We start from the raw sequence: 48,271 nt of genomic DNA, 5'->3' as shown, positions 1-48,271 counted from the left end.
GTTCGGCGAAGATGCGTTCGATGGCGCCGCCTACAGCCTCGGCGGCGATGCCCAGTTCCCGCGAGCCGGCGGTGACCAGTTCGTCAAAGGTGTAGGCCTGGGCCCGCTGATCGGACGCGATCGGATAGTTGGGATCGGCGGGCGGGCGGCTGGCGCAAGCGCCCAGACCGGCGGGCAGGGCGCCGGCGGCGGCGATGCCGAGGCTGGTGCGGATCAGTTGGCGGCGGTGCATAATCAAGGCTCCCGGCTAAGGACGGTCCGCCCGTCGTCGCGGGCTTGGCCTACCGTCCCTGCCTTTTACGGCAGCCTTGGGGCTTTAAGGTTAACCGAAGATTGCCGCGCGCGCCGATAAAGCGTTCCAGCGGATCAAGCCTGCGTCATGCAGGCCGAAAATCCGCCGGGCCGTCAGTGCTTGTCGGTCTTGGCCGCGATCCAGTCCATCAGGGCCAGAAGCACCCCCGAGGCGATGAAGGTCAGATGGATGATCACCGCCCACATAAGCGCCGCCTCATCCAGCGGATGGCCCGGCTTGCCGATGTTCATGAAGCTCTTGAGCAGATAGATGGCCGAGATCGCCACGATGGAGGCGATCAGCTTCATCTTCAGGCCCGAGAAGTCCACCGACCCCATCCACGGCGGGCGGTCCACGTGGTTCTCGTCCAGATCCAGCTTGGAGACGAAATTCTCATAGCCGGAATAGAGGACGATCAGCAGCAGATTGCCTGCCAGCGACAGGTCCACCAGGCTGAGGATGGCCAGGATGGCGGTGTCGGACGTCATGTGGCCGTCGCCGACGATGAAGGCCTGCGGCAGGTAGTAGAACAGCTCCCGCACGAAGACGACGAGCAGCATCACCAGGGCCAGCACCAGGCCGAGGTAGAAGGGGGCCATCAACCAGCGCGCGCGGAACAGGTTCCGCTCGAACTGGGTCTCGGCCCAGGGCTTCTTGTCCGTCATGTTCAGCTTCTCAGAGTCCCGCCGGCCTTGGTCGCAGCAGATGTGATCTTGGCCGTCAGGGCCTCGATCTCCGCTTCGGTCAGGGTGGCGGCGCGGGGCTGGACCTCGACCTCGATCGCCACCGACTTCTGACCTTCCGGCACGCCTTGGCCGCGATAGACGTCGAAGACGCGCACCTCGGCGATCAGGGCCTTGTCGGCGCCCGCCACGGCGCGGGTCAGGTCGCCCACGGCCTTGGCTTCATCCATCAGGAAGGCGAAGTCGCGGGTCAGGGGCATCAGGTTCGGCAGATCCGCCGCGCCGCGCGCCTTGCCCGCTTTGCCCCGCGGTTCCGGCACGGAATCCAGCACGATCTCGAAAGCCAGCATGGGACCGTCCGCGTCCAGCGCCTTCAGCACGCGCGGGTGCAGGGCGCCGAACTCGACGATGACGTTCTTGGGCCCGAGTTGCAGCCGGGCCGAGCGGCCGGGGTGCCACCAGTCGCGGTTCGAGCCCTGCGCCAGCTGCAGGGAGGCGACCGGCGCGCCGATCTCTTCCAGCACAGCCATCAGGTCGCCCTTCAGCGCGAACAGGGGGTCTTCCCCCGCCCCGCCCCAGTGACGGTCGGCGTGCGGCGCGATCAGGCCCGCGATGACGGTGCGCTGGCCGTTCGGCTGATCGTCCAGATAGATGGGGCCGATCTCGAACAGGGCGACGTCGGCGTGGCCGCGCGCCGCGTTGCGCGCCGCCGCCTGAATCAGGTTCGGCAGGGCCGAGGGCCTCATGCAGTCCAGATCGGCCGCGATGGGGTTCTCCAGCACCAGACGCTCATCGCCGCCGCCGAACAGGGTCGCGATCGACTGCTTGGTGAAGGACCAGGTGACGGCCTCGGCATAGCCCAGGGCCGCCAAGGCGCGACGGGCCGTGCGCACGCGCGCCTGACGCGAGCTGAGCACCCCGCCCGGCGCCGGGGCGACCGGCGGCAGGGGCGCGTCGGGCAGGGCGGCGTAACCCTCGATGCGGGCGACCTCCTCGACCAGATCAGCCGGACCTTCGACGTCGCGACGCCAGGACGGCGGCGTCACCGACCAGGGCGAGCCGCGCATGACGGTGAAGCCCAGGGCGAACAGAATCTCGAAAATCCGGTCCTCGCCCAGATCCATGCCCGACAAGCGCTTCACATAGGCCGGGTCGAAGGCGAAGGCGGCGGGGGCGGCCGGGGCCTGACCCGCCACCGTGACCGTTGACGGCTCGCCGCCGCACAGGTCCAGGATCAACTGCGTCGCCAGTTCCAGACCCGGGACGACCGAGGCTGTGTCGACGCCGCGCGCGAAGCGATACTGGGCGTCGGAGCTGACGCCCAGCGAGCGGCCCGTCTGGGCCGTGACGATGGGGTCGAACCAGGCGCTTTCGACGAAGACGTCGACCGTCTCGTCCGAGCAGCCGGTGGAGACGCCGCCCATGACGCCGCCCAGGCCGATGGCCCGCTGCCCCCCGGCGTCGGCGATGACGCAGTCGGCGGCGCCCGGCGCATAGGTCTTGCCGTCCAGGGCTTCCAGCTGGTCGGCGTCGCCGCGACCGGCGCGCACCACGATCGCGTCGCCCGACAGGCTCGCCAGATCATAGACGTGCAGAGGCCGCGCACGGTCGTAGGAAATCAGGTTGGTGATGTCGACGAGGCGGTTGATCGGGCGCAGGCCGATCGCCGTCAGGCGCTGTTGCAGCCATTCCGGCGACGGGCCGTTCTGCACGCCCCGGATCACGCGGCCGGCGAAGACCGGGCACAGCTCGGGCGCCTCCAGCGTCACCGAGACGGGGCTGTCGAACGCGCCGGCGACCGGCGCGATCTCCGGCGTCGTCAGCTTGCCCAGCCCGGCGGCGGCCAGGTCGCGCGCGATGCCCGCCACGCCCAGCCAGTCGGGACGGTTCGGCGTCACCTCGAAGTCGATGACCGGCTCGGCGCCGAAGACGCCGGCGGCGGGCTGGCCGACCTGCAGCTCGTCGGACAGCTCAAGAATGCCGTCGCTCTCGTCGGGCAGTTCAAGCTCCGCGCCCGAGCACAGCATGCCGTTGGACACCACGCCGCGCACCGGCTTCTCGACCAGGGTCACGCCCAGACCGGGCACATAGGCGCCGATGGGGGCGTAGATGGTGGTCAGGCCCGCCCGTGCGTTCGGCGCGCCGCAGACGATCTCCTTCGGGCCGTCCACGGTCTCGACCTGGCAGACCTGCAGCCGGTCGGCGTTCGGGTGACGCTCGGCCGAGATGATCTTGGCGACGGTGAAGGGCGCCAGGGCGGCGATGGGGTCGTGGACCTCCTCGACCTCCAGCCCGGCCATCGTCATGGCCTCGGCGACCTGATCGACCTCGGCCTCGGTATCCAGATGGGCCTTCAGCCAGGAAAGCGTGAACTTCATTGGGTCGCACCGTCCTGCGGCTGCGCCAGGGCCTTGGCCATGTTGTCGAGGAAGGCGGACGAGCCGGTAAAGCCGACGCCCAGGAAGTTGCAGTTGATGAACTGGCAGTTCTTGAACGGAATCGGGCCGGTGACACGCTGCGGACCCTGCGGGCTCAGCATCAGGTTGCGCGGGTCGCCATGGGCGTCGCCCATGTTGCAGCCGTCGAAGTTGCAGCCTTCCAGCGGCAGCAGGACGGCCGGACCCTCGATCAGGCAATTCTCGAACCGGCGGCCTTCAATGACCATGGACCCGGCGCGCGCCGTTTCCATAAACAGCTGGGGCAGCCAGACCGTCTTGTTCGCATAGTTCGGGCCAGGGCCCAGCAGCTCCAGGACGATCGGTTCAGCGGCGGCGGTGTTGGTCGCGTCAGTCATGGGATCGCTCTTTTCAATATCAGCTGAGGCCCGACGCCGGGTTCGGCGCGGCGAAGGCGGAGAAGCCGTAGTGCGCCAGCCAGCGCGTATCGGCCTCAAACATAGGGCGCAGGTCGGGCACGCCGTATTTCAACATGGCCAGGCGGTCGACGCCCATGCCGAAGGCGAAGCCCTGATACTCGTCCGGGTCGATGCCGCAGTTGCGCAGCACGTTCGGATGCACCATGCCGCAGCCCAAAATCTCCAGCCAGTCCTCGCCCTCGTTCAGGGTCAGCTTGCCGCCGGAACGGTCGCAGCGGATGTCCATCTCGGCCGAGGGCTCGGTGAAGGGGAAGTGGTGCGGGCGGAAACGGGCGTGAACATCGTCCAGCTCGAAGAAGCGGGCGATGAAGGTCTCCAGCGTCGTCTTCAGATGGCCCATGTGGATGTCGCGATCGATCACCAGGCCCTCGATCTGGTGGAACATCGGCGTGTGGGTGGCGTCGGAATCCTTACGGAAGGTGCGGCCCGGCGCGATGATGCGGATCGGCGGCTTCTGCGACATCATGGTGCGGACCTGCACCGGGCTGGTGTGGGTCCGCAGCACCTTGCGCTCGCCCGTTTGCGGGTCGGGCTTCAGGAAAAAGGTGTCGTGCATCTCCCGCGCCGGATGCTTGGGCGGGAAGTTCAGCGCCGTGAAGTTGTGGAAGTCGTCCTCGATGTCCGGCCCCTCGGCGACCGAGAAGCCCATGTCGGCGAAGACGGCGACCATCTCGTCCATGACCTGCATGGTCGGATGCACCCCGCCCTTGCGGCGCGGACGGCTGGGCAGGGTCAGATCGACGCGCTCGGCCGACAGGCGGGCGTCCAGCTCGGCGGCCTCCAGCTCGGCCTTACGGGCGGCCAGGGCCGACGACACCCGGTCGCGCAGGCCGTTGATGACGGGGCCGCGCTCGCGGCGCTCATCGGGGCTCAGCGCCCCCATGCCTTTAAGCAGGGCCGAGACGGTCCCCGTCTTGCCGAGGGCGGCGACGCGCACCTCCTCGATCGCGGCGACGGTCGAGGCCGCCCCGATGGCGTTGATCAGGTCGAGTTCTAGCTGGGCGAGATCGGTCATGGTCCGCAGCGTCTAGCCCGCCGCAGCCGTCTCGCAAAGCCTTTCAGCGTCGATCCGCCTCAATCCGCGAGGATGAAGGTGACCTTCATGTTGACTCGATATTCGGCGATCGCGCCGTCACGCACGATCACCTTCTGCTCCTGAATCCAGGCGCCTTCGACGTGACGCAGGGTCTTGTCGGCGCGGGCGACGCCCTGGGCGATGGCGTCCTCGAAGCTGACGGTCGAGGACGCGGTGATTTCGGTGACGCGGGCGACAGACATGGCGAAGCCTCCTGAAACGCCGATCGACGACCGGCTGCCTCACCCCAACGCCCGACACGCCCGAAAGGTCAGGAGCCCCATGAAAAACGCCCGCCCCGGCGACCGGGACGGGCGTTTGTTCTTTTGCGCTAGCGCTCGACCCGCGGGGTCTCGCTGCTCGAGCGCTTAGGCCAGGGCCGCGCGAACCTTGTCGGCGATGCCCTTGAAGCCGGCTTCATCGGCGGCGATGGCGGCCAGAACCTTGCGGTCCAGCTCGATGCCCGCCTTGTTCAGGCCGTGCATGAACTGCGAATAGGTGAAGCCTTCGGTGCGGGCCGCGGCGTTGATGCGCTGGATCCACAGGGCGCGGAACGAGCGCTTCTTGTTGCGACGGTCGCGGTAGGCGTACTGACCGGCGCGATCCACCGCGGCCTTGGCGGCGCGGATGGTGTTCTTGCGGCGGCCGTAGAAGCCCTTGGCCTGCTTCAGGACTTTCTTGTGCTTGGCGTGGGACGTAACGCCCCGGGTGACGCGAGCCATTGTAATTTTCCCTTCGGGAAGTCCCTACCGCTCGGCCCGCGGGGCCTCGCTGCTTGAGGGACTTAATTCAAATTCGATTAGCGGAGAGGATCAGTGATGCAGCGCGCCGATCAGGCGTACGGCATGTAGGACTTGATCTTCTTGGCGTCGGCGTCGGCCATGACCGAAGTGCCGCGGTTCTGGCGGATGTACTTCGAGTTGTGGCTGATCAGGCGGTGGCGCTTGCCGGCCACGCCAGCCTTGACCTTGCCCGTCGCGGTGAATTTGAAGCGCTTCTTGGCGCCCGACTTCGTCTTCAGCTTCGGCATTTTCACTCTCTTTATTGAGGGGTCTACCGCCCTTCGGGCTACTTGAGCCCCAAGGTCAGATGACCGATTTAAGACCGCCCAGGCATGCCTGTTCGCCCGGCGGTCCGGTACGCGAAGGCGCGGCTTCTACGCCAAACGGGGAGCGGAGGCAAGAAGAGTCCGCGCTGTCCGCTTCAGACCTGGGCCGCCCGACGGCGCGCAGCGCGCCCGGCGTTGATCGCCATGACCGCCGCCGGAACCGTCAGCACCGCCCCGACCAGGAAGGGCCAGTCCGGCCCCACGGCGGAATAGAGAACCCCCGCCGCCATGGGGCCGACGATGCGCGCCATCGATCCCGCCGCCATGTTCAGCCCCAGCATGGCGCCCTGCCGGTCCGGCGGGGACGAACGGCTGATCAGGGCCGAGATGTTGGGCATGGCCAGCGACATGCCGCACGCGCCGATCCCCATGACGATGGGAATGATCCATCCGGCCGACACCGGAATGACGAACAGCCCCAGGTCGATCTGCGTCGCCGGGAACCAGGCCGGCGGCGCGACCACCTGCAGAATAAGCGACGTCCCGAACAGCAGCATCCCCGCCGCCAGCACCCGCGCCTCGCCGAACCGCCGCGCCAACCGACCGGCCAGCAGTCCCTGGTTCACGGCCGAGACCAGGCCCACGATCATGAAGCTGAGCCCCACCTCGCGCGCGGTCCAGGCGTAGCGGTTCTCGGCCCACAGGCCGAAGGCGGCCTCCATGGCCGAAAAGCCCGCCAGATAGATCAGGCTGACCACCAGGACGCGCGACACCACCTCGTCCGTGCGCGCGAACTGAATCCCCGACAGGAAGGCGGGGCGCGGCGCCGCCGGGTCCGCCTTGGCCCGGCTTTCGCGCAGGAAGAACATCACCCCCAGCGCCGCCAGCACCGCCGCGCCCGAGGCCGCGAAGATAGGCAGCTGATAGCCGACATGGCCCATCTGCGGCTGAGCCAGCAGGCCGCCCATGCCCGGCCCGACGATGAAGCCCAGACCGAAGGCGGCGCCGATCAACCCCATGCGCCCGGCCCGACGCTCGGGCGGCGTGACGTCGGCGATATAGCCCTGGACCGTCGAGATATTGCCCGCGCCCAGGCCTGTGAACATCCGCACCAGGATCGCCGCCCAGATGTTGGGCGCGAACGCCAGCAACAGATAGCCTACGGCGTTGGCCGCCAGCGTGATCAGCAGAACCGGCTTGCGCCCGATCCGGTCCGACAGCCGCCCCCAGAAGGGCTCGGCGAAGAACTGACCCAGGGAATAGGCCGAGAACATCAGGGTGATCTGCCACGGCTCGGCCTGAAGGCTCTGGGCGAAGAAGGGCAGCAGCGGCACCACCAGGCCGAACCCGACCAGATTGATGAAGACCACGGCGAACAGCACCGCCAGGGTCGGCGTCCCCGCGCCGGAAGCCTTTGTCGTCTGCGCCGTCATTCGTTCTCGTCTCGCCGGATAGTAAGACGCCCCAGCCATGCGGCCGGGGCGTCTTCAAAGTCTTCAGTTCAAGTCCGCGATCAGCGGGGCGCCAGGATCATGATCATCTGGCGGCCTTCCATCTTGGGCGCGAACTCGACCTTGGCCTCTTCCTCGAAATCGGCCTGGACCTTGTTCATCAGCTTCATGCCCAGTTCGGGGTGGGCCATTTCGCGGCCGCGGAAGCGGATGGTCACCTTGACCTTGTCACCGTCGTCGAAGAAGCGGTGCATGGCCTTGGCCTTCACGTCGTAGTCGTGCGTGTCGATGTTCGGCCGAAGCTTGATTTCCTTCAGCTCGACGACCTTCTGACGCTTGCGCGCCTCGGCCTTCTTCTTCTGTTCCTGGAAACGATGCTTGCCGTAGTCCAGAATCTTGCACACCGGCGTTTCGGCGTTGGCGACGATCTGAACCAGGTCCAGGCCCGCCTCCTCGGCGGCCTCCAGCGCGGCCGACAGCGGCATGACGCCCTGTTTTTCCCCATTCTGGTCGATGAGCAGAACGCGGGCGGCGCGGATATCCTGGTTGATGGGCGGCCCGTCCTTTACGGGCGGCGCTTGCATGGGACGGCGAATGGGCGTCGTTTCCTTATGTGATCAGAAGATAGGCGAAACTGGCTGCGAGGATTCAGCGCGCAAGGCTGCGGCTGTGTTCCAAGCGGCCGGAATATGGCGACGCAAGGCCGATGTTTCAAGGGATTTCGGGCCTTCAGGCCTTTACGGCCCCTTCAGCGACATAGGCGTCGTGCAGCTCCAGCACCGCATTGAAGACATGATCGACGCTCAGATCCTCGATCGGGGCGAACTGGCCGCGCGTCTCATTGGACGCCGCCGTGCGCGTCTTCGGCCCCCACGGCCCGTACAGCCACCACTCGGTCGGACCGAACAGGCCCAGGGTGGGCCGCCCCAACGCCGCCGAGACGTGCATCAGGCCGCTGTCGTTTCCGACGAACAGGGTCGCCCGGTCGATGGCCGCGGCTGAGCATAGGATGTCGCCCTTGCCCACGCAGTCGATGGCGCGCGGTCCCGCCGCCTCCAGCGCCGGGGTCGCGGGCGGCCGGTCGCCGGGACCGCCGACGGGCATGAAGCGCCAGCCGTCGAAACGCGGCTCGGCCTTCAGCTTCTCGACCAATTGCCCCCAGCGGTCGGCGGGCCAGGACTTGCCTGGCTGGTGGGCGATGGGCGCCAAAGCGATGATCGGCCCTTCGCCCGGCCCGGCGGCCAGTTGGGGATCGATGACGGCGGCGGCTTCAGCGCGGGCCTGAGCGTCGAGGAAGATTTCCGGGTCCAGCGGCATAGCCGAGCCCATCAGGCGCGACACCATCTCGACCTTGCGCAGGCCCGTCTCCCAGCGGCGGTTGTAGACGATGCGACGCTTGGCCGGGATCAGATAAGCCAGGGCCGAGCCGCGGATGTCCACGACCATGTCCCACTTGGTCCCGCGCACCTGTCGCCAGAGATCGACCCAGTGTCCGGCGGCCTTCATCTTGTCGAGGATGATGACCCGTTCGACATTGGGCGCCGAGCGGAAGAAGGGCGCCGGCGGACGGCCGCAGGCGACGGTGATCTGAACGCCCGGAATCTGACGCGCGATCTCGCGGATCACCCCCGAGGAGATGACGCAGTCGCCGATGCGGTTGGAGCTGACGAAGAGGGCTTTAGGTGCGGACAAGCGGGGCTCTCGCGGCCTGTGAACAATCGCGGTCTCTGCTAAAGCCATTCCGCGAGGAATGACAGTCCGAGGAGTTTTCATGTCCGACGTCCAGACTCTGAAACGCCCCGATGGCGAGACCCTGGCCTTCAAGGCCGTGGATGGCGAAGGCCCGACCGTCGTCTGGATCGGCGGCTTCCGTTCGGACATGGAGGGGACCAAGGCCCTGGCGCTGGACAAGGCCGCCCGAGAGCGCGGCTGGAGCTATGTGCGCTACGACCACTTCGCCCACGGCGTGTCTTCCGGCGACTGGAAGCAGGCCACCATCGGCCGCTGGCGCGAAGACGCCGTCGCCCTGATCGACAGCCTTCAGGGGCCGGTGATCCCGGTCGGCTCGTCGATGGGCGGCTGGGTCGCCCTTCTGGCGACGCTGGCCCGGCCGGAGCGGATCAAGGGCGTGGTGCTGGTCAATCCGGCGCAGGACTTCACCGAAAAGCTGATGTGGCCGGGTCTGGCCGACCATGAGCGGCAGGCCATCCTGCGCGAAGGCGAGACGGTCATCACCGAGGAAGGCCTCGGCTCCTACGTCCTGACCCGGCGCATGTTCGAGGAGGCCCGCGACTGGCTGCTGCTGGACGGCCGGATCGACATCACCGCGCCGGTTCACGTGCTGCAGGGCCGCGCCGACGACGTGGTGCCGTGGCGCCATCAGGTCGAGCTGGCCGAACGCCTGAGCGGCGGCGATCTGCGCCTCGACCTGATCGAAGGCGGCGACCACCGGCTGTCGAGCCCGGCGGATCTGGAGCGGTTGGTGGAAGCGGTGGAGGCGATGCGGGGCTGATCCCGCACCGCCGCGACAGCGGATCAGGCCATCACAGGATGAACCGGCTCAGGTCGACGTTCTTGGCCAGGTCGCCGACCTTCTCGCGCACCTTGTCGCCGTCGAAGGTCAGGGTCTGGCCGGACAGGTCGGAGGCCTTGAAGCTGGTCTCTTCCAGCACCCGCTCCATCACCGTCTGAAGGCGGCGCGCGCCGATGTTCTCGACGGTGGAGTTGGCGGCCACGGCGGCGTCGGCCATGGCCTCGACCGCGTCGTCGGTGAAGACAAGCTCGACCCCTTCGGTCGCCAGCAGGGCCTGGTTCTGACGGATCAGATTGGCCTCGGGCTCGGTCAGGATGCGCTTGAAGTCGTCGCGGGTCAGGGCCTTCAGTTCGACCCGGATCGGCAGGCGGCCCTGAAGTTCGGGCAGCAGGTCCGACGGCTTGGCCACATGGAAGGCGCCCGAGGCGATGAACAGCACATGGTCGGTCTTCACCGGCCCATATTTGGTCGAGACGGTCGTCCCCTCGATCAAGGGCAGCAGGTCGCGCTGCACCCCTTCGCGTGACACGTCGGCGCCGCCGCCGCGATCCTGACGCGCGGCCACCTTGTCGATCTCGTCCAGGAAGACGATGCCCTCGTTCTCGGCCAGCAGCAGGGCTTCCTTGGTCAGGCTTTCCTGATCCAGCAGCTTGTCGCTCTCTTCGGTGACGAGGGGCGCCAGAGCGTCGCGCACGGTCAGCTTGACCGACTTGGTGCGGCCGCCGCCCATCTTGCCCAGCATTTCCGACAGGTTCAGCAGGCCGACGTTGCCGCCGCCGCCCGGCATGTCCAGCCCCTGCAAGGGCGAGGCCGTGTCGGCCAGGGCGATCTCGATCTCCTTGTCGTCCAGCTCGCCCGCGCGCAGCTTCTTGCGGAAGGCCTCGCGCGTGGCGGGCTGCGAGCCGGGCCCGACCAGGGCGTCCAGAATGCGTTCCTCGGCCTGCCCCTCGGCGCGGGCCTTCACGCCCGAGCGGCGCTTGTCGCGCACCATGACCAGGGCGCTCTCCACCAGGTCGCGCATGATCTGGTCGACGTCGCGGCCGACATAGCCGACCTCGGTGAACTTGGTCGCCTCGACCTTGAGGAAGGGCGAGCCGGCCAGACGCGCCAGACGCCGGGCGATCTCGGTCTTGCCCACGCCCGTCGGCCCGATCATCAGGATGTTCTTGGGCGTGACCTCGTCGCGCAGGTCGTCCGGCACGCGCTTGCGGCGCCAGCGGTTGCGCAGGGCCACGGCCACGGCGCGCTTGGCCTCGTCCTGGCCGACGATGAAGCGGTCCAGCTCGGAGACGATTTCACGGGGAGACAGATCAGTCATGGTTCGGACGGTCCAGAAATACGCATATCAGGCGCTCAAGCAGCAAGCCGCCGCGCGGCGAGCGATAACGCCCTACAGACTTTCAATGGTGAGATTGCCATTGGTGTAGACGCAGATGTCGGCGGCGATCTTCATGGCCTTGCGGGCGATCTGTTCGGCGTCCAGTTCGGTGTGCTCGTCGATCAGGGCGCGGGCGGCGGCCAGGGCGTAGTTGCCGCCCGAGCCGACGGCGGCCACGCCGTATTCCGGCTCCAGCACGTCGCCGACGCCGGTGACGGTCAGAATGGTGTCCTTGTCAGCGACCAGCAGCATGGCCTCCAGCCTCCGCAGATAGCGATCTGTGCGCCAGTCCTTGGCCAGCTCGACGCAGGCGCGGGCCAGTTGGTCCGGGTACTGCTCCAGCTTGGCTTCCAGCCGCTCGATCAGGGTCAGGGCGTCGGCCGTGGCCCCGGCGAAGCCCGCCAGAACCTTGCCGTTCGCCAGGGTGCGCACCTTGCGCGCCGCGCCCTTGACGATGGTCGGCCCCATGGAGACCTGGCCGTCGCCGGCGATGACGGTGCGGCCGTTCTTGCGCACCGCCAGAATGGTGGTGCCGTGCCAGTCGGGGAAGTTTGAGGCGCTCGTATTCATGGCCGTTGACATGGCGAAGCCCGCGGCCCGCCGCAAGATCAGGCTTTGTCGCAACCGCCCGAAAAGCTTAACCATAAGAGATTCTTAATCGCGCCGTGACAGGGGAACGCCCCCGGCCGCCCCATCACCTCGCCGTCCGCGAGGCGGGGGAGGCTGCGTTTGCGTTTCGAGTTCCCTTGCCCCTGCACCGCGCCATCTATGTCAGCGACGCCGTCGGCGGCGCGGCGACCAGCCTCCTGATCCTGGCGGAGATCCTCGGCGAGTCCGAGCGCAACAATCGCCGCGAAGGTCTGACCAGCGCCCTGATGCGCCATGGCGGCCAGTTCCTGCAGATCATCGAGGGCCGCCGAGCCGACGTCGACCGCCTGATGGACCGGCTGCGGGTCGATCCGCGCCATGAAAACCTGCGCCTGTTGTCTGACGTCGCTGTCAGCGGCCGCCGGTTCGGCGACTGGCCCATGATCCTGGCCGAGCTGACGCCCGAGGCGGCCCGCCTGTTGAACGGCGAGGCCCTGGATCAGCTCAGTCCCGCGCGCGCCGAGACCCTGCTGGCCCTGGCCGTCGGGGTCGCGCCCGTTCCGGCCTGACGCATCCGTCCGACTGCGCTAGACAGTCGGCGTGACCCAGTCTTCCGCTCCTCTCGCCCCGGTTCGCTTCTCCGACGAGGAAGTCGACCGCTACGCCCGCCAACTGGTGCTGTCCGAGATCGGCGGCCCCGGCCAGCAGGCGCTGAAACGCGCCCGCGTGCTGATCGTCGGCATGGGCGGGGTGGGCAATCCGGCCGCCCTCTATCTGGCCGCCGCCGGGGTGGGGACGCTGGGCCTGATCGACGACGACACGGTCGCCCTGTCTAACCTGCAACGCCAGATCGCCTTCACCGCCGAAGACCCCGGCCGCGCCAAGGTCGAGGCGGGCGCCGCGCGGCTGAACGCTCTCAACCCGCACGTCACGGTCCAGACCTTCAACCAGCGCGTTACGCCGGACAACGCGGCGGCTCTGATGCAGGACTTCGACCTGGCGCTGGACGGGACCGACGATTTCGAGACGCGGCTGGCCGTCAACGCCGCCTGCGTGGCGGCGGGCAAGCCGCTGGTCTCCGGCGCCCTGGGCCGTTGGTCGGGGCAGGTGTCGGTGTTCGAGGGACGGCCCTGCTACCAGTGCCTGGTGCCCGAGATTCCGCCCGACGCCGAGACCTGCGCTCGCGTCGGCGTGGTCGGCGCCCTGGCCGGCGTCATCGGCGCCATGGCGGCGCTGGAGGCGATCAAGCGGATCACCGGCGCGGGCGAGCCGCTGACCGGCCGCCTGATGCTGTACGACGGGCTGGCCGGAAGCAGCCGCGTCGTGAAGATCGCCGCCGATCCGGCCTGCGCTGTCTGTGGGTCAGCTCACGCCTAGAGCATCGCCGGGATGACCCGGTCCGGCGGGCGGTGGCCGTTCTGATAGGTCATGATGTTGGCGATCACCCGATCGCCCATGTCCTGACGCGCCTCAAGGGTGGCCGAGCCGAGGTGAGGCAGCAGCACCACGTTCGCACGGCCGAGCAGACCCGGATGCACCTGGGGCTCGTTTTCAAACACGTCCAGACCGACGCCGAACAGGGCGCGGCGGTCCAGCACCTCGACCAGGGCGGCCTCGTCGATCAGCTCGCCGCGCGCGGTGTTGACCAGGATGGCGTGCGGCTGAAGCCGGGCCAGACGCTCGGCCGACAACAGGTGGTGCGTCTCCTTCGTCGCCGGACAGTTCAGCGAGACGACGTCCATGCGCGCCAGCATCTGGTCCAGATCGTCCCACCAGGTCGCGCCCAGCTCCTCGGCGATCATGTCCGGGACGGGCTTGCGGTTGTGATAGTGGACCTGCATCCCGAAAGCCCTGGCGCGACGGGCCAAGGCCTGGCCGATGCGGCCCATGCCGACGATGCCCAGGCGCTTGCCCCACAGTTTGCGGCCGCACATCCACGTCGGGCTCCATCCCTCGAAGCGCCCGGCCTCGACCACGCCCGCCCCTTCGACGATGCGACGGCTGACGGCCAGGATCAGGCTCATGCCCAGATCGGCCGTGTCCTCGGTCAGGACGCCCGGCGTATTGGTGACGATGATCCCGCGCCCGACGGCGGCGTCGATGTCGATGTGGTCCACGCCCGCGCCGAAGTTGGCGATCATCTTAAGCTGATCGCCTGCGCCCGCGATCAGTTCGGCGTCCAGCTGGTCGGTGATGGTCGGCGCCAGCACCTCGGCCCGCTGCAGGGCCGCGGCCAGATCATCGCGCGACATCGGCCGGTCAGTCAGGTTCAGCTCGGCGTCGAAAAGTTCGCGCATCCGCGTTTCGACCGCGTCAGGCAGGCGTCTGGTTAATACGACCTTAAGCTTGCGAGCGGACATAGGAGACCTGGGTTTTCCACGGGCGGCGCCCGTTTGGAACGGGTCGATATTCGGTGTCTAGCAAAGCTGCGGTCAGGATCAAAAGGGCGCCTCGCGTCGCGGCCCTCGCCGCTGTCCTCATGACCGGCGTTCTGTTGTCGGCGGGATCGACCATGCCCGACGGCCGCCCGACCCCGACGGGGCTAGAGGTGCCGCGCTGGGTGACGCTGAAATCCTCGCAGGTGCGGGCGCGTCAGGGGCCGGGCCTCGACTACCGCATCCTGTGGGAATATCGCGCCGCCGGCCTGCCGGTTCAGGTGATCGCCGAGACGCGCGAATGGCGAAAGATCTGCGATCCCGACGGCTCCGTCGCCTGGATTCACCGCACCGTCGCCTCGGGCCGCCGCAGCGTCTTCAACCGTTCGGACGAACCTGTGCCGATCCGCTCGGGTCGATCCGAGACCGCCTCGGTCCGCGCCCTTCTGTCGCCCCGCGCCCTGGTTCCTCTGGACGAATGCGAGGACGGCTGGTGCCGGGTGCGGGCGCGCAAGCTGCGCGGCTGGGTCGCCGAGCGGGCGGTCTTCGGAACCCAAGAGCGGTCCCTGTGCAACGCCGCCCGCCCCGCTGGAACCGGCCGCGCTTCCTGATCTCATATACTGACGGCATGGTTGAGCGCGGCCCTCGGGTCGTGTAACCCGCCAGCAACACCTTTCGGAGCCGATTTCCCTTGAGCCAGTCGCAATATCCGTCGTCGTTCGATCACGAAGGCCTGCTGGCCTCGGGCCGGGGCGAGCTGTTCGGCCCGGGCAACGCCCAGCTGCCGGCGCCGCCCATGCTGATGTTCGACCGGATCAAGACCATCACCGCCGACGGCGGCGACTACGGCAAGGGCTATGTCGAGGCTGAACTCGACATCAACCCGGACCTCTGGTTCTTCCAATGCCACTTCATCGGCGATCCGGTCATGCCGGGCTGCCTGGGTCTGGACGCCATGTGGCAACTGGTCGGCTTCTACCTCGGCTGGATCGGCGGACCGGGCAAGGGCCGCGCCCTGGGCGTCGGCGAGGTCAAATTCACCGGCCAGGTGACGCCGGACGTCAAGAAGGTGGTCTATAAGGTCCACCTGAAGCGCGTCATCAACCGCAAGCTGGTGATGGGCATCGCCGACGGCGTGCTCGAGGCCGACGGCGAGGTCATCTACACCTGTCAGGACATGCGCGTCGGCCTGTTCGGCGGCGCGGCCCCGGTGGAACCCGACCCCGCCTGACCCCACTTGATGGATAGCCGCGGGCAACGCGGCGTCCGCAGACTTTGTAGGATTGGAAACACCATGCGGCGTGTCGTCGTCACCGGACTGGGCATCGTCTCTTCCATCGGCACCGGCCAGGATCAGGTCGCGGCCTCCCTTCGCGACGCCAAGTCGGGCGTCCAGCACGCCGCCGACCACGCCAAATACGGCTTCCGATCCCAGGTCTGGGCGCCGCCCGCCCTGGGTCATACGGCCGAGGACTGGGCGCCGCTGGTCGACCGTCGCGCCGCCCGCTTCCTGGCCAACGGCACGGCCTGGGCGCACATCGCCTTTGAAGAGGCGCTGAAGGACAGCGGCCTGACCGCCGAAGAGATCAAGGATCCGCGCATCGGCCTGATCGTCGGCGAGGGCGGCCCCTCGACCCAGGTCATCCTGCAGGCGGCCCAGACGACCGTCGAAAAGGGCTCGCCCAAACGCGTCGGCCCCTTCGCCGTGCCCAAGGCCATGGCGTCCGGCCCCTCGGCCGTGCTGGCCACATGGTTCGAACTGAAGGGCGTCAACTATTCGATCAGCTCGGCCTGTGCGACCAGCGCCCACTGCATTGGCGCGGCCGCCGAACAGATCGCCTGGGGCAAGCAGGACGTGGTCTTCGCCGGCGGCTGCGAGGATATCGACTGGTCCATGTCGAACATGTTCGACGCCATGGGCGCCATGTCCTCCAACTTCAACGACACGCCCGACAAGGCCAGCCGCGCCTATGACACGGCCCGCGACGGCTTCGTCATCGCCGGCGGCGCCGGCATCGTCGTGCTGGAAGAATACGAACGCGCCGTGGCGCGCGGCGCGACCATCTACGCGGAAGTCACCGGCTACGGCGCCAACTCGGACGGCTACGACATGGTGGCCCCCTCGGGCGAGGGCGCCGAGCGCTGCATGAAGATCGCGCTGGAGATGGCCGGCAATCCCACGATCGACTACCTGAACCCGCACGGCACCTCGACCCCGGTCGGCGACAGCAAGGAGATGGGCGCGGTGCGCAACGTCTTCGGCGACGCCATGCCGATGATCTCCTCGACCAAGTCGCTGACGGGCCATTCGCTCGGCGCTGCGGGCGCGCAGGAAGCCATCTACTGCCTGCTGATGATGAAGCACGGCTTCGCCGCCGAAAGCGCCCACATCGAGACTCTGGACCCCGAGTTCGAGGGCATGCCGATCCTGCGTCAGCGCCACGACGGCGAACTGAAGCACGTCATGTCCAACAGCTTCGGATTCGGCGGCACCAACGCCACCCTGATCCTGTCGAAGGTCTAAGCTTCACCGATCGGGAAAATACGAAGCGACACGAAAACGCCCCCATTCGGTCCTTCGCCCGCCCGGAACAGCGCGCACACATGCATCATCGGCCCGTCGGAGTTCGGAAAAGTCCCGGATCCTGAACAGCCCCCCAGCCCCCTGGATTTTTCCGCGTAAAGGGCTTCGGCGGGTCGATGCTTCCTCCAAGCGACGCCCGCGCCTGCCCCTCCTCCCCCTCCCCGGCAGCGCGGGCGTTTTGCTGTCCGTTTCCCAACAGACGCATAAGACTTCGCCCGCGCGACGCCGGGTCACGCGGGCGATGCCGTAGAGCTTCAGAGGGCCCGGATCAGGCCGGAAGGTCGATCTCGACGCGTTCGTTGTCGCGCAGGACGATGATCGGCACGACCGCCTCGCCCGCCGCCTGCAGACGCTGAGCCAGATCCTTCATGTCGGCGATCTCGGCGCCGTTCGCCTGGACCACCACATCGCCGGCCTGGAACCCAGCTGCGGCGGCGGACGATCCCGCCTCGACCACGGCGATCTGGGCCCCGCGGCCCGAAGCCGGATTGCGCACCGTCAGGCCGCGCGACATGGCGGCCTGAGCACCCAGACGCACGGCGGCCGGATCGGACGGCTCGACCGTCAGCCGGGTCGAGGCCTCGCGGCCGTCGCGCAGATAGACGACCGGCATCTGGGTTCCGGCGCGGGCGATGCCGACCGTGGCCTGGACCGAACCGGCGTTGGCCACCGGGCGGTCCTGGATGCGCGTCAGCACGTCGCCGGGCTTCAGCCCCGCCTTCTCGCCCGCCGAGCCCGGCTCGACATCATAGACCACGGCGCCGCGCACGATGTTCAGCCCGATCTCGCGCGCGCGCTCGGCCGTCAGGGAGCCGAGGCCCAGGCCGACGCGGCCGCGCTTGACCTCGCCGGTGGCGCGCAGCTGGTCGACCACGAACATCATGATGCGCGTCGGCACGGCGAAGGCGATGCCGTCGTTGCCGCCGCCGAAACCGCCCGACAGGATGGCGGTGTTGATGCCAATCAGACGCCCCCGGCTGTCCAGCAGCGGCCCGCCCGAGTTGCCCGAGTTCACCGCCGCGTCGGTCTGGATGTAGTCCTCGATGGCGTCGCCCATGCCCGAGCGGTTCAGGCCCGAGATGACGCCCATGGTCAGGGTCTGGTCCAGACCCAGGGGATAGCCGACGGCGAAGGCCAGGTCGCCGCTGCGCAGGGTGTCGGAATCCACCGTCGCCACCTGCGACAGGCCCGTGGCGTCGATCTTCAGCACGGCGATGTCGGTCGCCTTGTCGGCGCCGATCAGGGTGGCGTCGAACAGGCGGCCGTCGATCAGGTCGACCGTGAACTTCTGGCCGTTCTCGATGACGTGGTGGTTGGTGACGATGATGCCTTCGCGCGCGTCGATGATGACGCCCGAGCCGCCCTGCGAGGGCTTGGGATTGTTTTCCGAGCTGGGACCGCGCGACTGGCCCAGGGTCGTCACCTGGACCACGGCGGGCAGGCTTTCCTCCAGCCCGGCGGCGAAGGTGAAGACGCCGCGCCGGGCGTCATAGGGCATGGCCGCCACGGGCGACTGGACAGCCGTCGCCGCCGCGACCACGGGCGCAGCCTGGGCCATGCCGCTGAAGCTGAAGATCGCCAGGGCGGCGCCGGCCAGCAGGCTGTGTTTCGTCATTCCGGTTTCCTTCACGCGCCGACCGCCTTCGGTCGACAGACGGGCGAGCATCGTCGCCCCGCAGGCGAGACAAACGCGCGACAACGGCAAAGGATCGTCGCGTCGCGCGTTTTCTGCAACGCTTGTCTCAGAAGGCGGCTTCGCCGGTGATGGCGCGGCCCAGGATCAGGGCGTGAACGTCGTGCGCGCCTTCATAGGTGTTGACCGTCTCCAGGTTCATGGCGTGACGCATGACGTGCAGTTCGCCGGTGATGCCGGCCCCGCCGTGCATGTCGCGGGCCTCGCGCGCCACGGCCAGGGCCTTGCCGCAGTTGTTGCGCTTCATCAGGCTGATGGCCTCGGGAACCCAGGCGCCCGTGTCCAGCAGACGACCCAGGGCGTAGGCGCCCTCGAAGCCGAGGAAAATCTCGGTCTGCATATCGGCCAGCTTCTTCTGCACCAGTTGGCGCGCCGACAGCGGGCGGCCGAACAGGGTGCGCTCGGCCACATAGTCGCGGCTGGCATGGAAGCAGAACTCCGCCGCGCCCATGGCGCCCCAGGCGATGCCGAAGCGCGCCTTGTTCAGGCAGGAGAACGGCCCACGCAACCCCTGCACGCCCGGCAGGATGTTGGCTTCCGGCACGAAGACGTCGTTCAGGCCGATGTCGCCCGTCACCGAGGCGCGGAGCGACAGCTTGTCGCCGATCTTGCCCGTGGTGAAGCCGTCGAAATCGCGCTCGACGATGAAACCGCGGATCACGCCGTCCAGCTTGGCCCAGACGATGGCCAGATCGGCGATCGGCGAGTTGGTGATCCAGTATTTGCCGCCGTTCAGGCGATAGCCGCCGTCGACCGCGACCGCCGTGGTCTTCATCGCGGCCGGGTCCGACCCGCCGTCCGCCTCGGTCAGGCCGAAGCAGCCGACCAGCTCGCCCGCCGCCATCTTGGGCAGGAACTTCGCCTTCTGATCGTCCGAGCCGAAGGCGTAGATCGGATACATGGCCAAGGACGACTGCACCGACATGGCCGAGCGATAGCCGCTGTCGATCGCTTCAACCTCGCGCGCGATCAGGCCGTAGGCGACGTGCGACGCTTCGGAGCCGCCGTACTGTTCCGGCAGCATGGCGCCCAGGAAGCCCATTTCGCCCATCTCGGTCATGATGGCGCGATCGAACACCTCGTCGCGGAAGGCGGCGACCACGCGCGGCAGCAGGGCTTCGCGCGCATAGGACCGCGCCGCGTCCTGCACCATCCGCTCCTCGTCGGTCAGACGGCCCGTCAGGTCGAAGGGGTCTTCCCAGCGGAAAGTTTGGGCGGAAGTGGTCTTGCCGTCGGCCATCGGTCGTCCTTTTAGATCTCGGCAGGGGCCTCACGCGGGGTTGAAGCGGCGTGACGAAGCGCCCCCTGTTGCTACGGCGGGTTTAGGCCAGAATGCGGCCGCCGGGTAGAGGGACCGGCGCGACCACGCTAGGCTGTCTTCATGTCGAACGCTTTCAACCGCCTGTTCCGCGATCACCCGCGAGAGGTCGACGAGACCTACCTCGAACATATGGCCGCGTCGTCGCGTTTCGGCTTCAAGCTGCTGCGCCTGGCGGGCTGCGCCTTCATCCACGCGGTGACGCCCGGCCTGCACAAGACCACGGTGTCTGACGCCATTCGCGGCATGGCCCAGGACATGGGCGGCCGCGCCGCAGAAGCCCGCGAATGCCGTATGCGCGACGCGGGCGTCTGGGACGTCGGCCTCTAGGCCCCTGATACGCCGTCAGTCCGGCGTCTGCGTGCGGCTGTAGAAGCCCGAGATGTCGGAGCCCATGCCGCAGAAGCGGTTGGCGGCCGTGCTGTCCTCGACGAAGGCGCCTTCCGGCCCCACGCGCACCGTGACGACCGGCGCGTCGGCGCCGATGTCGGCCGCCGTCAGTTCGTTCACCTCGCCTTCGAACGGGATGAGCTTGGCGTGGATGACGTCGTCGCGGTCCTGGACGCCGCGCGCCTGAAGCTCGCAATCCGCCGCCGTGGCCCCGCCGTTCGGAACGCCTCCAGCGCGGATCAGCACGCGCCATTCGGCGCCTTCCTCGATCAGCCTGAGGTCGGCCTGGGCCGGATCGGTGCGGCGGAAGTCGGCGCTTCTCTCGGTGACAGCCGGGGCCGTTGCGGGAGCAGCCGCCGCAGCGTCTTCCGCCTTGGGCGCAGTGGAGGGCGCTTCGGCCGGGGCCGGCCCGCAAGCCATGAGCGCAGCCGCCAGGGTCAGGGCGCCGGACGCAGGGATCAGATTGAGACGCAAGCAAACTCTCCATCACAAGGAAGCGGGCGCGAAGCTCCGTTATTTTCGACGCGCTCGTCAACCGCCTGCAACGCCTCAACCCATGGCGCCGTTCACCCACGCCCACAGATAGGCGCCCGCGGACAGCAGCAGGATCGCCGCAATCAGCGCCAGGCCCGCCCACTGCAGCGCGTTGAAGCGACGCGGCATGGCCGTGCCGACAAAGCCGGCGCCGGTCGCAAAGGCGAACAGGGCCAATCCGCGCGAGGCCGTGCGAACCGTCGTATCCGGCGCGTCGAGATCATCGCCTTCATCCGTGGCGAACTCGCCCGTCCCCGCGCGGGCCAGCAGATCGCGCGCCCGCGCCGCCTGATCCGCCCGCCCCATCAGCCGGATGCCCAGGGCGCGCTGCATCAAGGGGTCGACCGTGGTCTGAAACCGCTCCGTCACCGACACCTCGATGTCGTGCGACGACAGGAAGGCCGCGGCCAGATCGGCCTCATAGACGTCGTGATAGCGGGCGATCTCGACCAGGCTCATGCCGCCAGCCTAACACGCCTGCGGGGCGCGCAATTGAAAACGGCGAGATCCGAAGATCCCGCCGTCGTCAGTCGTTCGCGTGATGCGGACCTTACAGGTCCAGCAGGGCGCGCGCCGGGTCTTCCAGCAGTTCCTTGATGCGGACCAGGAAGGTCACGGCTTCCTTGCCGTCGACGATGCGGTGATCGTAGCTGAGGGCCAGGTACATCATCGGACGGATCTTGACCTCGCCGTTGATGGCCATCGGGCGCTGCACGATGTTGTGCATGCCCAGGATGCCCGACTGCGGCGCGTTCAGGATCGGCGTCGACATCAGCGAACCATAGGTGCCGCCGTTGGTGATGGTGAAGGTGCCGCCCTGCATCTGGTCCATGGTCAGGGCGCCGTCACGGGCGGCCTTGCCCAGGGCGCCGATGCCCTTCTCGATGCCGGCCAGCGACAGGGCGTCGGCGTCGCGCAGCACCGGAACCACCAGGCCCTTGTCGGTGCCGACGGCGATGCCGATGTCGTAGTGGTTCTTGTAGATGATGTCCGTGCCGTCGATCTCGGCGTTGACGGCCGGGATTTCGTGCAGGGCCTGAACCACGGCCTTGGTGAAGAAGGACATGAAGCCCAGCTTCACGCCGTGGCGCTTCTCGAAGACCTCCTTGTACTGGGCGCGCAGGGCCATGACGTTGGTCATGTCCACCTCGTTGAAGGTGGTCAGCTGGGCGGCCGTGTTCTGGGATTCCTTCAGGCGGCGGGCGATGGTCTGACGCAGGCGCGTCATCTTCACCCGCTCTTCGCGCGGCTGGTCGGCGCGCGGCGCGGCAGGCGCAGTAGCGACCGGAGCCGCCGGAGCGGGGGCGCCGATGGCGGCGATGGCGTCGGCCTTGGTGATGTTGCCCTTCGGACCCGAAGCCGACAGCGCGGCCGGGTTCAGGTTGTTCTCCGAAACAACGCGCTGAACGGCGGGCGACAGGTGCGCCGAAGCCGGAGCCTGGGCCGAACCCGTGTTGGCCGGAGCCGCAGCCGGGGCCGGAGCGGCCGCAGCAGCCGCGCCCGAGGCGGCGACCGAACCGATCACCTGACCGGGGGTCACGGTGGCGCCGTTGTCTGCCACGATGGTCAGGACGCCGGCGGCCGGGGCCGAAACTTCCACGGCCACCTTGTCGGTCTCGATCTCGACCAGCAGTTCGTCCTTGGCGACGGTGTCGCCCGACTTCTTCAGCCAGGTTCCGATCGAACCTTCAGCGACGCTCTCGCCCATGGTCGGCACGGCGATGTCGACCGCAGCGCCGCCAGAAGCGGCAGGAGCAGCGGCCGGAGCGGCGGCGGGAGCCGCAGCCGCCGGAGCCGGGGCCGGGGCGGCGGCCGCGCCGCCTTCGGTCACCGCGCCCAGCACCGTGCCGGGAACGACGGTGTCGCCCTCATTGGCGTTGATCGCCGACAGCACGCCGTCAGCGGGGGCGACGACTTCCAGCGAGACCTTGTCGGTTTCCAGCTCGACCAGGACTTCGTCCTTCTTCACGGCGTCGCCGACCTTCTTGGTCCACTTGGCGATCGAGGCTTCGGCGACGGATTCACCGAGGGCGGGGGTGAGGATATCGGCCATCTTCAGTGTCTTTTCGTGTCTGAACTTTGCTTGTTTCTTAGGTCAGGCGCGGCGGTCAGGCCATGGCCTCGGCGAGGAAGGTCTCGAGTTCCTTCAGGTGGCGGCTCATCAGGCCTGCGGCGGTCGAGGCCGAAGCCGGGCGACCGACGTAGCGCGCGCGCTTGGCCTTCACGTCCAGCTTCTCGAGCGTCAGCTCGATCCACGGGTCGACGAAGGTCCAGCCGCCCATGTTCTTGGGCTCTTCCTGGCACCACACCAGATCGGCGTTGGGGAAGCGGGCCAGCTCCGCCGAGATCGACTTGATCGGCCACGGATAGAACTGTTCCAGACGCAGGATGTAGATGTCGTCCACGCCCGCCTTCTCGCGCGCGTCCAGCAGGTCGTAGTAGACCTTGCCGGAACAGACGATGACCTTGCGGATGTCCTTGTCGGCCTTGAGCGTGACGCCCGCCACCGACGGACGCAGCTCGGCGTCGTCGCGCAGCACGCGGTGGAAGGACGAGCCCTCGGCCATGTCTGCCAGGGTCGAGACCGCCTTCTTGTGACGCAGCAGCGACTTGGGCGTCATCAGGATCAGCGGCTTGCGGAACGAGCGGTGCAGCTGGCGACGCAGGATGTGGAAATAGTTGGCCGGCGTCGTGCAGTTGGCGACCTGCATGTTGTTCTCGGCGCACTGCTGCAGGAAGCGCTCCAGGCGGGCCGAGGAGTGCTCGGGGCCCTGGCCTTCATAGCCGTGCGGCAGAAGCATCACGAGACCGCTCATCCGCAGCCACTTGCGCTCGCCCGACGAGATGAACTGGTCGATCACCACCTGGGCGCCGTTCACGAAGTCACCGAACTGGCCTTCCCACATGGTCAGGGTGTTCGGATCGGCCAGCGAATAGCCGTACTCGAAGCCCAGCACGGCCTCTTCGGACAGGGCCGAGTCGATGACTTCGAAATGGGCCTGGCCGTCGCGCAGGTTGTTCAGCGGGAAGTAGCGCTGCTCGGTCGTCTGGTCGGTGATGCCCGAGTGACGCTGAGAGAAGGTGCCGCGCACCGAGTCCTGGCCCGACAGGCGGATGTTGTAGCCTTCGTCCAGCAGGCTGGCGAAGGCCAGGCTCTCGGCCGTGGCCCAGTCGATGTTCTCGCCGCTCGACACCGCATCGCGGCGACCGTCGATGACGCGCTTCAGCGTCTTGTGCACGTCGACGCTGTTCGGGATAGTCGTCAGGCGGTGGCCGTAGTCCTTGAGCTTGTCGGCCGCGACGGCGGTGTCGCCGCGCTGCGCGGCGTCATCGACGGTCTCGGCGCCCAGGCCCTTCCACTCGCCGTCCAGCCAGTCGGCTTTCTTAGCTTCGAAGGTCTTGCCGGCCTCGAACTCGGCGTCGAGGTAGGCCTCGAAGCGGGCGATCTCGGCGTCCACCTCGGCCTGGGTGATGACGCCCTCGGCGATCAGGCGCTTGGCGTAGATCTCCAGCGTCGAGGGCTGGTTCTTGATCTTGGCGTACATCAGCGGCTGGGTGAAGGTCGGGTCGTCGCCTTCATTGTGGCCGAAGCGGCGGTAGCAGAACATGTCCACCACCACGTCCTTGTGGAACTTCTGGCGGTATTCGGTGGCCACCTTGGCGGCGAAGACGACCGCTTCGGGATCATCGCCGTTGACGTGGAAGATCGGCGCCTGAACCATCAGCGCCACATCCGACGGATAGGGCGACGAGCGCGAGTTGCGCGGGCTGGTGGTGAAGCCGATCTGGTTGTTGATGACGAAATGCAGGGTGCCGCCGGTGCGGTAGCCCTTCAGCCCCATCAGGGCGAAGCACTCGGCCACCACGCCCTGACCGGCGAAAGCGGCGTCGCCGTGGATCAGCAGCGGCACGACCTTGGAGCGGTCCAGCACCCATTCGGCGTCCGGCTTGCCGGCGTTGACCTCGGCCTCGCGAATGTCGAAGGCCTGCTTGGCGCGCGACTTGCCCAGGACGACCGGGTTGACGATCTCCAGGTGCGAGGGGTTGGCCGTCAGCGACAGGTGGACCTTGTGGCCGTCGAACTCACGGTCGGACGAGGCGCCCATGTGGTATTTGACGTCGCCCGAACCCTCGATGTCCGAGGGAACTGAAGAGCCGCCCTGGAACTCGTGGAAGATGGCCTTGTACGGCTTGCCCATGACGGCGGCGAGCGTGTTCAGACGACCGCGGTGGGCCATGCCGAAGACGATCTCGTCGACACCCAGGGCGCCGCCGCGCTTGATCACCTGCTCCAGGGCCGGGACCATGGCTTCGCCGCCGTCCAGGCCGAAACGCTTGGTGCCGGGGAAGCGCTTGTGCAGGAAGCGCTCGAAGCCTTCGGCCTCGGCCAGCTTCTTGAAGATGGCCAGCTTGCCTTCCTTGGTGAAGGCGTTCTGTTCGAACTTGTCCGGACCTTCGAAGCGCTGCTGCAGCCAAGCCTTCTCTTCCGGCTCGGCGATGTGCATGAACTGCACGCCGATGTTGCCGCAATAGGTGCGCTTGAGGATTTCCAGCACCTGGCGGACCGAGCCGGTCTCCAGACCCAGCACGCCGTCCAGGAAGATCGGGCGATCCATGTCGGCGGCGGTGAAGCCGTAGAACTCGGGCGTCAGCTCCGGGTTCTCGATCGGCTTCTCAATGCCCAACGGGTCGAGGTTGGCCTGAAGGTGGCCGCGCACGCGGTAGGCGCGGATCAGCATCAGGGCGCGGATGGAATCGTGGGCGGCGGCGCGCACGTCGGCGGCCGAAACGGCGCCCGAAGCGTCAGCCGCCGGAGCCGCCGGGCGCGGGCCGGGCTTGCCGGCGGCCTTGGGGTCGATCTTGGGGGCGGGCCAGCGGCCGTCGAACACGGCGGTTTCCTCGGTCGGCTCGGACGCGCCCGAGCGACCCCAGGAACCGGCGGCGGCCGACTGCTTCACCAGGTCGGCGTTGTCCTTCAGCTGATCGAAGAAGGCGCGCCACTCCCCCGACACCGAGCCGGGGTCCGAAGCCCATTTTTCGTGCAGGTCCTCAATGAAGGCGGCGTTCGCGCCATAGAGGAAGGAGGTCTCGGCAAAGACCTGGTTCAGCCGACCCGCATCGTCCGCCATTTTTCTCTCAATCGTCCCTTTACAACCGCCCGCGCACAGCCGCGCGGAGAGCAGCGCCGTTCATATAGGCCCTGTTTCCTTACTGGTCATGACCGAAGGGAGGCGGACCGGGTGGAATTTGGTCGAATCGGCAAGAAAAAACGCCCCCGGACGATTCCGGAGGCGTTACAAAAGGTCACACGGCGCGAAAAACACCCCCGGAACGCGGATAGATTAGACTTTGGTCCAATCCGCCGCCCCGCTTGACGCCGAACCCACCCTCAAGTGAATCCGGCGCTCAAGCAGCGAGCGACCGCGTCGCGAGCATAGCGCCGCGCCTCTCAAAAAGGCGCTGAAGCAGCGAGCCGCCGCGCGGCGAGCGATAGCGCCCGCACGCGCAGCGTGCGCTGAAGGGCTTAGCCCTTCAGCACTTCCACCAGCGTCGCGCCCAGACGCGCCGGCGACGGCGAGACGCGGATGCCCGCAGCCTCCATGGCGGCGATCTTGGATTCCGCATCGCCCTTGCCGCCCGAGACGACGGCGCCGGCGTGGCCCATGGTGCGGCCCTTCGGAGCCGTACGGCCCGCGATGAAGCCGGCCATCGGCTTCTTGCGGCCCTTCTTGGCTTCGTCGATCAGGAACTGGGCGGCGTCTTCTTCGGCCGCGCCGCCGATTTCGCCGATCATGATGATGGACTCGGTGGCGTCGTCGGCCAGGAACATCTCCAGCACGTCGATGAACTCGGTGCCCTTGACCGGGTCGCCGCCGATGCCGACGGCCGTGGTCTGGCCCAGGCCCTCGTTCGTGGTCTGGAACACGGCTTCATAGGTCAGGGTGCCCGAACGCGAGACGATGCCGACATTGCCCTTCTTGAAGATGTTGCCCGGCATGATGCCGATCTTGCACTCTTCCGGGGTCAGGACGCCGGGGCAGTTCGGGCCCAGCAGACGCGAGTTCGAACGGTCCAGACGCGCCTTGACGCGCACCATGTCCTGCACCGGAATGCCTTCGGTGATGCAGGTGATGAAGGGGATCTCGGCGTCGATAGCCTCGATGATCGCGTCGGCCGCGCCTGCCGGCGGGACGTAGATGACGGTGGCGTCGGCGCCGGTGCGCTCCTTGCCTTCGGCGACCGAGGCGAAGATGGGCAGGGTTTCGCCATGCGAGCCGGTCCAGGTCTGGCCGCCCTTGGTCGGGTGCACGCCGCCGACCATCTTGGTGTTGTAATAGGCCAGCGCCTGTTCGGTGTGGAAGCCGCCGGTCTTGCCGGTCAGGCCCTGGACCAGGATCTTGGTGTCTTTGTTGACGAGGATGGACATGTGTCTGTGCTCTGAATTCTGTGTGTCTGCTGGGCGGTAGCGGCGCTTACGCGACCGCCGCGACGATCTTCTGGGCGGCGTCGTCCAGGTCGTCGGCGGCCTGGATGGTCAGGCCCGACTCGTTCAGGATCTTCTTGCCCAGCTCGGCGTTCGTGCCTTCCAGACGCACGACCAGCGGCACCTTCAGGCCCACTTCCTTCACCGCGGCCACGACGCCCTCGGCGATGACGTCGCACTTCATGATGCCGCCGAAGATGTTGACCAGGATGCCCTCGACCTTCGGGTCGGCGGTGATGATCTTGAAGGCCGCGGCGACCTTGTCCTTGCCGGCGCCGCCGCCGACGTCGCAGAAGTTGGCGGGCTCTTTGCCGTACAGCTTGATGATGTCCATCGTCGCCATGGCCAGGCCGGCGCCGTTGACCATGCAGCCGATGTTGCCGTCCAGCGCCACATAGGCGAGATCCCACTTCGAGGCCTCGATTTCCTTGGCGTCTTCTTCGGTCTCATCGCGCAGGGCGCGGATGTCTTCGTGGCGGTACAGGGCGTTGCCGTCGAAGCTGACCTTGGCGTCCAGAACGCGCAGATGGCCGTTCTCCATGACGATCAGCGGGTTGATCTCGAGCATGTCCATGTCCTTCTCGACGAAGGCCTTGTACAGGATCGGGAACAGCGACTTGCCGTCTTCAGCGGCGTCGCCCGTCAGCTCCAGCGCCGCGTTGATGGCGGCGACGTTCTCGGCGGTGACGCCGGCTTCCGGGTTGATGGCGATGGTGTGGATCTTCTCGGGCGTGGCGTGGGCCACTTCCTCGATGTCCATGCCGCCTTCGGTCGAGACGACGAAGGCCGTCTGACCGACCGAACGATCGACCAGCAGCGAGCAGTACAGCTCACGGGCGATGTCGGCGCCGTCTTCGATGTACAGGCGGTTGACCTGCTTGCCGGCCTCGCCCGTCTGGGCGGTGACCAGGGTGTTGCCCAGCATTTCCTTGGCGTGGGCGACGGCTTCCTCGATCGAGAAGGCCAGACGCACGCCGCCCTTGGCGTCGGCGGGCAACTCCTTGAACTTGCCCTTGCCGCGGCCGCCGGCGTGGATCTGCGACTTCACGACATAGAGCGGGCCAGGCAGCTGCTTGGCGGCGGCTTCGGCCTGGTCGGCCGAGGTGATGGCCACGCCGGCCGCGACCGGGGCGCCGTAGCCCTTGAGGACCTGCTTGGCCTGATACTCGTGAATGTTCATGTCTGATCCGCGCCGTTAGGGAGGTTTGTGGAAACTTTGGCCGCGCTTATAGGCGTCGCGCCTTCGCCTGCGCAACCGCCTGTCGTCTTATGGCCTCATGAGGATTTTCTTATGCCGGGCGGCGGGCCGGCCTCAGGCCGCCGCCCGGTCCGTCTTCGGGACGATTAGTCGACCCAGTCCTTCTTGAGCGTGCGCGAGGCGCCGAACAGCAGGGCCGAGGACAACAGGTAGAAGCCCATGCCGGTATAGATGGCCCAACGCAGGCTCTCTTCCCCGAAGGTCGGGCGCAGCAGGTCGCTCATCCAGCCGAAGTAGTAGATGCCGACGGCGATCCCCAGCAGGTTGTTGATCAGCAGGAACAAGGCCGAAGCCGTGGTCCGCATGGCGGGCGTGGCCAGGTGCTGCACAGCCGCCGTGATCGGTCCCAGCCAGGTCAGGTTCAGCCCCGTGGGGATCAGGAAGATCAGGAAGGCCATGGTCAGGGCCGCGGCGCCGTTGGGATCGGAGCCCGGCATGACGGCGCCCACCACTGCGCCCGAGTTCATCGCCAGGATGAAGCAGGGCACCGAGATCAGGAAGGCGATCGCCGGCGTCAGCGGATAGGCGGCCTTGGACGTCTTGCCCAAGCGGTCGGCCATCGAACCGCCCAGCCAGATGCCCGCCACCCCGCCGACCAGGACGATGGCTGAATAATACCAGGCTGTCTGGGACAGGGTCAGGCCGAAGCTGCGCATGAAGAAGCTGGGCAGCCAGGCGGCCACGCCATAGCCGCACACCGAAGACGCAGCCGCGCCGAACGACAGCAGCCAGAAGCTGGGCTTGGGCGCCAGGGTGCGCACCGCCTCCATGAAGGGCGGGGCTTTCGGCGCTTCAACCGGCGCCGCCGCGGGTGCGGCGGGCTCCACATCCAGTCCGCCGCGCTTGGGATCCTTGACGGTCAGGCGCAGCACCGGCGCGACCAGCACCCCCAGGACGCCCACCACGATGAAGGCCGTGCGCCAGCCGTAGGTCGCCGCCAGCAGGCCGCCGACTAGAGTGCCCGCCGCCATGCCCAGCGGGATGCCGAAGGCATAGGCCGCCAGAGCCCGCGCGCGCTGGGACTTGGGAAAATAGTCGGCGATCAGGGAATAGGCCGGGGCCACCCCGCCCGCCTCGCCGATGCCGACGCCCATGCGGCACAGGAACAGCGAGCCGAAGCCGCCCGCCAGACCGCACAGGGCGGTGAAGCCCGACCAGACGGTCAGGGCGCCGGTCATGATCCACACCCGGCTGAACCGATCGGCCAGCCAGGCGATGGGGATGGCCAGGGTCGAATAGAGCAGGGCGAAGGCCAGCCCCCCCAGCAGGCCGAACTGGCTGTCGCTGAGGTTGAACTCGGCTTTCAGCGGCGCGGCCAGGATGCCGATGATTTGCCGATCCAGGAAGTTCAGCATGTAGATGAGGATCAGGATCCCCAGCACATAGTAGCGATAGCCCGGCGACGCGGCGCGCGCGTCGACCGTCCCTGCATCGGCCTTGGCGGCCTCGATCTGGCTCATGGGCGTTCCCCGACTGGTTTCTTGAGGTGACGGTAGCGGCCCCGCCGCCGCGCGCCACGAAAAAAGAAGGGCGGCGGCTCCCACGAACCGCCGCCCGCGATCAGATGATCAGGCGTTCAGGAGAAATGACCCGGATCAGAACTTCAGCCCGACCGTGGCCGTGACGGTGCGCGGGGCGCCATAGTAGCCGATCAGGGAGTCACCGAAGAGGGCGCCGGGGAAGACATAACCGCCCACGCGATACTGCTCGTCCGACAGGTTCTTACCGTGGACGCCGACTGTCAGGCGATCGTTCGAGGAGGTCCACACCAGGCTGGCGTCGAACATCCAGAAGGCTTCCTGGTCGAGGATCGGGTTGGCCGTCTCGAACAGTTGATAGTCGCCGCGATAGGAGGCCGACGGGATGAAGGCCAGGCTCGAGCCGTTCTCCATCCAGTGGGTGTAGGTGGCGCCGATCGAGCCGGTCCATTCCGGCGTGTTCTGGAAGTCGCGCTGATCCGAGACGTCAACGAAGCACCCCGGCTTTGTCGGACAGCTGGAGTTCAGCGGACCCGTCGGGATGTAGGCCATGAACTGATCGAACTCGGCGTCCGTATAGCTGAGCATGCCGTTCAGGGTCAGGTTGTCGGTGACGCGCAGACGGCCCTCGAACTCCCAGCCGCGAATGCTGGACGAACCGACGTTGTCGACCACCGAGGCCACCGTCGCGCCAGCCGGATACTGGGTCGTGATCTGCTGATCCTCATACGAGGAATCGTAGATGGCCGTGGCGAAGTTCAAGCGGTTGTCGAACAGCGAGCCCTTCAGGCCGATCTCCCAGGTCTCGACCGTCTCGGGCCGATAGCCCTTGACCGTGTCGGGATACAGGACAGCGTCGCCGCGCATGTCGAACCCGCCCGACTTGAAGCCCTCGCCCCACGACACATAGGTCGTCAGATCCGGGGTCAGCTTGTAGGAGACGCTGACGCGCGGGGTGAACTTCTCGAACTCTTTCGTGGCCGTGTAGTCGGTGCGCGGCGCGGCGATCGGCACGGCGGCGCCGTTGCCGAAACCGGGGCTGCGAATGCCCAGATACTGTCGACGGAAGACGATTCCGGTCTTCTCGTCGTGGGTCCAGCGGGCGCCGACCGACACCGACAGGGCGTCCGTCACGTCATAGGAGAAGTCGCCGAAGACGGCGTAGCTCTTGGTGTCCACCGAACCGGAGGTCAGGGTGGTCAGGTTCGCCAGACCCAGAACGGTGTCGAAGGCGCCCGACGCCGTGGCGTCCAGGTAATAGACGCCGGCCACGCCCGACCAGCGGTCGCCGCTGAAGACGGCCTGGAATTCCTGGCTGAACTGATCGTCGTCATAACGAGCCGGAATGTCGAGGATCGGCGCCGGCAGGTTGTCGAAGTCGATGTTGCCGCGCGTCAGGCCGTCGCGTTGAGCCGTGACCGACTTCAGCGTCAGCCACTCATTGACGTTCCACTCGCCGGTCAGCGACAGCCCTTTGGACTCGACCCGGTTCGCATCGCCTGCGCCTGCGTTGGTGTCGTAGACGTCGGCCGGGCTCGGAGCCAGTTCGCGGTGGCCGTGACGGGCGTTGGAATCGTCCTTCACGATGTCGCCGGCCAGGCGGAAGAACAGGCTGTCCGTCGGCGTCCATTCGGCGCTGAATCGGGCCGCCGTCACATCCTTGTTGTAGTGCTCATTGCCCGTGTTCAGGTTCGTGCCGTAGCCGTCGCGCAAATAGCGGGCGACCGCCGCCGAGACCGCGAACTTGTCGTTGAAGGGCAGCTCGACCGAAGCGACCAGATCGCGCTGGTTATAGCTGCCGTAGGAGGCGCGGACCTGGCCCTGAGGCTCATCGGTGTCGATGCGCTTGGTGACGTATTTGATCGCGCCGCCGATGGTGTTGCGACCGTAGAGCGTGCCTTGGGGACCGCGCAGGATCTCGATGCGCTGAATGTCGAAGATGTCCAGAACGGCCGCCTGCGGGCGGGCGATGTAGACATCGTCCATATAGAGGCCGACGCCCGGCTCGAAGCCCCACAACGGGTCTTGCTGCCCCACGCCGCGGATGAAGGAGATCAGGGTGGAGTTGGAGCCGCGGGCCGCCTGCAACGTCAGGCTGGGCGCCGAACGGGTCAGTTCGGTGATGTCGGCCGAACCCTTCTGCTCCAGCTGCTCGGCCGAGAAGGCGGAGACCGCCACCGGCACGTCCTTCAGCGCTTCGTCGCGACGGCGCGCGCTGACGATGATGTCGTCGACGGACGAAACCTGCTCGCCGACAGGCGCCGCCTCCTGAGCTTGCGCCGCAGTGGTCATCACGCCGAAAGCGGCGCCCGCCAGCAAGGCGGTCTTCACGAGTCTGTTCATGTGCATCCCAATCTTGTTTCCGGCCCGATCGACGCTTTTATTCAGCGTTCAATGATTTTTTGCATTGGTGACGATCTTTCGCCCGCCTGTCAAACGGCCAAGCCTGATTTCCGTCACGGAAAGGCCTGCCCTGTGGCGCCGTTGCACTAACCCCCAAAGCGCGACTAGCTTCCGGCCATGACGAAGAGCGACCTGCCGCCGCCCCAGATTCCCCCGCTGCCCGCCACGCCTGCACGGCGCGGGCGCCCCAAGAAGACAAAGGCGGCCGCGGCGGGCGAGACGCGCGACGCCATCCTGAACGCGGCCGAGGATCTGTTCTCCAAGCACGGCTTCTACGGCGTCACCATCCGCGAGGTGGCGCGCGAGGCGGGCGTGGATACGGCCCTGGTCCACTATTATTTCGGGGCCAAGAAGGAGCTGTTCGACGCCGTCTTCAATCGCCGCGCCGAGGTGTGGAACGCCGAGCGCGTCGCCGCCATCGACCGCTACGCCGAGGCGGCGGGCGACGCCATGACGCTGGAGGGGTTGTTCGAGGCCTTCCTGCGCCCGCCGTTCCAGTGGTCGCTGAAGGGCGGGCCGGGGTGGAAGCACTACGCCGCCCTGGTGGCCCAGACCAACGCCAATCCGGCCTTCGGCGGCGAGACCATGGCCCGCTATTTCGACCCGGCGATCCGTCGCCTGCTCGAGCTGGTCAAGCGCATCATGCCCGAGGCGGACGAGGCCGACCTCTATTGGGCCTATCATAATCTGTCGGGGGCCCTGACCCTGACCCTGGGCGAGACGGGGCGCCTCGACCGCCTGTCCGGTGGGCTGTGCCAGTCGGGCGATCTGGACAGCGCCTGCGACTACATGGTGCGTTTCGCCGCCGCCGGGTTCCGCGCCGTCTGCGGTCCGACGCGCGCATGACGCCTCGGCTGGATTTCTCGCCGGGGTCCAAAGCGCGCGACTTCCTGCGCGGCCTGGCGGTGGCCGTGGGAGCCGGCGTCTTCCTGGCGCTCGGCGGGGCCTTCGGCTCCAACGGCGCGCCGCTGGCGCAGCGTCTGGTCTATTGGGTGCCCGTGCTCGTCGTCGGCGGCCTGTGGGGGCACCTGTGCAGCCTACTGGTCGAGCGATTCATCGACGTGGATGCGCGCCCCTGGCTGGGCGCCGCTGCCTTGACCCTGGTCATCACCGGGCCGTTGACGCTCATGGTCTGGGCCATGACCGGCCTGATGTTCGAAGGACGTCTGCGCCACGCCGACGACCTGCGTCACTTCTTCCCGCCGGTCGCCCTGATCACCGCCGTGCTCAGCATCCTGAACATCTTCCTGGGCCGCAAGCAGCCGATCGAGACCCACGCCGCCGCGCCCGGCGCCGCGCCCGCCCGATTCCTCGACCGCCTGCCGCCTCGCTTGCGCGGCGCGCGGCTGATCGCGGTCCAGGCCGAGGACCACTATCTGCGCCTGCATACCGACAGAGGCTCGGACCTGATCCTGATGCGGCTGTCCGACGCCCTGGGCGAACTGGAGGGGCTGGAAGGCGCCCAGACCCACCGCAGCTGGTGGGCGGCCAAGGGCGCCGTGGCCTCGGTCGCGCGCGGCGACGGCCGCGCCGCCCTGACGCTGGACGGCGGCCCCGGCGGCAAGCTGGTCGTCCCCGTCAGCCGCCGCTACGCCAAGGCCCTGCGCGACGCGGGCTGGTGGTGAGGCCCTACAGCCAGCGTTTCTTGCGGAAGAAGAAGTAGGGGAGGGCGGCCGACAGGATCATCGCCCCCACCGCCGCCGGATAGCCGTAGCGCCATTGCAGCTCGGGCATGACCTCGAAATTCATGCCGTAGATGGAGGCGATCAGCGTCGGGGGCAGCAGGGCCACGGCTGCGACCGAGAAGATCTTGATGATCTGGTTCTGCTCCAGATTGATCAGCCCCAAGGTGGCGTCCATCAGGAAGCTCACCTTGGACGACATGGAGACGCTGAGCTCGCTCAGCGCCGCCGCATCGCGTTGCAGCAGGCGCACGGTCTGGCGCGCCTCGCGGTCCGCCTTGCCCCCGGCGCGCGCGCCCGACAGCGCCGCGTGATAGGCCAGCAGCCGCTGCAGGCTGGACAGGCTCTCGCGGATCAGGGCCAGGAAGTCGCCCGCCCGGCCGATATCCTGGATCACCGCCTGCAGATTGTGGCTCTCCACCGCCTTGGGGTCGCGCTTGCGGAAGATCATCCGCGAGATGGCGTCCAGCTCCAGCCCCTTGACCTCCAGGGCGTCGGCGTAGCGGTCGATGACGGCCTCGATCAGCCCCATCATGATGGCCTCGCCGCCGGCCAGCTTCTCGCCCGGCTTGTGGGTGGCGCGAGCGATGAAGACCTGGAAGGAGCGCGGCTGGCCGTAGCGCACCGTCACCAGCCGCCCGCCCTTGAGGATGAAGGTCACGGGCGTCTTGACCGGGTCGTGGGTCTCCAGATCCGTGGCCACGGCGGCGATCATAAAGACGCCGCCGTCTTCGGCGTAGAGGCGGGCCGACGGCTCGACATCGTCCATCTCGTCCCGGCTAGGGATGTCGATGCCGGTCAAGGTCTCCAGCGCCGCCACCTCATCGGCGGTCGGGGAGACGAGGTCGATCCAGCAGGCTGGGCCGTGATCCACGGCCGTGTCCAGGCGCACGAGCCGATCGGCGCGCCAGTCATAGGCGTTCAGCATGGTTGCTTCCTTTCGCGAGGACGACCCTCGCGCGGAAGCGGGAGCGTCCTCAGACCGGCGAAGAAGTTGAAGACGGACTTCGGTCTTCGGGGTTCATCTGAGGGTTTCCAAAAAGACGCCGCCCCAAGACAAGCATCTGGGCGGCGAAGGGGTCTTGGCCCGTTCGGCGGCGGGGGTCAACCGCGCGCCGACGGACCGCAACGAGGCGATGGCGCGGTGTGGCTTTCACGCCCAGTTCCCATGAAACGCCGCCGGCAGGGCCACGTCGGCGCGCCAGGTGGCGACCGGGCCGTCCTCGACGTGCATCAGATCCAGAACATGCAGTTCGCTGACCCCGGCCTTCAGATTGATGGTCGGACCGACCAGCCAGGCGTCGGCCTCGTGCGTCGCGCCGGGCTTGGGGACGTAGACCATCTCGTCCGTCACATGGCCGGGGCCGAAGTCGAAGGAGCGCGTCCGGCCCGACGACCAGTCGGTGACGGCCACCGCTGAGGCCAGGGGCCTGTCGGCGCGCTCGCCCGTGGTGTGCAGGCTGAAGCGACGCGCCAGCCCGGCGCGGCGCGGGTCGCTGCGCGGAAACTCGCCGACGACGCCGGTCCGCTCCAGCCGCCCGCGCCCGTTCGGCGACAGCACGACCATGGCCAGCTCGGCGGGTTCGCCGCCCAGCGGCACGCCGTTCAGCACCTCCTGGGCGCCGCGCGCGGCGAAGTCCATGTCCTTGTGCGCGCACAGGTCGAAGCGGATCGTGCCGTCCGCCTCGTCCCAGGCGTCGCCGACGTGGAAGAAGCCCAAGGGCGGCAGGTCGTAGATCCGTCGCTGGGTCAGGTCGGCCTTGTCGACCACCAGCACCTGCGTCCCCGCCTCGGGCGTCCAGTCGAAGCCCGCCGACATCGGCGCGACGTTGCGGACATGGACCCAGGGCTGCAGCACGATGACCAGATGCCGGGCCGTGGCGCTGAAGTCGTGGATGTAGCTGGCGCGCGGAAGGGCGATCACCTCGGCGTCTTCCAGCGCGCCGTCCGCCGCCAGACGCCAGACCATGGCCTGCTTGCCGCTCACGCCCAGGTTCCAGATGCGGCCGTCCGGCTCGATGCGCGGATGGGCCAGGAAGGGCATGTTCTTCAGATCGGGCCGCAGCGTGACGAAGTCCTCGGTCTCCAGCGTCTCGGGGTCCATGGCCAGGGGCGAGCCCGCCTCCCACAGCGCCCACAGCTTGCCGCCGACCTTGTGCACCGAGGTGTTGGCCGGACTGGCGTCGTCAGCCGAGCCGATGCGGGCGCGCGGATCGCCGACCGTGCCGAAGCCGGGCATCAGCATGGCCCCGACCTCGGCTTCCTGGCGCCGCTTGCGGGTGTCGGCGAAGCGGGCGGCCAGGCTGGCCTGACCGTCCTGCACCCGCCAGCGGCGGATCAGGCCGTCGCCGTCGAACCAGTGCTGGGATGAACCGCCGGGCCGCCGGAACTTGGCCGGACCGTTGCGATAGAGGCTGCCCGACAGCCCCTGCGGCGCCCGGCCGTGCACCAGACGCAGGGCGCGCGGAGCCACGTCGCCCTCCACGTCGGCGGTGGCCAGGGACCAGTCGGAGGCGGCGGCCAGGGCCTGGGCCGCGCGAGCGATGTCGGGCGTCAGCACGCGGGCGGCGGCGAGCGCGGCGGCGCCCATGAACAGGGTGCGGCGGGTCGGGGTCATGGCGGTCTCTTCAGACAACAAGGCTTAGCGGATGCGGATGGTCTGGGCCGTGGCGCCCGAGACGTCGAAGCGGGCGCGGTCCCACCTCGCCGGCCCCATGTTGCCGACGGCGTTGTTGGAAAAGGCGAAGGGTTCGGTCGGCATGCCGAACGGGTTCAAATCCATCTTTCCGTTGCCGTTGACGTCGTGGAACGCCTTCATGCCGTAGGCGCCCGCGGGCAGGTTCTCGAACACGGCGGCGCGCTCGCCCGCCGCCACATCGACCCGCGCCGCGCGGCTGGGCGCGCCGCTCTCATAGGCCGCCTCATCGGCGTAGAGGGCGACCATGACGGCGCCGGTCTCGGCCCCCGTCTCGAAGGTGAAGGTCAGGCGGCTGTCGGCGGATTGGGCGACGGCCGGACCGGCGACGGACAGAGGGGCGGCGGCGAGGGCGGCGGCGATGACGAAAAGGCGGATCATGGAGAGCGTCCTTATGGGCGGGGCTAGAAGTCATCGCCTTCCTTCCTCGCCACGCCGAATCCCGCCAGCGGCCTTGCGTCCACGACCGCCGCGTCTTCGCCAACGACCACCGCCCGCCGTTCACGAAGCGCCAATGAACAGCTTGTCGTCGCCAGGATGCGGCCTGCGTCAGCGGCCCGGCTTGCTCCCCGCGCCGAGGGGCCCTAAGTCGCAGAACCATGACCCAGACGCCCGCGACCGCCGCCCCGCTGATCTGCCCCTCCATCCTGGCCAGCGACTTCTCCAAGCTGGGCGAGGAGATCCGCGCCCTGGAGGCCGCCGGAGCCGACTGGATCCACGTCGACGTCATGGATGGCCACTTCGTGCCCAATCTGACCATCGGCCCGGATGTGGTGAAGGCCCTGCGCCCGCACACCAGCCTCCCGTTCGACGTGCACCTCATGGTCGCCCCGGTCGACAACTGGCTGGAGGCCTTCCGCGCCGCCGGCGCCGACGTCATGAGCGTCCACCCCGAAAGCGGCCCCCACGTTCACCGCACCCTCGGCCAGATCCGCCAGCTCGGCGCCAAGGCGGGCCTGGTGTTCAACCCGGCCACGCCGCTGAGCGTGCTGGAAGAGGCTGTCGATCTGGTCGACCTGGTGCTGATCATGTCGGTGAACCCCGGCTTCGGCGGTCAGAAATTCATCGAGACCTCGCTGAAGAAGATCGAGCGCGCCCGCGCCATCCTCGACCGCGCCGGGTCCAAGGCCCGCCTGCAGGTCGACGGCGGCGTCGTGGCCGCCAACGCCGGGGCCTGCGTCGCCGCCGGGGCCGACGCCCTGGTCGCCGGCTCCTTCGTCTTCAAGGGCGGGCCGGACGCCTACGCCGCCAACATCCAGGCCCTGAAGGCCGCCGCCGCGTGAGCCCTCTCGGCCCCTTCGCTCCGCGCGACAGCGACGTCCCTTTGGCCGAAGGGCACATCCCCGGCCTGAAGGGCGCGCCCGTGCGCACCCCCGTCCGCGCCGCTTCCGGCGCCCGGCCCGACCCGCGCCTGTGGGCCTCGGTCGCCAAGGGGCTGGCCGCGCGCCAGCTGTGGGTCGAGCTGTACGGCCTGCCCGGCTACGGCCTGACGCTGGGCGGCCCGACCGCCGAGGGCTTCGCCGTCAGCCCGCGCGATTTCCGCCCCCTGCCCGAGGAAGCCCCGCGCCCCCTGCTGTCGGGCAAGCTGACGCTGGCGGGCCTCAGCCTCGACGCCGACACCCCTCTGGCGCTGTGGAACAGCCCCACCCCCAGCCGCGCCTTCGCGGTCGAGCTGCACAGCTTCAACTGGATGCCCGCCATGATGGCCCAGGGCGATCGCGGGACGCGCGAGGCCCTGGCCATGACCCTGGCCTGGCGCGAGGTGTTCAGCCGGTGGTCGCCCTTCTCCTGGGATCCCGACATCCTGGCCCGCCGCGTCTATCACCTGGCCTGCGCCGGACGGCGGCTGGCGGGCGCGGCGACCGAGGTCGAGCGGCTGCAGCTGACCGACATCCTGGCCCATCAGGCGCGCCAGCTGCTGCGGCCGCCTGGCGGGATCATGGGCCGGGCCGAGCGCCTGACCGCCGCCGCCGTCGCGGGCTGCGCCCTGAGCGGCAAGGCCGGCGCCGCCATCCGCAACAAGGCGCTGAAACGTCTGCCCGGCGCCCTGGCCGCCACCGTCGCCCCTGACGGCGCCCACGCCACGCGCGCGCCGGAGATGGGGCTGGAGCTGCTGCTCGACCTGCTGACGCTGGACGACGCCTTGGCCCAGCTGTCGGAGGTGACGCCCGAGCCGGTGGCCGAGGCCATCTCACGCCTGACCCTGGCCCTGCGGGTTCAGACCCTGCCCGACCGCCGCCTGGCCGTGTTCCAGGGCGGCGGCCCCTCGACGCCGGAACGCATCGCCGCCGCCCGCGCCCATGACGATGCGCCCGCCGCCCCGCCCAGCGGCGCCGTCGGCGGCCTGCTGCGCGTCTCCAGCCCGCTGCTGACCGTCATGATCGATGTCGAGGCCCCGGCCCGCAACGCCTGGTCGGCCGCCGCCTGCGGCCAGCTCGCCGCGCTGGAGGTCGTCTGCGGCCGCGACCGCCTGTTCACCTCGGCCGGGTGGACGCCGCGCGCCCTGGACCGCCAGGCCCTGCGCCTGACGCCCGGCGCCTCGACCCTGACCCTGGGCGAACAGCCGCTGGGCGAACCGCTGTCCGGCTGGAAGAGCGAGCTTCTGGGTCCGCGCCTGGTCGGCCCCGCCTTGCACGTCACACGCCAGCATCAGGAAGGCGACGGCGCCGTCTGGCTGGAGGTCGAGCACGACGGCTGGATGCCGCTCTATGGTCTGATGCATCAGCGCCGCCTCTACATCGATCAGCGGCTGGACGAACTGCGCGCCGAAGAGCGGCTGCATCCGCCCGAAGGCCGCCCAGAAGCGACCCGAGCCATCGCCGCCCCCTACGCCCTGCGCTTCCAGCTGGAACCGGGCGTCCAGGCCTCGCTGGCCCGCGACCGCCGCTCCATCCTGCTGCGCGGCCCGTCCGGGCGCGGCTGGTGGTTCCGCAGCGACGGCCCCGACGTGGCCATCGAACCCGCCGTCCACATCGACGAGGGCCTGACCCGCCGTTCCTTGCAGATCGTCGTGCGCGGCTCGGCCCGCACCGACGCCGAGACCAAGGTGCGCTGGAAGCTGAGCCCGGCGGGCGCGAGCGGCGACCCGACATGACCGACGCCGGTCGTCTGGCGATGGTGCGGGCTGTTCATACGCTCATCTATGTCGTCATGTCGGCCGCTTGCTTCGCCGTTCTATATGCTGGCCTGACAGGAGCCCGCGGGCCCTGGCTGTGGGTCGCGCTGACGCTAGTGGTGCTGGAGACGACCGTCTTCGTCGGTTGCGGCATGGAAGTGTCCGCTGACCGCCGTCGCTGTCCGCTACGGCGCCAGGATCGACGGGCCCTACGACACCTATTTCCCGGAACGCTGCACTCGGCATACGCTGACGGTGTTCGGGCCGCTGATCCTGGCGGGGCTGGCGCTGAACCTGCTGCGCGCGTTCGGCCTGATCTGAAGACGCCAGGTCGTGACCCCGCCGCCCGTTGGTGCTAGAGGCCCCGCCATCTCCCCGCCCCAGCCGTAAACGGACGCCGCCCATGCCCGCCGCTCCCGACTTTCCGCCCGTACCTGACGCGATCAAACCCGTCCGCGCCCTGATCTCCCTGTCGGACAAGGCGGGGCTGGAAGACGCCGCGCGCACCCTGGCCGGCCTGGGCGTCGAACTGGTCTCGACCGGCGGCACCAAGGCGGCGATCGCGGGCTTCGGCCTGCCGGTCAAGGACGTGGCCGATCTGACCGGCTTCGCGGAAATGATGGACGGCCGGGTCAAGACCCTGCACCCGGTCGTGCACGGCGGCCTGCTGGGCGTGCGCAACGCCCCGGCCCACGCCGCCGCCATGACAGAGCACAATATCGGCGCCATCGATATCGTCTGGATCGACCTCTATCCGTTCGAGAAGACGGTCGAGCAGGGCGGCGGCTTTGAAGCGGCCATCGAGAACATCGACATCGGCGGCCCGGCCATGATCCGCTCGGGCTCGAAGAACCACGGCCATGTCGCCGTCGCCGTGGACGCCGAGAGCATCGGCCTGATCGTCGAAGCGCTGAAGGCTGACGGTTCGACCACCCTGGCGCTGCGCAAGCAGCTGGCCGGCCGCGCCTTCGCCCGCACCGCCGCCTATGACGCCGCCGTCTCGTCCTGGTTCGCCGGTCAGTTGAACGACGCCGCCCCGGCCCGCAAGTCGATCGCCGGTTCGCTGGCCCAGACCTTGCGCTATGGCGAAAACCCCCACCAGACCGGCGCCTTCTACCGCACCGGCGAGAAGCGCCCCGGCGTGGCCTACGCCGAACAGGTTCAGGGCAAGGAACTGGGCTACAACAACATCGCCGACGCCGACGCCGCCTATGAACTGGTGGCCGAGTTCGAGGCCCCGGCCTGCGTCATCGTCAAGCACGCCAATCCCTGCGGCGTGGCCGTCGGAAACACCCTGTCGGAAGCCTACGCCCGCGCGCTGGAATGCGACGCCGTGTCGGCCTTCGGCGGCGTCATCGCCGTCAACCGCCCGTTGAACGGCGAGGACGCCCGCGCCATCACCGGCATCTTCACCGAAGTCGTCATCGCCCCCGGCGCCGACGAAGAGGCCAAGGCCGTCTTCGCCGCCAAGAAGAACCTACGCCTGCTGATCACGGACGGCCTGCCCGACCCGCACGGCGCGGGCGAGGTGTTCCGCTCGGTGGCGGGCGGCTTCCTGGTGCAGTCGCGCGACCGCAGCCTGATCAAGCCGTCCGACCTGAAGATCGTCACGCGCCGCCAGCCGACGCCGACCGAGATCCAGGACATGCTGTTCGCCTTCACCGTGGCCAAGCACGTCAAGTCCAACGCCATCGTCTACGCCAAGGACGGCCAGACGGCGGGCATCGGCGCCGGCCAGATGAACCGCCGCGACAGCGCCCGCATCGCCGCTATCCGCGCCAAGGAAGCGGGCGAAGCCAAGGGGCTGGCCCATTCGCTGGCCGAGGGTTCGGCCTGCGCGTCCGAAGCCTTCTTCCCCTTCGCCGACGGCCTGCTGGAAGCCGTCGCCGCCGGGGCCACGGCGGTGATCCAGCCGGGCGGCTCGATCCGCGACGAGGAAGTCATCGCCGCCGCCGACGAACGCGGCATCGCCATGGCCTTCACGGGCGTGCGCGTGTTCCGACACTAAGCTGGAAGGGCGCTAACGCGAGCCGCGCGGCGGCTCGCTACATGAGCGCAAGAAGAAGGGCGCTGCCGGTCGTCGGCAGCGCCCTTTTCTTTGGCCAAGGCCCGGTCGGGCCTCAGTCCTCGATCTCCTCGTGCGAGCCGGCGCGGCCCAGGCGCCAATAGCCGGCGACCTTCATCCATTTCTGGTTGAACGGCCGGGCGGCCAGCAGGGCCGCGCGCATCGAGCGGGCGACCGAGGATTCGCAGGCGACCCAGACATAGGCGTCGGCCGGGTCGATCCGTTTCGCCGCCGCGACCGCCGCCGCCGTCAGCGCCTCAGGGCGGCCGCGCGGGCCGCCGTTGCGATGCACCCAGACGATCTCGACGTTCGCAGGACTGGGCAGGTCCAGCTCTCCGCCTGCGTCGTTCACCTCGATGCAGGCGATGGCGCGCGCGGTCGCGGGCAATTCCTCCAGACGGCGCGCGATGGCGGGGATGGCCGCCTCGTCGCCGACGAGCAGGTGCTCGGCGAAGCTGGTCGGGATCAGGAAGGAGCCGCGCGGCCCGCCCAAACCCAGTTCGTCCCCCGGCCGCGCATCTTCGGCCCAGGCCGTCGCCGGACCGCCGTGACCGACGGCGAAGTCGATGGTCAGCCGCCGGTTCGCGGCGTCGAATGCGCGCGGCGTATAGTCCCGCGCCACCGGCCGGGGCTCGGGAAACACAGGCCCGTCCGGCCCGAGCGTCGGCAACACCAGAGGCTCGTCGCGCGGCGTGGGGAAGATCTTCACATGGTCGTCGAAGCCGGGGCTGAAGAAGCCGTCCAACTCGTCGCCCGTCAGGACGATCCGCTTCAGCACCGGCGTCAGCTGCTCCACCGCCTCCACGCGCGCGCGGCGGAACTTCAGCTCGTGCCGCACGCGGCGCGGTTGTCTCAGCAGGGCGTCGGTCATGCCTGTCTCACCTTTTCAGCAGCGGCTTCGATCAGATCAGCGATGGCCTCGACCTGGGCTTCGCTCAGCGGCGGCTCTTGCGTCAGGCGCTCATGGGCCACCGCGTGGAAGGTCTCTATGGCCTGGGCGATGCGCGCCGGGCGGTCGGCGCGGCCGCGCAGGGCCTTCATCTTGCGCTCGGCGTGGGCCAGGGCCTCGGCGTTCTCGACCAGCAGGCGGCGCCCCTCGTCGGTGATCGCATAGCGTTTCTTTCCGCCCTCGGCGACGACGCTGACGGCGCCCATGTCCTCCAGCAGGGTCAGGCTGGGGTAGATGACGCCGGGGCTGGGCGTATAGGCGCCGCCCATGCGCGCCTCGATGGCCTTGATCAGCTCATAGCCGTGGCTGGGCTTGTCCGCGATCAGCGACAGCAGCACCCAGCGCAGGGCGCCGTGCTCGAACATGCGGCCGCCGCCGCGTCGACCGTGGCCCTCGCCGCGCATCCGGCCCTCGCCCAGGCGACGCCCTTCCGGCCGCATCGACCGAAACGGACCGCCGTGGCCGCGCAGAACGCCATGCTTCATGCCGCAGCCGCGCTTTCCAGTCCCCTTGGATTCTCTCATTTCATCTCTCACTTCGATATATCTAACTTGCAAACAGATATATCGATATGTCGAAAGCGCAAGACCCCTTTCTTCGGCGACGGGACGGATTAAGCTGCGCCGATGGACACCGTCGTCGCCCGCTGGGCCCAACTAGAGCCCCATGTTCACGTCGTCGGACCGGATGACGACAAGCGCCGCCCGGCGGTTCTGCTGTTCCACGGATGCGGCGGGCTGCGGGCCCACCTGCCGCGCTACGCCGAGGCGGCGAAGGCCGCGGGCTGGCGCGCCGTCATCGTCGATTCCTACGGACCGCGCGGCTGGGGGCGGCCCTTCACCCTGACCACCGTCTGCACCGGCCTGCTGTTCCGGGGCTATGAGCGCGCGGGCGACGTGCTGGCGGCCATCCACGGGATTTCTCTCCGGTCCGACGTGGACCCCGCGCAACTGGCGCTGGGCGGGTGGAGCCACGGCGGCTGGGCCGTCATGGAGATGATGAGCGAGACGCCCGAGCCCGGCCGCATGGGGGTCGCCGACCCGGCCAGCGTCGACCTGTCCGGCGTCAAGGCCGTCTGGCTGGCCTATTCCTATATCGGCCCCTGGGCCTTCAACCGGATGAAGCCCTGGCGGCACTGCCCGCGCGTCCTGGCTTTGACGGCCAAACGCGACCACCTGACCACCGTGCGCAACGCCGAACGGGTCAACGCCATGATCCGCGATTGCGGCTCGGAGGTCGAAAGCTGGGTCGCCGACGGCACCCACGCCTTTGACGAGCCGACCAACAACGGCCCCATGCGCCACCACCCCGAACTGACCGAAGAGGCGCTGCGCCGCTTCACCGCCTTCCTCAAGGACAGCGCGCCTCACGCCTGAAAATAATCACGCGGCCGCGTCTTGACGCACGCTCTATCACGTAACAATTGAAGTTACATGAAGCGAGACTCCCGCCTCTCCAACATCCTTCACGCCCTGCTGCACATGGCCGAGCACGAACAGCGCTGCGGCCGACCGATGACCTCGGACATGCTGGCCACCTGCCTGTCGACCAATCCGGTCGTGGTTCGCCGCACCATGTCGGGCCTGCGCGAACAGGGGCTGGTTGTGTCCGAGAAGGGCCACGGCGGCGGCTGGCGGCTGGCGCGTCCGCTGGAGGCCGTCACCCTGGGCCAGGTTCACGCCGCCCTGGGCGAGCCCGGCCTGCTGCCCGAGACGCCGCCGGTCGAGGCCGAGGGCTGCCTGATCGAGGCCGCCGTCAACGACGCCCTGTCCGACACCTACGCCGCCGCGCGCGCCCTGCTGGCCGCGCGGCTGGACTCCATCACCCTGGCCGATCTGGCGGCGGACTTCTCGCGCCGGCTGGCCGCCCATCCCAAGAGAGACCTGCTCCATGCACACGCGCGAAAATCCGATGCCTCATGACGCCGTCGTCATCGGCGGCTCCTACGCGGGCCTGTCCGCCGCCCTGCAGCTGGTGCGGGCGCGCCGCCGCGTCCTGGTCATCGACGACGGCCGCCCCCGGAACCGCTTCGCCGCTCGCGCGCACGGGGTGCTGAGCAACGACGGCCGTCCGGGGTCTGAGATCGCCGCCGCCGCCCGCGCCCAGGTCGCGGCCTATCCCACCGCCGCCTTCCGCATGGCCGAGGCGGTGGACGCGACGCGCATCGACGGCGGCTTCTCGGTCGCCTTCGCCGACGGCAGCCGCACCATGGGCCGCCGCCTGATCCTGGCCCACGGGGTCGAGGACGTCCTGCCCGACCTGCCCGGCGTGAAGGAGCGCTGGGGCCGCACCGCCCTGCACTGTCCCTGGTGCCACGGCTATGAGGTCGGCGGCGGGCCGATCGGCGTTCTGGGGCGCGGCGACCATGCGGTCCAGTATGCGAGCGTCGTCGCCGAATGGGGCCAGGCCGTGCTGTTCATCGACCCGGCGCGCCTGAGCGAAGACGACGCGCGCGTGCTGGCGCGGCGCGGCGTGACTATCGAGCCGACGCCCGTCGAATGCCTGGAAGGCGAGGCGCCGACCCTGACCGGGGCGCGGCTGGTCGACGGCCGCTTTATCCCGCTGAAGGCCGTCTTCATCGGCGCCCATGTACGGCAGTCCGGCGGCTTCGCCGAGCGCCTGGGCTGCGAGATGACCGACACCCCCATGGGCCGCATCGTCAAGGTCGACGCCCAGCAGCAGACCAGCCAGCCGGGCGTCTTCGCCGCCGGCGACCTGGCGCGGCCGGCGGGCAACATCACCCTGGCGACGACGGACGGCATGACCGCCGCCCACGCCGCCTTCCGCTCCCTGATCGAAGAGGAGACGGCCTAAGGTTTCAGCGCGGCTCGATCTTCACCTGGGCGCGGACCGAGTTGGCGATGTAGCAGACGTCATGGGCGCGGTGATGCAGGTCGGCGACGGCCGACGCATCCGGCTGCTTGTCGCCTGACCAGGTCACGGCGGGACGCAGAACGACCTCGGTGATCGACATCTTGCCGCGCTCGTCCTTGCCCAGGGTTCCTTCCGCCTCGTCGCGATAGGAATCGACCACGAAGCCGTCCTTGCGGGCGTAGGCCAGGAAGAACAGCATGTGGCAGCTGGACAGTGCGGCGACCAAGGCCTCTTCAGGATCCACCGCCGCCTCTTCCGACAGGGGCGGCGGGATCATGGGCGAGGGCGCCGACGACCCGCGCACCACCGCGCCGCCGTCGAAGCGCCAGTCATGGCCGCGGCCGTACTTGTTGTCGCTGAAGGGCTGATCGCCCCGGTTCCATTCGACGACGGCGACGTGCTGGCTCATGACAGGCTCCGAAACAAAGGGTCGAAGCTAAGCTAGGCGCCCTCAGCGGGTTCCGCCAGATCGCCCTTGACCAGATCGCCTTGGGTCAGCATTCGCATCTGCATCTGCGCCCGGATGGTGAAGCCCAGCGAGTGATACAGGGCGATGGCCCCGGCGTTGTCCGCATAGGAATGCAGGAAGGCCGTCTCGCCGCGCGCCAGGATGCGCGCGATCACCGCCCGCATGAGCGCCCCGGCATAGCCCCGCCCGCGCGCGTCGGGATGGGCGCAGACGCCCGACACCTCGGTGAAGCCGTCCGGCTTCAGCCGTTCTCCCGCCATGGCCAGCAGCCGCCCGTCCTGCTTGACCCCGAAGAAGTCGCCCAGCCGGTGCGTCTTGTCGAAGAAGGGCCCCGGCTCGGTCAGCGTCGCCAGGGCCAGCATGGCGGGCGCGTCGGCCTCGGTCAGGGGCTCTATAGCGATGTTGCGCGCCTTGGCCGGAGCCAGATCGACCAGAACCATCTGCGTCAGCACCGCTTCCTTCAGTACCGTCAGGCCCGGCGGAACGGGGGTGCGCTCCGCCTCTACCGTGGCCAGCAGCCCTTCGGGCAGGTCCAGCGCCGCTATCGCCGCCAAACTATCCGGCGACTGATCGACGCTGGCGACGAAGACGCCGTAACCCGGCGCCAGCCGCAGCGCCCCGCCTGCGCCCACGGCCAGGGACGCCTGACGCGCGGACGTCAGGGCGTTCCAGACCGGACGGTCGAGCGGGTGCGCCATTCGGCTCAGCCTTGCCAGAAGCCGACGATCCTCTTCACCTCGGCGATGGTCGGCTCGGCGACTTCGCGCGCCTTTTCGGCGCCCGCCGCCAGGGCGCGGTCGATCTCGGCCGGATCGTTCATCAGGCGGCGCATCTCGGCGGTGACGTTGGCCATCGAGGACACGGCCAGTTCGGCCAGCTTGGGCTTGAAGGCGCCGAAGCCCTGGCCCGCGAACTCGGCCAGCACGGCCTCGCGCGTCGTTCCGGCGAGGGCGGCGTAGATGGCGACCAGGTTCTTGGCCTCGGCGCGGCCTTCCAGCCCCTCGACCGTCTCCGGCAGCGGCTCCATGTCGGTCTTGGCCTTGCGGATCTTGTTGGCGATGGCGTCGGCGTCGTCGGTCAGATTGATGCGCGACAGGTCCGAGGGGTCGGACTTGGACATCTTGGCCGCGCCGTCGCGCAGGGACATGACCCGCGTCGCCGGACCCTGGATCAGCGGCTCGGGCAGGGGGAAGTAGCCCGGCGCGCCGAAGTCGTTGTTGAACTTCTGGGCGATGTCGCGGGTCAGCTCCAGATGCTGCTTCTGGTCCTCGCCGACCGGCACCTCGGTCGCCTTGTAGAGCAGGATGTCCGCCGCCTGCAGCACCGGATAGGTGTAGAGGCCGACGCTGGAGCGTTCCTTGTGCTTGCCCGACTTCTCCTTGAACTGGGTCATCCGGTCCAGCCAGCCCAGGCGGCCGACGCAGTTGAAGATCCAGGCCAGCTCGGCGTGGGCGGGCACGGCCGACTGCGGGAAGATGACCGCCTTGGCCGGGTCGAGGCCCGAGGCCAGATAGGCCGCCGCGATCTCGCGCGTCTGGGCGGCCAGCTTCTCGGGCTCCTGCCAGACGGTGATGGCGTGCATGTCCGCGACGAAGACGAACAGGGGCGCGCCCGTCTCCTGCAGTTCGGTGAAGCGCTTCAGCGCGCCCAGGTAGTTGCCCAGGTGCAGGGCGCCGGAGGCCTGGATGCCGGACAGAATGCGGCGCGGACCGGTGTATTGAGCCGGAGTCTGGTCAGTCATGATGATGAATCTCGGAAGTCGAAAGGCGAATGTCGGCGCACGTTTTCGCGTGCGAAAGAGGGACGTGCGGAAGCACGGTGCGGCGGATCAGCCGCGCCATCGTCCATGAGCGAAAATTCGTCCCGAAAGCGCCATGCCCTCGCGCTTATCGGTTCGGGCCGCGAAGGGCAACACTCCTGCGGCGGTTCGCGCGTCGCCGCGATCACGGAACGATGTTAGCCTCCTCTTCCATCGGCATGGA

The 48,271-nt window shown here is 68.5% G+C and carries 46 protein-coding genes and 1 pseudogene; 15 read left to right on the top strand and 32 right to left on the bottom strand.

Annotated features, from left to right (window positions below; genetic code table 11):
- The 11 genes and pseudogenes from B3D50_RS13530 to B3D50_RS13480 all read right to left on the bottom strand — a co-directional run.
- A pseudogene (locus B3D50_RS13530) lies at positions 1–232 on the bottom strand (DUF1134 domain-containing protein); the annotation flags it as partial.
- A 173-nt stretch (positions 233–405) separates the two neighbouring features.
- Positions 406–957: a TIGR00645 family protein gene (locus B3D50_RS13525; RefSeq protein WP_003166428.1), complete on the bottom strand. Its 552-nt coding sequence runs from the start codon at positions 955–957 to the stop codon at positions 406–408.
- A gap of 2 nt (positions 958–959) precedes the next feature.
- Complete coding sequence (gene pheT, locus B3D50_RS13520) at positions 960–3,353, bottom strand: phenylalanine--tRNA ligase subunit beta (protein WP_286951956.1); 2,394 nt, start codon at positions 3,351–3,353, stop codon at positions 960–962.
- Positions 3,350–3,769, bottom strand: a complete 420-nt coding sequence (locus tag B3D50_RS13515; protein ID WP_003166431.1) for a hypothetical protein — start codon at positions 3,767–3,769, stop codon at positions 3,350–3,352. Before B3D50_RS13515 ends, pheT begins: the two co-directional genes overlap by 4 nt.
- A 19-nt stretch (positions 3,770–3,788) precedes the next feature.
- Positions 3,789–4,865 (bottom strand): phenylalanine--tRNA ligase subunit alpha, encoded by a 1,077-nt coding sequence (gene pheS, locus B3D50_RS13510; protein WP_286951953.1) that lies wholly within the window; start codon positions 4,863–4,865, stop codon positions 3,789–3,791.
- 59 nt (positions 4,866–4,924) lie between these two features.
- Complete coding sequence (locus B3D50_RS13505; RefSeq protein ID WP_046652585.1) at positions 4,925–5,128, bottom strand: dodecin family protein; 204 nt, start codon at positions 5,126–5,128, stop codon at positions 4,925–4,927.
- A gap of 165 nt (positions 5,129–5,293) precedes the next feature.
- The gene (rplT, locus tag B3D50_RS13500; RefSeq protein WP_003166434.1) at positions 5,294–5,647 is read right to left on the bottom strand and encodes a 50S ribosomal protein L20; all 354 of its coding nucleotides are present in this window, start codon (positions 5,645–5,647) and stop codon (positions 5,294–5,296) included.
- 110 nt (positions 5,648–5,757) lie between these two features.
- A complete protein-coding gene (rpmI, locus tag B3D50_RS13495; RefSeq protein ID WP_003166435.1) occupies positions 5,758–5,955 on the bottom strand; it encodes a 50S ribosomal protein L35 in 198 nt (65 codons plus the stop codon).
- A gap of 173 nt (positions 5,956–6,128) precedes the next feature.
- Positions 6,129–7,406, bottom strand: coding sequence for an MFS transporter (locus B3D50_RS13490; RefSeq protein WP_269296549.1), 1,278 nt, complete (start codon positions 7,404–7,406; stop codon positions 6,129–6,131).
- 80 nt (positions 7,407–7,486) lie between these two features.
- Positions 7,487–8,008, bottom strand: a complete 522-nt coding sequence (infC, locus tag B3D50_RS13485) for a translation initiation factor IF-3 (protein WP_003166438.1) — start codon at positions 8,006–8,008, stop codon at positions 7,487–7,489.
- 145 nt (positions 8,009–8,153) lie between these two features.
- On the bottom strand, positions 8,154–9,116 hold the full coding sequence (locus tag B3D50_RS13480) for a glycosyltransferase family 9 protein (RefSeq protein ID WP_286951932.1): 963 nt from the start codon (positions 9,114–9,116) through the stop codon (positions 8,154–8,156).
- Between the two features lie 79 nt (positions 9,117–9,195).
- On the opposite strand from B3D50_RS13480, the gene B3D50_RS13475 reads away from it, so the two are divergent.
- Positions 9,196–9,936: an alpha/beta fold hydrolase gene (locus B3D50_RS13475; RefSeq protein ID WP_286951931.1), complete on the top strand. Its 741-nt coding sequence runs from the start codon at positions 9,196–9,198 to the stop codon at positions 9,934–9,936.
- 31 nt (positions 9,937–9,967) lie between these two features.
- Here B3D50_RS13475 and hslU read toward each other — a convergent pair whose 3' ends face one another.
- Positions 9,968–11,275: an ATP-dependent protease ATPase subunit HslU gene (gene hslU, locus B3D50_RS13470; protein ID WP_286951930.1), complete on the bottom strand. Its 1,308-nt coding sequence runs from the start codon at positions 11,273–11,275 to the stop codon at positions 9,968–9,970.
- A gap of 72 nt (positions 11,276–11,347) precedes the next feature.
- Complete coding sequence (hslV, locus tag B3D50_RS13465) at positions 11,348–11,917, bottom strand: ATP-dependent protease subunit HslV (RefSeq protein ID WP_269297173.1); 570 nt, start codon at positions 11,915–11,917, stop codon at positions 11,348–11,350.
- A gap of 164 nt (positions 11,918–12,081) precedes the next feature.
- Here hslV and B3D50_RS13460 point away from each other — a divergent pair, with 164 nt between their 5' ends.
- Both B3D50_RS13460 and B3D50_RS13455 read left to right on the top strand, forming a co-directional pair.
- The gene (locus B3D50_RS13460) at positions 12,082–12,492 is read left to right on the top strand and encodes a BLUF domain-containing protein (RefSeq protein ID WP_286951928.1); all 411 of its coding nucleotides are present in this window, start codon (positions 12,082–12,084) and stop codon (positions 12,490–12,492) included.
- Between the two features lie 31 nt (positions 12,493–12,523).
- Entirely contained in the window at positions 12,524–13,300 is a 777-nt protein-coding gene (locus B3D50_RS13455) for a HesA/MoeB/ThiF family protein (protein ID WP_286951926.1), read from the top strand.
- On the opposite strand, the gene B3D50_RS13450 is transcribed toward B3D50_RS13455, so the two are convergent.
- Entirely contained in the window at positions 13,297–14,283 is a 987-nt protein-coding gene (locus B3D50_RS13450; protein WP_286951924.1) for a 2-hydroxyacid dehydrogenase, read from the bottom strand. The two genes, B3D50_RS13455 and B3D50_RS13450, sit on opposite strands and share 4 nt — an antisense overlap.
- A gap of 119 nt (positions 14,284–14,402) precedes the next feature.
- On the opposite strand from B3D50_RS13450, the gene B3D50_RS13445 reads away from it, so the two are divergent.
- From B3D50_RS13445 to fabB, 3 genes are all read left to right on the top strand, one after another.
- Complete coding sequence (locus B3D50_RS13445) at positions 14,403–14,909, top strand: SH3 domain-containing protein (RefSeq protein ID WP_269296555.1); 507 nt, start codon at positions 14,403–14,405, stop codon at positions 14,907–14,909.
- Between the two features lie 80 nt (positions 14,910–14,989).
- A complete protein-coding gene (gene fabA, locus B3D50_RS13440) occupies positions 14,990–15,529 on the top strand; it encodes a 3-hydroxyacyl-[acyl-carrier-protein] dehydratase FabA (RefSeq protein ID WP_269296556.1) in 540 nt (179 codons plus the stop codon).
- A gap of 63 nt (positions 15,530–15,592) precedes the next feature.
- Positions 15,593–16,822: a beta-ketoacyl-ACP synthase I gene (gene fabB, locus B3D50_RS13435; protein WP_269296557.1), complete on the top strand. Its 1,230-nt coding sequence runs from the start codon at positions 15,593–15,595 to the stop codon at positions 16,820–16,822.
- Between the two features lie 328 nt (positions 16,823–17,150).
- Here the strand turns inward: fabB and B3D50_RS13430 are convergent, their stop codons facing one another.
- Positions 17,151–18,497: a S1C family serine protease gene (locus B3D50_RS13430; protein ID WP_286951921.1), complete on the bottom strand. Its 1,347-nt coding sequence runs from the start codon at positions 18,495–18,497 to the stop codon at positions 17,151–17,153.
- A 127-nt stretch (positions 18,498–18,624) separates the two neighbouring features.
- Positions 18,625–19,815 (bottom strand): acyl-CoA dehydrogenase, encoded by a 1,191-nt coding sequence (locus B3D50_RS13425; RefSeq protein WP_286951919.1) that lies wholly within the window; start codon positions 19,813–19,815, stop codon positions 18,625–18,627.
- A gap of 141 nt (positions 19,816–19,956) precedes the next feature.
- Here B3D50_RS13425 and B3D50_RS13420 point away from each other — a divergent pair, with 141 nt between their 5' ends.
- Positions 19,957–20,223, top strand: a complete 267-nt coding sequence (locus B3D50_RS13420; protein ID WP_003166451.1) for a DUF6356 family protein — start codon at positions 19,957–19,959, stop codon at positions 20,221–20,223.
- Positions 20,224–20,238: 15 nt separating this feature from the next.
- Here the strand turns inward: B3D50_RS13420 and B3D50_RS13415 are convergent, their stop codons facing one another.
- From B3D50_RS13415 to B3D50_RS13380, 8 genes are all read right to left on the bottom strand, one after another.
- Complete coding sequence (locus B3D50_RS13415) at positions 20,239–20,757, bottom strand: hypothetical protein (RefSeq protein ID WP_286951917.1); 519 nt, start codon at positions 20,755–20,757, stop codon at positions 20,239–20,241.
- Positions 20,758–20,832: 75 nt separating this feature from the next.
- On the bottom strand, positions 20,833–21,276 hold the full coding sequence (locus B3D50_RS13410; RefSeq protein ID WP_286951916.1) for a hypothetical protein: 444 nt from the start codon (positions 21,274–21,276) through the stop codon (positions 20,833–20,835).
- 91 nt (positions 21,277–21,367) lie between these two features.
- Positions 21,368–22,870, bottom strand: coding sequence for a 2-oxoglutarate dehydrogenase complex dihydrolipoyllysine-residue succinyltransferase (odhB, locus tag B3D50_RS13405; RefSeq protein ID WP_286951914.1), 1,503 nt, complete (start codon positions 22,868–22,870; stop codon positions 21,368–21,370).
- A 55-nt stretch (positions 22,871–22,925) separates the two neighbouring features.
- Positions 22,926–25,946 carry a 2-oxoglutarate dehydrogenase E1 component gene (locus B3D50_RS13400; protein WP_286951912.1) on the bottom strand — a complete coding sequence of 1,007 codons (3,021 nt, stop codon included), beginning with the start codon at positions 25,944–25,946 and terminating at the stop codon, positions 22,926–22,928.
- Positions 25,947–26,341: 395 nt separating this feature from the next.
- A complete protein-coding gene (gene sucD, locus B3D50_RS13395) occupies positions 26,342–27,244 on the bottom strand; it encodes a succinate--CoA ligase subunit alpha (protein ID WP_003166454.1) in 903 nt (300 codons plus the stop codon).
- Between the two features lie 46 nt (positions 27,245–27,290).
- On the bottom strand, positions 27,291–28,481 hold the full coding sequence (sucC, locus tag B3D50_RS13390; RefSeq protein ID WP_003166455.1) for an ADP-forming succinate--CoA ligase subunit beta: 1,191 nt from the start codon (positions 28,479–28,481) through the stop codon (positions 27,291–27,293).
- A 164-nt stretch (positions 28,482–28,645) separates the two neighbouring features.
- A complete protein-coding gene (locus B3D50_RS13385) occupies positions 28,646–30,019 on the bottom strand; it encodes a spinster family MFS transporter (protein ID WP_286951909.1) in 1,374 nt (457 codons plus the stop codon).
- Between the two features lie 135 nt (positions 30,020–30,154).
- A complete protein-coding gene (locus B3D50_RS13380) occupies positions 30,155–32,380 on the bottom strand; it encodes a TonB-dependent receptor (RefSeq protein WP_286951907.1) in 2,226 nt (741 codons plus the stop codon).
- 177 nt (positions 32,381–32,557) lie between these two features.
- On the opposite strand from B3D50_RS13380, the gene B3D50_RS13375 reads away from it, so the two are divergent.
- Together B3D50_RS13375 and B3D50_RS13370 are read left to right on the top strand one after the other, a co-directional pair.
- Positions 32,558–33,286 carry a TetR/AcrR family transcriptional regulator gene (locus B3D50_RS13375; protein WP_286951904.1) on the top strand — a complete coding sequence of 243 codons (729 nt, stop codon included), beginning with the start codon at positions 32,558–32,560 and terminating at the stop codon, positions 33,284–33,286.
- The gene (locus tag B3D50_RS13370) at positions 33,283–34,065 is read left to right on the top strand and encodes a LytTR family DNA-binding domain-containing protein (protein ID WP_286951902.1); all 783 of its coding nucleotides are present in this window, start codon (positions 33,283–33,285) and stop codon (positions 34,063–34,065) included. Before B3D50_RS13375 ends, B3D50_RS13370 begins: the two co-directional genes overlap by 4 nt.
- Before the next feature lie 4 nt (positions 34,066–34,069).
- Here B3D50_RS13370 and B3D50_RS13365 read toward each other — a convergent pair whose 3' ends face one another.
- From B3D50_RS13365 to B3D50_RS13355, 3 genes are all read right to left on the bottom strand, one after another.
- Positions 34,070–35,050 carry a magnesium transporter CorA family protein gene (locus B3D50_RS13365; protein WP_052747993.1) on the bottom strand — a complete coding sequence of 327 codons (981 nt, stop codon included), beginning with the start codon at positions 35,048–35,050 and terminating at the stop codon, positions 34,070–34,072.
- Positions 35,051–35,275: 225 nt separating this feature from the next.
- Positions 35,276–36,739, bottom strand: coding sequence for a carotenoid oxygenase family protein (locus B3D50_RS13360; RefSeq protein ID WP_286951900.1), 1,464 nt, complete (start codon positions 36,737–36,739; stop codon positions 35,276–35,278).
- Between the two features lie 24 nt (positions 36,740–36,763).
- Positions 36,764–37,198: a DUF2141 domain-containing protein gene (locus tag B3D50_RS13355; RefSeq protein WP_286951898.1), complete on the bottom strand. Its 435-nt coding sequence runs from the start codon at positions 37,196–37,198 to the stop codon at positions 36,764–36,766.
- 218 nt (positions 37,199–37,416) lie between these two features.
- Here B3D50_RS13355 and rpe point away from each other — a divergent pair, with 218 nt between their 5' ends.
- The 3 genes from rpe (at position 37,417) to purH (ending at position 41,940) form a co-directional block, all read left to right on the top strand.
- Positions 37,417–38,100: a ribulose-phosphate 3-epimerase gene (gene rpe, locus B3D50_RS13350; protein ID WP_286951896.1), complete on the top strand. Its 684-nt coding sequence runs from the start codon at positions 37,417–37,419 to the stop codon at positions 38,098–38,100.
- Positions 38,097–39,911 carry a heparinase II/III family protein gene (locus B3D50_RS13345; RefSeq protein WP_286951895.1) on the top strand — a complete coding sequence of 605 codons (1,815 nt, stop codon included), beginning with the start codon at positions 38,097–38,099 and terminating at the stop codon, positions 39,909–39,911. The genes rpe and B3D50_RS13345 overlap by 4 nt, the downstream gene beginning before the upstream one ends.
- Positions 39,912–40,335: 424 nt before the next feature.
- Positions 40,336–41,940, top strand: a complete 1,605-nt coding sequence (gene purH, locus B3D50_RS13340) for a bifunctional phosphoribosylaminoimidazolecarboxamide formyltransferase/IMP cyclohydrolase (protein WP_286951893.1) — start codon at positions 40,336–40,338, stop codon at positions 41,938–41,940.
- 112 nt (positions 41,941–42,052) lie between these two features.
- Here purH and B3D50_RS13335 read toward each other — a convergent pair whose 3' ends face one another.
- On the bottom strand, positions 42,053–42,868 hold the full coding sequence (locus B3D50_RS13335; RefSeq protein ID WP_286951892.1) for a siderophore-interacting protein: 816 nt from the start codon (positions 42,866–42,868) through the stop codon (positions 42,053–42,055).
- Positions 42,865–43,470: a PadR family transcriptional regulator gene (locus tag B3D50_RS13330; RefSeq protein ID WP_286951891.1), complete on the bottom strand. Its 606-nt coding sequence runs from the start codon at positions 43,468–43,470 to the stop codon at positions 42,865–42,867. The genes B3D50_RS13335 and B3D50_RS13330 overlap by 4 nt, the downstream gene beginning before the upstream one ends.
- A gap of 102 nt (positions 43,471–43,572) precedes the next feature.
- Here B3D50_RS13330 and B3D50_RS13325 point away from each other — a divergent pair, with 102 nt between their 5' ends.
- Genes B3D50_RS13325 through B3D50_RS13315 form a run of 3 tightly spaced genes read left to right on the top strand, consistent with a single transcriptional unit; the run spans position 43,573 to position 45,760 of the window.
- Positions 43,573–44,322: a dienelactone hydrolase family protein gene (locus tag B3D50_RS13325; RefSeq protein ID WP_286951889.1), complete on the top strand. Its 750-nt coding sequence runs from the start codon at positions 43,573–43,575 to the stop codon at positions 44,320–44,322.
- A 57-nt stretch (positions 44,323–44,379) separates the two neighbouring features.
- Positions 44,380–44,868: an Rrf2 family transcriptional regulator gene (locus B3D50_RS13320; RefSeq protein WP_269296579.1), complete on the top strand. Its 489-nt coding sequence runs from the start codon at positions 44,380–44,382 to the stop codon at positions 44,866–44,868.
- Positions 44,837–45,760, top strand: a complete 924-nt coding sequence (locus B3D50_RS13315) for an NAD(P)/FAD-dependent oxidoreductase (RefSeq protein WP_286951887.1) — start codon at positions 44,837–44,839, stop codon at positions 45,758–45,760. Before B3D50_RS13320 ends, B3D50_RS13315 begins: the two co-directional genes overlap by 32 nt.
- A gap of 4 nt (positions 45,761–45,764) precedes the next feature.
- Here B3D50_RS13315 and B3D50_RS13310 read toward each other — a convergent pair whose 3' ends face one another.
- The 3 genes from B3D50_RS13310 to trpS are packed head-to-tail and all read right to left on the bottom strand — an operon-like array spanning position 45,765 to position 48,030.
- Positions 45,765–46,229, bottom strand: coding sequence for an OsmC family protein (locus tag B3D50_RS13310; protein WP_286951885.1), 465 nt, complete (start codon positions 46,227–46,229; stop codon positions 45,765–45,767).
- A 32-nt stretch (positions 46,230–46,261) separates the two neighbouring features.
- On the bottom strand, positions 46,262–46,987 hold the full coding sequence (locus B3D50_RS13305; RefSeq protein WP_286951883.1) for a GNAT family N-acetyltransferase: 726 nt from the start codon (positions 46,985–46,987) through the stop codon (positions 46,262–46,264).
- Between the two features lie 5 nt (positions 46,988–46,992).
- Positions 46,993–48,030 carry a tryptophan--tRNA ligase gene (trpS, locus tag B3D50_RS13300; RefSeq protein ID WP_286951881.1) on the bottom strand — a complete coding sequence of 346 codons (1,038 nt, stop codon included), beginning with the start codon at positions 48,028–48,030 and terminating at the stop codon, positions 46,993–46,995.
- Positions 48,031–48,271 lie beyond the last annotated feature (241 nt).

The organism is Brevundimonas sp. UBA7507, from assembly GCF_002478355.1.
Classification (GTDB): Bacteria; Pseudomonadota; Alphaproteobacteria; order Caulobacterales; family Caulobacteraceae; genus Brevundimonas; species Brevundimonas diminuta_D.
The sequence above is the reverse complement of the archived record's forward strand: the minus strand, read 5'-3'. Positions and strand labels throughout refer to the sequence as shown.

Coding starts and splice junctions, on each gene's coding strand:
- rpe (WP_286951896.1), top strand. CDS start 37,417: ATGACCCAGACGCCCGCGACCGCCGCCCCGCTGATCTGCCCCTCCATC.
- B3D50_RS13315 (WP_286951887.1), top strand. CDS start 44,837: ATGCACACGCGCGAAAATCCGATGCCTCATGACGCCGTCGTCATCGGC.
- hslV (WP_269297173.1), bottom strand. CDS start 11,917: ATGTCAACGGCCATGAATACGAGCGCCTCAAACTTCCCCGACTGGCAC.
- B3D50_RS13375 (WP_286951904.1), top strand. CDS start 32,558: ATGACGAAGAGCGACCTGCCGCCGCCCCAGATTCCCCCGCTGCCCGCC.
- sucC (WP_003166455.1), bottom strand. CDS start 28,481: ATGAACATTCACGAGTATCAGGCCAAGCAGGTCCTCAAGGGCTACGGC.
- B3D50_RS13475 (WP_286951931.1), top strand. CDS start 9,196: ATGTCCGACGTCCAGACTCTGAAACGCCCCGATGGCGAGACCCTGGCC.
- purH (WP_286951893.1), top strand. CDS start 40,336: ATGCCCGCCGCTCCCGACTTTCCGCCCGTACCTGACGCGATCAAACCC.
- B3D50_RS13360 (WP_286951900.1), bottom strand. CDS start 36,739: ATGACCCCGACCCGCCGCACCCTGTTCATGGGCGCCGCCGCGCTCGCC.
- pheS (WP_286951953.1), bottom strand. CDS start 4,865: ATGACCGATCTCGCCCAGCTAGAACTCGACCTGATCAACGCCATCGGG.
- B3D50_RS13410 (WP_286951916.1), bottom strand. CDS start 21,276: ATGAGCCTGGTCGAGATCGCCCGCTATCACGACGTCTATGAGGCCGAT.
- B3D50_RS13325 (WP_286951889.1), top strand. CDS start 43,573: ATGGACACCGTCGTCGCCCGCTGGGCCCAACTAGAGCCCCATGTTCAC.
- B3D50_RS13445 (WP_269296555.1), top strand. CDS start 14,403: ATGACCGGCGTTCTGTTGTCGGCGGGATCGACCATGCCCGACGGCCGC.
- B3D50_RS13335 (WP_286951892.1), bottom strand. CDS start 42,868: ATGACCGACGCCCTGCTGAGACAACCGCGCCGCGTGCGGCACGAGCTG.
- infC (WP_003166438.1), bottom strand. CDS start 8,008: ATGCAAGCGCCGCCCGTAAAGGACGGGCCGCCCATCAACCAGGATATC.
- B3D50_RS13490 (WP_269296549.1), bottom strand. CDS start 7,406: ATGACGGCGCAGACGACAAAGGCTTCCGGCGCGGGGACGCCGACCCTG.
- sucD (WP_003166454.1), bottom strand. CDS start 27,244: ATGTCCATCCTCGTCAACAAAGACACCAAGATCCTGGTCCAGGGCCTG.
- B3D50_RS13320 (WP_269296579.1), top strand. CDS start 44,380: ATGAAGCGAGACTCCCGCCTCTCCAACATCCTTCACGCCCTGCTGCAC.
- odhB (WP_286951914.1), bottom strand. CDS start 22,870: ATGGCCGATATCCTCACCCCCGCCCTCGGTGAATCCGTCGCCGAAGCC.
- B3D50_RS13365 (WP_052747993.1), bottom strand. CDS start 35,050: ATGCTGAACGCCTATGACTGGCGCGCCGATCGGCTCGTGCGCCTGGAC.
- B3D50_RS13450 (WP_286951924.1), bottom strand. CDS start 14,283: ATGTCCGCTCGCAAGCTTAAGGTCGTATTAACCAGACGCCTGCCTGAC.
- B3D50_RS13330 (WP_286951891.1), bottom strand. CDS start 43,470: ATGAGAGAATCCAAGGGGACTGGAAAGCGCGGCTGCGGCATGAAGCAT.
- fabB (WP_269296557.1), top strand. CDS start 15,593: ATGCGGCGTGTCGTCGTCACCGGACTGGGCATCGTCTCTTCCATCGGC.
- B3D50_RS13430 (WP_286951921.1), bottom strand. CDS start 18,497: ATGACGAAACACAGCCTGCTGGCCGGCGCCGCCCTGGCGATCTTCAGC.
- B3D50_RS13515 (WP_003166431.1), bottom strand. CDS start 3,769: ATGACTGACGCGACCAACACCGCCGCCGCTGAACCGATCGTCCTGGAG.
- hslU (WP_286951930.1), bottom strand. CDS start 11,275: ATGACTGATCTGTCTCCCCGTGAAATCGTCTCCGAGCTGGACCGCTTC.
- B3D50_RS13305 (WP_286951883.1), bottom strand. CDS start 46,987: ATGGCGCACCCGCTCGACCGTCCGGTCTGGAACGCCCTGACGTCCGCG.
- B3D50_RS13385 (WP_286951909.1), bottom strand. CDS start 30,019: ATGAGCCAGATCGAGGCCGCCAAGGCCGATGCAGGGACGGTCGACGCG.
- pheT (WP_286951956.1), bottom strand. CDS start 3,353: ATGAAGTTCACGCTTTCCTGGCTGAAGGCCCATCTGGATACCGAGGCC.
- B3D50_RS13400 (WP_286951912.1), bottom strand. CDS start 25,946: ATGGCGGACGATGCGGGTCGGCTGAACCAGGTCTTTGCCGAGACCTCC.
- B3D50_RS13310 (WP_286951885.1), bottom strand. CDS start 46,229: ATGAGCCAGCACGTCGCCGTCGTCGAATGGAACCGGGGCGATCAGCCC.
- B3D50_RS13425 (WP_286951919.1), bottom strand. CDS start 19,815: ATGGCCGACGGCAAGACCACTTCCGCCCAAACTTTCCGCTGGGAAGAC.
- B3D50_RS13420 (WP_003166451.1), top strand. CDS start 19,957: ATGTCGAACGCTTTCAACCGCCTGTTCCGCGATCACCCGCGAGAGGTC.
- B3D50_RS13370 (WP_286951902.1), top strand. CDS start 33,283: ATGACGCCTCGGCTGGATTTCTCGCCGGGGTCCAAAGCGCGCGACTTC.
- B3D50_RS13525 (WP_003166428.1), bottom strand. CDS start 957: ATGACGGACAAGAAGCCCTGGGCCGAGACCCAGTTCGAGCGGAACCTG.
- rplT (WP_003166434.1), bottom strand. CDS start 5,647: ATGGCTCGCGTCACCCGGGGCGTTACGTCCCACGCCAAGCACAAGAAA.
- trpS (WP_286951881.1), bottom strand. CDS start 48,030: ATGACTGACCAGACTCCGGCTCAATACACCGGTCCGCGCCGCATTCTG.
- B3D50_RS13380 (WP_286951907.1), bottom strand. CDS start 32,380: ATGAACAGACTCGTGAAGACCGCCTTGCTGGCGGGCGCCGCTTTCGGC.
- B3D50_RS13505 (WP_046652585.1), bottom strand. CDS start 5,128: ATGTCTGTCGCCCGCGTCACCGAAATCACCGCGTCCTCGACCGTCAGC.
- B3D50_RS13355 (WP_286951898.1), bottom strand. CDS start 37,198: ATGATCCGCCTTTTCGTCATCGCCGCCGCCCTCGCCGCCGCCCCTCTG.
- rpmI (WP_003166435.1), bottom strand. CDS start 5,955: ATGCCGAAGCTGAAGACGAAGTCGGGCGCCAAGAAGCGCTTCAAATTC.